The sequence below is a fragment of the Streptosporangium sp. NPDC000509 genome, assembly GCF_042898365.1.
Classification (GTDB): Bacteria; Actinomycetota; Actinomycetes; order Streptosporangiales; family Streptosporangiaceae; genus Streptosporangium.
Map to the genome: position 1 here is coordinate 173,015 of NZ_JBIAYX010000018.1, position 56,942 is coordinate 229,956.

Sequence of the window (56,942 nt, forward strand, 5' to 3'; positions counted from 1 at the left end):
CCTCCAACGGGCGCTGCTCGCGGTGGTGCTCGTGGCGGGACGGTTCGAGCAGGGACAGATGGAGCAGTTCCTCGGCGCGATCTCCATCGAGCGCAACGAGCGCAGGACCTTCGCCGCCGAGGCCGGAAGCAGGGAGCGCCGCCTCTTCGACGAGACCGTCAACGGCCGCACCGCAGAACGCGCCGACCTCATCCGCGAGCTGGTCCTGCTCCGCGCCGCCTCCGGCGACTCGCTGAAGGGCCTGGACCTGGAGCGGAAGGACGACGCCAAGGAGTGGTACGACGCGGTCACCGTCACCATCGGCCACATGCGCGAGGCAGAGGAGCGGCACGCCCAGGTCATCGTCGCGCGCAGCCAGCAACTCGGCGACGACGAGCAGAACCGTGCCCTGATGGTCGCCGCGGCCGTCGCCGCCCTGATGGCGCTCGTGCTGGTGGTCACCATCTGGGTGGTGCGCTCGCTGGTCAGGCCGCTGCGGCGGCTGCGCAGGGAGGCCCTGGAGGTCGCGGGGGAGAGATTGCCCGCGTACGTCCAGCGGGTTCGCGAATCGCACGGTGGGCACGGTGAGAGCATGGTCGCCGACGTGTCACCGATCGGGGTACTGTCGCGTGACGAGATCGGCGAGGTCGCCAGGGCGTTCGACGAGGTCCATCGGGAGGCGGTCCGGCTGGCGGGGGAGGAGGCGAGGCTGCGCAACACCGTGAACGCGATGTTCGTCAACCTCTCCAGGCGGAGCCAGACCCTGGTGGAACGCCAGCTCACCCTGGTCGAGCGGCTGGAGCGCGGCGAGCGCGACGACCAGCGGCTGGCGGACCTGTTCAAGCTCGACCACCTCGCCACCCGGATGCGCCGCAACAGCGAGAACCTGCTCGTCCTCGCCGGACAGGAGGTGGCGCGGCGCTGGAGGCAGCCGGTCGAGCTGATGGACGTGGTCAGGGCCTCGCTGTCGGAGGTGGAGAACTACGAGCGGGTGACGAACCGGGTCCGGGCGGAGGTCGCCGTCGCGGGTCCCGCGGTGAGCGACGTGGTCCACCTGTTCGCCGAGCTGATCGAGAACGCCGTCTCGTTCTCGCAGCCGACCACGAGGGTCACGGTGTCCGACAGCCGGATCGACGGCGGTGGCGTGATGGTGTCGGTGACCGACAAGGGCATCGGCATGACGCTCGACGAGCTCTCCGAGGCCAACTGGCGGCTGGCGAACCCGCAGGCCGCCGACGCCTCGGTCGCCCGCCACATGGGCCTGTTCGTCGTCAGCCGCCTCGCGTTCAAGCACGGTATCCGCGTCCAGCTCCGCCCGCAGGACTCCGGTCTAGCCGCGATGGTCCTGCTCCCGGAGTCGCTTCTCGTCCTGCCGCCCATCGGGGAACAGATGCCCGGTTCCTCGCGGCCCTCGGCCGTCTTCCCCGGTACGTCGCCGAGCGCGGGGCTGCCCGCCGGTGTGGTCGGCTTCCCGCAGGGCGAGACCGGTCACCTGTTCCCCGGTGAGGCGCCCGATTCACCCGACTCGCCGTTCCCGCACGTCCCGGGTGACGCGCCCGCGCCGTTCCCGCACCGGGGAGTTCCCGTGTTCGCGGCGCCCACGGTCACGCAGGCACCTCTCACCGAGGAGGGCGGGCCGGACGCGACCGAGCGGAACGTGTGGAGCCCGCCCGCGGAGCGGTTCCGTCCTCCGGGGGAGCGAGGGGAGTTCCCGCAGCCGCCCCCCGGTCTGTTCGATCCTCTTCCGGGATCGTCCGACCCCCTCGCCGGCGAGGTCCCGGCCGAGCGGGAGGACGACTTCCTGCCGATCTTCGCCGCGGTCGAGTCCGCCTGGTTCCGGATCGCCGATCCCGCCGGGGACTCCGGTGCGGAGACGGCCCGCCCCGAGGGGGACGACGCTCCCGACGACTCCGCGCCGGAGGAGTCGCCGGTCGAGCCGGAGCCGTGGACCTCGCCCGGTGACAGCGGCTGGCAGGCCGCGCAGGCGGTGAGCGCTCCGGCGCACGGCGGTACGACCGAGGCAGGCCTGCCCAGACGCACCCCCCGGGCCAACCTGGTCCCCGGCTCGGTCGCGCCGGTCGCGGGACCCGAGCCGTCCCCCGCGCCGGACGCGCCGCGCCTCTCGCCGGAGCAGATGCGCAGCCGCATGTCGAGCTTCCAGGAGGGTGTGCGCAGGGCACGCAACGAGCTCCCGGACAGGGAGGGGTAGCGTGCGGGCCGACAACCGGGACCAGGGGCGGGAGCTTCCCGACGGCCGGGCCTCCTCATGGCAGGAGCGGTGGGACGACACGCCTCGGTACGGGTTTTCCGCCGGGGCGCGGGGATACGGCTTTCCGGAGGAGAGGGCGGGGTTCGTGCCGTTCGTCGGCGCGGCCGGGGCGCGGGGATACGAGGCTCAGGAGGAGACGGCCGGGGCCCGGCGGGGCGGGCGCTTCGGATACGCGTCCGAGGACGAGGACGAGGAGCCGGCCGAGGAGGAGAGCTCGCTGATCCGGATGTACGCGGTGACCGGGGGGCGGGTCGTCCCGAGTTCCAAGCTCGCCATGGAGGCACTCGTCTCGACCACGACCACGGCCCCGCTCGGTCTCTCCTATATCCGGGAATATCGTTTCATCAGCGATCTGTGCCGAAGTATCCGCTCGATCGCTGAGATATCCGCGCTTTTGGGGGTCCCCCTCGGCGTCACCCGCGTCCTGGTCTCCGACATGGAGTCCGAAGGGCTGGTGCGGATCCACCACCCCCGGGTCAGCGCGGCGGGTCCCGGGCCCGACCTCCTCGAACGCGTACTCAACCACCTCAAGGAATAGGCCCGTTCCTCGCACGCGCCGCGTCTCACGGAGATCCGGTACGGGTGCGGAACACGGGACGGCGGGCGTCCCGCGTCAGGCGGAGCGGACGCCGGTCTCAGGCGAGCCACCAGCGGGCGGCGACGAGCTCGGCCACCAGGGTCTCGGTCAGGAGCGCCACGTCGGGGTCGTCGTCGTGGCGGTAGCGGACGGAGGCCTTGGCGCCGGGAAGCTCGCCGCCGACCGTCAGGACGGTGGAGCCGCGCTGCCGGATCCAGTCCATGGCCTGCTCGTCGTAGCGGGAGCCGGGGAAGAGGATGGCGCGGTAGTCGAGGGTCTTGGTGAGGTAGACGTCCACGTGGGCCCAGTCACCGGTCTCGCACGCGTCGGCCGCCCTGCGGGGCCCCTCGCGGAACATCAGGGCCGACTGCTCGGCCGAGGACAGGTGCTCGGCGGGAGCGATCGTGTAGACGCCGTTCGGGCCGTCGAGCAGCGTCGCGACCGGCTCCAGCCACTCGTCGCGGCGGTCGAGCAGGTCGGCGGTGGCCTCGGCCGTACGGCTGATCAACCCGGGTACGTCCCCGCCCGATGCGGTGAGACGCTCGCCGAGTGCGAGGAGCAGGGCGAGGGTGTGCTGGAAGGTCCGGCAGGAGACACCGCCGCGCTCCTCGCCCGCCACCATCGGGACCACCAGGTCCGCACCCTCGGTGACGGCCGAGTCCGGGTGGTTGGTCAGCGCGAGGACGAAGGACCGGCCCCGGTGGCGGGCGACCGCGTCCAGGGTCTCCCGGCTGCCGCCGGTGGCGGAGATGGCGACCACCAGGGTGTCGGGGCTCGGCGGGTAGGACGCCGCGGCGGAGGCGTACTCGGCCACGGCGTCGATCCCCGCGGCCCGCAGGCGCAGCGCGGCCACCTGGGCGGCGTACCGGGAGCTGCCCATGCCGAGGAGGAGCACCCGCCGGATTCCGGCGGGAATCCCCGCGAAGGGATCGCCCGCCTCCAGGGTGCCGGCGAGGGCGGCCAGTGCGGCGGGCTTGGCCTCCAGGTCGGCGAGGTACAGGTCGGGAATCACGGGGTCTCCTTCGTGGGGAACAGCGGATTCGGCGGGTTCGCCGGGATCAGCGGTATCGGGAGCGCAGCACGCCCATCGGGGCGTAGCGCCAGCGGGGAAGATGCCTGGCCGCGTAGACGAGCTCGCGGCACTCCTGCTCGATCTCGAAGGGGCGCAGCAGGGAACGGTCCAGCAGGGCGGCGTGCCCCAGCTCGTTCAGCCGCCTGAGGTAGGCCGACTCCAGGGCGGCGCGGGCCGTGGTGGACCACCCGGCGATCATCGCGGGGTCCGCGTCGCGGCGCCTGATCGCGACCTGGCCGACGTGTTCGAGGCTCGTGGTGAGCTGGGCGAGGTCGCGGGCCGCGGGCTGGAAGGGGTCGGCGCCCGCGACGGTCGGGTTGCCGTCGAAGTCGATCACCGCGTAGCCGTCCCGCCAGCGCAGGATCTGGCCGACGTGCAGGTCCCCGTGGATGCGGATCAACGGGGTGGCCCCCACCCGGGCGAGGGGCGCCAGCTCGGCGCGGAGCGCGTCGGCGCGCTCCGCGAGCCAGTCGCCGTCCTCGCCGTCGGTCAGCGCGAGTGCCTCCGCCAGGGCCTCGCCCGCCCGGAGGGACCACGGGCTCTCTCCCGCCCGTACCGCCTCCGCCCGCCTGACAGGGGTGGGGAAGGTCGCGGAGGGGGTCGCCATCGCCGCGTGCAGGTCGGCGGCGAGGACGCCCAGGTCGACGGCGAAGGAGGTGCCGCGCGAGACGGCCTCGTCCACGCACCACTCCCAGCCGTCACCGGCCCCGGGCAGGTACGCGGTGACGAGGGCGAGCAGCAGCTCGGAGCCGTCGTCGGCGCGCCGGGAGACGGACGCGTACGGCGTCGCGGTCGCGGTGAAACCGACCGACGTGAGGTGCGCGAACATGTCGGGTGTGGGGTGGGGGAGCGGCGCGGGCGGGGTGAGCCATTTCACAACGACCTTCTCGCCGACGACCACCGAATAGTTGGTCTGATCGACCTCGAACCCTCGTTCGGCCGCTGCACTCGATGACGATTGAGTGTCGATTGAGGAAAGAGAAGTGATCGTTACGGGGAGTGAGTGGAATCTCCGTACACCGAATGGGGCGGGAACATCACAGGTCAGAGCCTCGACGAGCTCGCCGGTCCGCCCGTCGCCGGCCTTGGGGACCGTGTCGATCCGGTGCCAGATTGAAGCAGGATTTAACAAACGGACCAAACTCTCCAGTGGTGATGTCGGTGGAAGTCTTGCTCAAGTTAATGTTGACTGCAACACTCCTGCTTTGGTCTGCCGTGTCCCTTACGGCCGGTCTACCCCACTTACACTGAATTCTGAAGGAGTAGCGGTCGTGTCCCGCACCCGGTACACCCGTCGTCTTCCGGCCGCCGCCCTGGCCGCCGGTCTCGCGCTCGCAGTCTCGGCATGTGGCGGGGAGGCCGCGGACTCCGCCGCGCCCGCCGCCGGTGCCTCGACGGCGCAGCTCAACCCCAACGCGGACCTTTCCAAGCAGAGCATCACCATCTCTGTCTGGACAGGCTATACGCCCGAGGACCTGCCCCAGAGGATCAAGGACAACCTCAAGACGACCCTCAAGGTGACGGAGCACGCCACCAACGAGGACGTCATGGCGAAGCTCACCAGCGGCGCCGACACCGGCATCGACGTGGCCTTCGTCTCCGGCCAGTACGCCCAGGCGCTCAACGAGGCCGGACTGCTCGAGCAGCTCAGCCCCGAGCTGATCCCCAACCTCGCGAACCTCTACCCCGAGGCCAAGGAGCTGTCCTACGACAAGGGCAACGTCTTCTCGGTTCCCTACACCTGGGGCACCACGGGCATCTGCTACCGCACCGACCTGGTGAAGACGCCTCCGACGAGTTGGAACGATATTCTCAACCCGCCGGCGGACGCGGTGAAGAAGGTCACGATGATGACCACCGAGCGCTGGCTCGCCCTTCCCGCCATCAAGGCACTCGGCTACTCGGTCAACACCAGGAGCGACGAGGAGCTCGCCAAGGTCAAGGCGAAGCTGGAGGAGGCCAAGCCGAAGCTGCTCAAGTACGAGGACGTCACCTTCGGAGACATGCTCAAGAGCGGCGAGGCCGTGATGGTCGAGGCGTGGGACGGCTGGTGCCCGACCACCGAGAAGAACATCAAGTTCGTGGTGCCGAAGGAAGGCAGCGACCTGTGGGTGGACACCATGGTCGTGCTGAAGTCCTCCAAGAACAAGGAGGCGGGACACGCCTTCATCAACTACATCCTGGACCCGAAGGTCCACGCCTGGGCCGCGGAGAACATCCTCTACAAGGTCCCGAACAAGGCCGCGATGGACGCGCTGGACCCCAAGCTCAAGGCTGACAACGCCCCGCTGCAGATGAGCCCCTCCGACCTGCTCAAGGGCGAGTCGATCATCGACCTGGGCGAGGACTCGGCCAAGTTCACCCAGCTCGCGACCGAGGTCACGGCGAAGCAGTGACACGTTCCGCCGTTTCCGGCGCGTCCGCGAGATCGCGGGCGCGCCGGTCGCGTGCGCTGGGAAGGCTCGTCTTCCTGGGGCCCGGCCTGATCTACCTGCTCGTCTTCCTGCTGGTACCGCTCGCCCTGCTCATCAGCTTCACGATCTTCCGCAGGGGCCGGTTCGGCGGGGTGGTCTACGAGGTCACCGGGAAGAACTTCACCCGGCTGCTCGACCCGCTCTATCTGGAGATCGTGCTCGGCTCGCTGAAGCTGGCCACGATCGCGACACTGATCGCCCTGCTGGTGGGCTATCCGACGGCCTATCTCATCGCCCAGCTCCCGCGGAAGTGGAAGACGATCGCCCTGGTGGCGATCGTGCTGCCGTTCTGGACCAACTTCCTGATCCGCATCTACGCCTGGATCATCCTGCTGAGCGGTCCGGGCCTGGTCAACAGCACGCTGATGGACCTGGGACTGATCGACAGCCCGCTGGAACTGCTCTACAACCAGGGCACCATCGTCACCGGCCTGATCTACTCGTACCTCCCGCTGATGGTCCTGCCGCTGTACGCGGCGATCGAGAAGCTCGACCCGCAACTGCGCGAGGCCTCGGCGAACCTCGGCGCCTCACCCGCGCGCACGTTCGTGTCGGTGACGCTGCCGCTCACCCTGCCGGGGGTGCTCACCGGCTGCCTGTTCGTCTTCGTGCCGAGTTTCGGCAACTTCGTCATCCCCGAGCTGCTCGGCGGCGGCCGTTCCATCATGGTCGGCAACCTGATCAGGGACCAGTTCCTCAAGGCGCGCGACTGGCCGTTCGGGTCCACCCTCGCGCTGGCGCTGATCGCCGTGCTGATCGTCCTGCTGCTCCTGCAGGCCTGGAGTACCCGACGTGCGTAGATCACGCCTGCTGTACGTCCCCTTCTGGGTGACCTACGTCTTCCTCTACACGCCGATCGTCGTGCTCGTCGTGATGTCGTTCAACGCGGGCGAGTCCCCCTACGTCTACGAGGGCTTCAGCCTGGACTGGTACGGCGTCCTCGCCAGAGACGCCAAGATCCGCGAAGGACTGGTCAACACCCTCGTCGTGGCCGCGGGCTCCACCGTGCTCGCCACGGTGCTCGGCACCCTGCTCGCCGTGGGCCTGGCCAGGCACACCAGGTCGCGGACGCTGGACGCGCTCGGCGTGCTGCCCGCGATCCTGCCCGACCTGGTGCTCGCCATCGGGCTGCTGGTGTTCTACGCCACGATCAAGTCGACCCTCGGGCTGCACTCGGTGCTGCTCGCCCACACGGTCTTCGGCATGGCGTTCGTGACCGCCGTGGTCCGCACCCGGCTCACCGGCGCCGACACCTCACTGGAGGAGGCGTCCAGAGACCTGGGGGCGACGCCGTTCACCACGTTCCTGCGGGTGACGTTGCCGCAGCTGGCGCCGGGCATCATGGCGGGGGCGCTGCTGGCGTTCACCCTCTCGATCGACGAGTTCGTCATCGCGTACTTCACGGCGGCGCCCACCACGCCGACCCTGCCCATCGTCATCTACTCAATGGTCCGCTTCGGGGTCACCCCCGAGATCAACGCGCTGGCCACGCTGCTGCTGCTGGTGAGCTTCACCGCGGTCATCGTGACCCAGCGGATGACCCGACTGACGGAGTCGCTGTCCTAATGCTGAAGATCACAGGTGTCAGCCGCCGGTTCGGCGACGTCACGGCGCTGTCGGACGTCTCCCTGGAGATCCGGCAGGGCGAGTTCTTCGCGCTGCTCGGTCCCAGCGGCTGCGGCAAGACGACGCTCCTGCGGATCCTGGCGGGCTTCGAGACACCCGACGAGGGCTCCGTCACGCTCGACGGCGACGACCTGCTCGGCCAGGCGGCCCACCGCCGCCCGGTCAACCTGATGTTCCAGTCGTACGCGCTGTTCCCGCACATGACCGTGGCGAAGAACGTCGCCTACGGCCTGGAGCGGGAGAGGCTGGGCAGGGCGGAGATCCGCAGCAGGGTCGACGAGGTGCTGGAGAAGGTCGGGCTGGACGCCATGGCCGGGCGCAGGCCGCATCAGCTCTCCGGCGGCCAGCGCCAGCGGGTCGCGCTCGCCCGCGCGATCGTGAAGCGGCCGCGCCTGCTGCTGCTCGACGAGCCGCTGTCCGCGCTGGACAAGAAGGTGCGCGCGGAGATGCAGCTGGAGCTCAAGCGGCTGCAGAACGAGGTCGGCATCACCTTCGTCGTGGTCACCCACGACCAGGAGGAGGCGATGTCGCTCGCCGACAGGATCGCGGTCTTCAACGCCGGCTCGGTCGAGCAGGTGGACGCCCCGGTGGAGCTGTACGAGCGCCCGCGCACCCCGTTCGTCGCCGACTTCGTGGGGGCGAACAACATCTTCCCCGGCAGGGCCTGCTCGGTCGGCCTGGCCGGCGACGGGCTCGGCATCCTTCCGGGGGTCTCGAACCTGCCCGACGGCACGCCCGCGCTGCTCGCCGTACGGCCGGAGCGGCTCAGGATCGGGAACGAGGGGGTGCTGCGCGGCGAGGTCGTCGACGTGAGCTTCTTCGGCGGCGTCTCGCACGTGTCGGTTCAGGTGGGCGGGCGCTCCACGCCCGTCCTGGTGGCCACCCCGGGGGCCACGCAGGTGCGGGCGGGTTCCGTCGTCGCGCTCGGCTGGGCGGACGGGGACGGAGTGCTGATCCCTCAATGAGAAGACTTGAGCGGGTTGTTCGTCGCGGTCCTGGCGTAGACGAGGATGAGTTCCGCCGCCTCCTGCGGGCCGATAACCGGGTGGCGGGCCGTTATGCGATAGCCGTACGCGTCTTCGAGCGCGACCAGGTTGCGGGCGATGGGCAGGGAGTCGCCCGACAGCCTGAAGGTCTCCAGGGCGGCTCCGGTGTCGAGGATGCTCTGGTAGAGCGAGACCTGGCGGTCGTAGAGGGTGGTCAGCAGGAGGGCGTACATCCTGTTGCGGGCCGCGGCGCCGCCGAGTTCGTTGAGCAGCCGGACGTCCGGATCGTCCGGGCCGTGCGGCAGCCCCGAGCGGATGGTCACCACGAGCTTCTCCGCGGGGTCGCGCATCCCGCTGATCCGCTTGAGTCGCTGCTCGTAGAAGCGTTCCATCCCGGCGTGGTGGGCGTCGACGAGCAGCTCGCTCAGGCGCGGGTAGTGGTAGAGGACCGCTCCGGACGTGAGACCGGCCTCCTCGGCGACGTGGTTGAGATGCACCCCCTCGGTGCCGTGCCGGACGATCGCCCGGTGTGCGGCCGCGATGAGATCCAGGCGCCGGTCCGCCCGTCCCTTGCGCGTCATACTCCCCCGTTCGTTGAAAACCACGCTCTGTGCCGGGGTCCATAGTGGCCCTTTCCCCGCGTTTTTGCCAGCCGAGAATTGAATCATTCCTAAAGAGCCGCAACCCCTAGACGCAAGGAGGCGTGATGTCGCTCACGATCCTGTTCATGCCGGAGAGTGCCTACGGGCCCACGAACAACTGCATCGGCATCGGTGACATTCTTCGTAAGCGCGGTCATCGAGTCGTTTTCGCAGCTGAGGCCTCATGGAAGGGTAAATTGGAGGCCCTTGGATTCGAGGAGGACCTTGTCGATCTCGCGCCGCCCTCCGAAGAGGAGCAGGACGCGGGACAGTTCTGGAAGGACTTCATCAGGGACACCGCCCCTGAATACAGGAAGTCGACCCTGGAACAGCTGGAGACGGTCACCAAGCCGATCTGGGACGCGCTTATCGACGGTGCCAAGTACTGCGAGCCTCAACTGAAGGCGATTATCGAGCGCGTCCGGCCGGATGTCATCGTCGAGGACAACGTCATCGCCTTCCCCGCGCTGGTGACGGCGGGCAAGCCGTTCGTCCGCATCGTGTCCTGCAACCCGCTGGAGGTGCGCGGGGAGGGCGTCGCCCCGGTCTTCTCCGGGCTTCCCGCCGACGACCGTTCCGAGTGGGACGCCTTCAACGCCGAGTACGACCGCACCCACCGCGAGATCTGGACGGCCTTCAACGAGTGGGTCGTCGAGCAGGGCGCCCCCGCGCTGCCGGACCTGGACTTCATCCACGAGGGCGACCTCAACCTGTACGTCTTCCCGGAGATCGCCGACTACACCGACGCCCGGCCGCTGGGCGACTCCTGGCACCGCCTGGACTCCTCGGTGCGCGAGACGGACGAGAGCTTCGAGCTCCCCGACTCGCTCGCCGGCCAGGAGGGGCCGCTGGTCTACTTCTCGCTCGGCTCGCTCGGCTCGGCGGACGTCGGCCTCATGCAGCGGGTCGTCGACGTGCTGGCCACCACCCCGTACCGCTTCATCGTCTCCAAGGGCCCGCTGCACGAGGAGATCAAGCTGGCCGACAACATGTGGGGTGCCGAGTTCGTCCCGCAGACGAAGATCATTCCGCTGGTCGACCTCGTCATCACGCACGGCGGCAACAACACCACCACCGAGGCGCTGCACTTCGGCAAGCCGATGATCCTGCTGCCCCTGTTCTGGGACCAGTACGACAACGCGCAGCGCGTCGACGAGCTCGGCTACGGTGTGCGCCTGTCCACCTACGGCTTCTCCGACGAGGAGCTGACCGGCGCGCTGGAGCGGCTGCTGGGCGACACCGCGCTGCGCGAGCGCCTGGCCGCCGCGGGTGAGGAGATCCGCCGCAGGGACGGCCTGCGCAAGGCGGCCGACCTGATCGAGCGGGCAGGGGCCTGATCGCTTTTCGCATCACCACGACAAGGGAAGTTCCATGGGCAAGTTGATCAATCCGGCGACCGGCGACCTCCTGCGGGAGGTGGCCGAGACCTCGATCGAGGAGGTGGCCGCCGCCGTGCGGCGGGCCCGCGCGGCGTTCGAGGAGTGGAGCACGGCGACCCCGGCCGAACGGTCCAGGGTGTTGCTGCGCTTCGCCGACCTCGTCGAGGCCGACGCCGAGGAGCTCACCCGGCTGGAGGTCATCGAGACCGGCAAGCCCGCCGCGGTCTTCCGCGACGGTGAGCTGCCGTTCGCGGCCGACAACCTCCGCTTCTTCGCCGGTGCGGCCCGCTCCCTGGACGGCACCGGCGCGGGGGTGCTCAGCTCCGGCTACACCTCGGTGCTGGTACGCCGCCCGGTCGGGGTCGTCGGATCGATCGCCCCCTGGAACTTCCCCCTGGTCATGGCGGTATGGAAGATCGGTCCCGCGCTGGCGGCGGGGAACGCCGTGATCATCAAGCCCGCCCCGCAGACCCCCGGCACCACGCTCAGGATGGCGCGGCTGTTCGCCCGCGCCGGCGCGCCCGACGGTCTGTTCCAGGTCGTTCTGGGCGACGCGGAGGTGGGCGAGGCCCTCGTCACCGACCCCGGCGTCGACATGGTGAGCGTCACCGGCTCCACCGCGACCGGCCGCGCCGTCATGCGTGGCGCCACCGGCTCGCTGAAGCGGGTCCACCTGGAGCTCGGCGGCAAGGCGCCGGCGCTGGTCTTCGGCGACGCGGACCTGTCCGAGATGGCGAGGGGCGTCGCGATGGGCGCCACCTACAACACCGGCCAGGACTGCACCGCCGCGACCCGGGTCTACATCTCCCGCGACGTGTACGAGGAGTCGGTCGAGGCGCTGCACGCGACGCTGGCCCAGATCACGGTGGGCGACCCCTGGGACCCGGCCACCGACATCGGTCCGCTGATCTCCGCCGCGCACCGCGACCGCGTTCACGGCTTCGTCGAGCGCGCCGCGGCCGCGGGCGCCTCGGTGCTCCACGGCGGTGTCCCGCTCGAAGGGCCCGGTTTCTACTACCCGCCCACCCTGATTTCGGGCGCGGCGCAGGACAGTGAGATCGTTCAGGGAGAACTTTTCGGTCCGGTGCTCGTGGCCCTGCCCTTCGACGGTGAGGACGAGGCGGTACGGCTCGCCAACGACACTCCCTACGGCCTGGCCTCCTCGGTCTGGTCCAGGGACGTGGCGAGGGCGCTGCGCGTCTCGCACCGGCTCGACGTGGGCGTGACCTGGGTGAACGACCATCTGCCCATCGCGTCCGAGGCGCCGCACGGCGGTGTCAAGGGAAGTGGCTTCGGTAAGGACATGAGTCAGGAGGCGGTTCAGGAATACTCTGTGACCCGCCATCTGATGATCAAACATCAGGCTCCGGAGGTGAGGGATTCCTTCCGACCGGCCTGACGGCTTTGATGCCGCATGTCCCTTTTGTGGGGATATATCCACACTTACTCCATTCGAAGTGACATAAAGGATGTGCTCAAATTGCTTCCGCCGCTTCCAAATCCGGCGAGGGGTTACGTAGGCCAGTGATGACACAAGACCGCCGGAGCCACCGCGCGTCAGGGGTGGGCAGTCGACTCCTGCCGGCGAACTGGCGCGTGCGTCCCCGTCTGGTCGCGCTGATCCTGCTCCCGACCGCCGCGGCCGTACTTCTCACCGGCCTCCAGCTCACCACGGCCCTGTCCACGGCCGACGGATACCGCCGGATGAGCCAGGTCGCCGGACTGGTCGATTCGCTCGGCACCCTCTCCCACGAGATGGCCGAGGAACGCGACCTCACCGCCTGGTACATCGCCGCCACCACCCGCGCCAACCTCAACAAGGTGCGGGATCAGCGCGACGTGGTCGACCGGAGCAGTGGCCAGGTGCTGGCCGCCATCGACGCCCTCGACTCCTCGCAGGCCACCCGCGTCCGTACCGAGGTCGCCCAGATCCGCCGCTGGCTCAACGGGCTCCCCGGCCTGCGCAGGCTGATGGCCGAGGGGAGCGTGCTCCCCCGAGCGGCCCTCGGCATGTACACGCGGATGATCACCGACTTCATCACCCTCCACGACGACCTGGGTCGCAGCGGCGGCGACGAGCGCCTCATCGGAGACGCGCTCGCGCTGGGCGCGCTGACCCGGGCCAAGGAGCAGGTCGCCAGGCAGCGGGGAACGCTCCTGATCAGCTTCCTCGACCGTAAGTTCGACTTCGACGACCCCGCCGACCTCCTCGGCGCCTACCGGAGCCAGCAGAGCGAGGAGAACGCCTTCCAGGCCACCGCCTCGGCCACCGACGTCAAGAGCTTCCGCGACTCGGTGAACGGCCCCAAGGTCGACCAGGCCGACGCCACCCGTGCCCTCGTCATGTCCCTCATGCGCGAGAACAAGCCGCTGGAACGGATGACCGGCCGCACCTGGGCCAGGAGCGCGGCCGTCTGGTACGACGACTCCACCGCGGCGGTGGAGGGCATGCGGACCGTCGAGCGCCGGCTGGCGTCCGCGGTGGTCTCCCGCAGCCAGGAGATGCAGAGCGCCGAGCAGCGCAGCGCGATGATCTCCGGTGCGGCGATCCTGGTCCTGCTGGTCATGATCCTGCTCATCACCGCCTGGGTGGCCGGCACGCTCGTGCGACCGCTGCGCAGGCTGCGCAGCGAGGCGCTCGAGGTCGCCGACACCCGGCTGCCCGAGACCGTCCGGGTGCTGCGCGAGTCCGGTGACCACGCCCCCCAGGTCGAGGTGCCCTCCATCGGAGTGGTCTCCCGCGACGAGATCGGGGAAGTGGCCCGGGCCTTCGACGAGGTCCACCGTGAGGCGATCCGGCTCGCCGGTGACGAGGCCCGCCTGCGCAGCAACATCAACGCGATGTTCGTCAACCTCTCCCGCCGCACCCAGTCGCTGGTGGAACGGCAGATCGACCTCATCGACGACCTGGAGCAGGGCGAGCAGGACGAAGGGCGGCTGGGCAGCCTCTTCAAGCTGGACCACCTCGCCACCCGCATGCGCCGCAACTCCGAGAACCTCCTCGTCCTCGCAGGTCAGGAGCAGAGCCGCCGGTGGAGCGAGCCCGTCCCGCTCAGCGACGTCGTCCGCGCCTCGCTGTCGGAGGTCGAGAACTACGAGCGGGTCAACCTCCGGGTCGAGTCGGGCATCTCGATCATCGGCCAGGCCGTCAACGACATCGTCCACCTGGTCGCGGAGCTCGTCGAGAACGCCATCTTCTTCTCGCCGCAGGACACCAAGATCACGGTGTCCAGCAACGGCAACGAGACGGGCGCCGTCATCCTGGCGGTCACCGACTCCGGCATCGGCATGAGCGACGAGGAACTGGCCGAGGCGAACCGCCGCCTGGCCGAGCCTCCCGCGGTCGACCTGTCGGTCTCCCGCCGGATGGGTCTGTTCGTGGTCGGCCGCCTGGCCATGCGCCACGGCATCAGGGTCCAGCTCAGGCGTCCGGACACCGGTGGCCTCAGCGCCGTCGTGCTCCTGCCGGTGCAGGTGGTCGCCCAGTCCCCGTTGATGCCCGAGATGGCCATGTCGGGGCAGGGCATGCAGTCCGGCTCCTTCGACGGCCAGCCGGGCTCGTTCGGGTCCATGTCCAACCAGGACCCGTTCGCCTCGGTGAACCCCGACCCGTTCGGGACCGCTCCGAACCCGGACCCGTTCGGGACCGGTGCGGCGCGCGGATCCCGGCAGCCGACCGGTCTCGGCACGCCGCCCGCCCAGGCGCCTTCCCAGCCGCCTCCCCAGGTGCCGATGCCGACGTCCGCGGACATGTGGTCGGGGCCGGTGGTGCCCGCCTCGGCGGTGGAGGACCTGTGGTCGTCCCCGCTCGCGTCGACCGCGCCGCCGTCGTTCCCCTCGGCCTGGCCGGACCCGCCCGCGATCGACCCGTGGACGCCTCGCCGGCTGGAGCCGGTGGAGAACACCCAGGCCCTTCCCGTGGTCGAGGTGCCGCCGACGGAACCGGAGCCCGAGGAGTTCCTGCCGATCTTCGAGGCGGTGGGATCCGACTGGTTCCGCCGCAGCGCGCCCATCACTCCGGAGCCCGAGCTCGAGCCGGAACCGGAGCCGGAGGTCAAGCCGCGGCCGATGGAACAGCGGGTGAGGCGGGGTCCGCAGGGCCTGGAGACCCAGAACATCCCGCAGATCACGCATTCCACGCCGCCGCCCGCGCAGCAGGCCCAGCCGTTGCCGCAGCGGACGCCGCAGCAGCAACAGGCGCAACCACTGCCGCAGCGGACGCCGCAGCAGCAGGGGCAGCCGTCGCGGCCGGCCGAGCCCGCGGCCGAGAGGCAGCCGTGGAGCACCCCGTCCGACCAGGGCTGGGCCGCCGCCGAGGTCGCGAAGAAGCCCGTCGAGGGTGGCGTGACCGGAGCGGGCCTTCCCAAGCGGGTACCCAAGGCGAACCTCGTTCCCGGAGCCGCCTCGGCGGCCCAGGCGGCCCCGGCCCCCCCGATGCCGCCGATATCGGCGGAACGGGTACGCAGCCGTCTGTCCAGTTTCCAGCAAGGCGTACGGCAGGGGCGCGCTGAGATGAGCGAGCGAGCCAACGCCGTCGAGGGAGAGAACCAGCAGTGAACAACCAACTCAGCCAGGCCGCTCGCGGCTTCAACTGGCTGATCACCGAGTTCGTGAAGGAGATGCCCGGAGTCGCGCACGCGGTGATCGTCTCCACGGACGGACTCCCGCTGGCCTACTCCCAGGGCTTCCCCAAGGACAGGGCGGACCAGCTCGCCGCCATCACGGCCGGTCTGATCAGCCTCACTCAGGGTGCCTCGCGGGTCTTCGAGGGCGGTCCTGTGGTACAGACGGTGATCGAGATGCAGCGGGGCCTCCTGCTGACCATGTCGATCAGCGACGGTTCCGCGCTGGCCGTGCTGGCCGCGCCGGATTGCGACATGGGCCTCGTGGCCTACCAGATGACACTGCTCGCAGAGCGTGCCGGCCAGGCGCTTACGCCTGCGCTCCGGGCCGAGCTGCAGTCGGTTCAGCGATAGGGGGGTGATATGGACGCACCAGGTTGGCGTGGTCCGGGGGACGACCCCCCGAGCACGCCTCAGGCCAAGAGCGGACGAGATCGTTTGATTCGCCCGTACGCTGTGACCGGGGGCAGGACCGCTCCCCGGATGCAGCTCGCTCTCGAGGCGCTGGTTTCCTCGGCGACGTTCGCGAGCGTGGACCCCACCACGCTCTCCACGGAATATCAGGCGATCATCTCGCTGTCCCGGCAGGTGCGCTCGGTTGCCGAGCTCTCCGCTCTGTTGCGCATGCCTCTCGGCGTGACCCGGGTGTTGATCGCGGACATGGCGGCCGAGGGCCTGGTGCAGATCCACCAGCCGTCGCTGGATGCGGGTAAGCCGGATCTCAATTTGCTTGAAAGGGTGCTCAGTGGGCTTCGCAGGCTCTGACGCCGGAATGACGTCGACGAAGATCGTTGTTGCCGGCGGGTTCGGTGTCGGCAAGACGACCTTCGTCGGTGCGGTCTCCGAGATCATGCCGCTGACCACGGAAGCGGTGATGACGGAGGCGAGTGCGGACGTCGACGACCTCTCGCACATTCCCACGAAGCGGACCACCACGGTCGCGATGGACTTCGGCCGTGTCTCGCTGGACCGCGACCTGATCCTGTACCTGTTCGGTACGCCGGGTCAGCACCGGTTCTGGTTCATGTGGGACGACCTCGTGAAGGGCGCGATCGGTGCGATCGTGCTCGTCGACACCCGGCGGCTGGCCGACAGCTTCCCGGCGATCGACTACTTCGAGGAGGCCGGCCTGCCGTTCGTCGTGGCCCTCAACGGGTTCGGCGGATCGCACGTCCACGGTGAGGAGGAGGTACGGGAGGCTCTGACGATCTCCCCGCACATCCCCATCGTCCGGACCGACGCCCGGTCCCGCGACGCCGTGAAGTCGACCTTGATCACCTTGGTCGAGCACGTCCTGACGCTCAGGGTCTGACGTCACCGGTGTGGGCCTCGTCCCTTCGGGGGCGGGGCCCACACCCGTCTTCGCCCGCGGTCCGACGGCACGCGCCGTCAATCGCCCATGTGGCCACCGATTTCACGGTGGTCATTTTCTTTTTGTGCGAAAAACGGCGCCGGACGAAAGCCGGGCGGTGCGAAAGGCGGGTCGTATGATGGTGATCCGGATGGGAACGGCCTCGCGCGAAAACGGCCTGCGAAAACGATCCCGGGTGAAAGGCGGTCGCGGGCGAAAGAGGTTCCACCTGAAAGGCGGACAAAACGGCGACGGCCGGTGGCGTGAACCTCATGCCACCGGCCGTCGTTCGCATTCCTACATCGGCAGAGCCTCGATGATGGAGGAACCGGCGGTGAGTTCTATCTGCCGGTTGAGCCGGAAACCCGACTTGCCCAGGAGTTCCGCGTACTCGTCGGTGCTGCGTTCCATCCCCTCGCCGAAAAGGGCGAGCATCCGCATGTCGACGTCCTTGCTGATGTGCGGCCGGTCGTCGTCCGGGACCACGAACTCCACGATCAGCACCCGGCCGTCGTCGGGGATGACCTCCCTGATGCTGCGCAGGATCCGTACGGAGTCCTCGTCCGACCAGTTGTGGATCACGCTGCTCAGCAGGTAGGCGTCCGCGTCGGCGGGCACGGAGACGAAGAAGTCGCCCTCGACGAAACTGCACCGATCTTCAAGACCGGCCTCGGCGAAGAACCTGCGAGCCCCGCTGACCACGCGTTCCCGGTCGAACAACACCCCGCTGAGATCTGAATACTCCTTCAGTACCGCGGCCAGGATGTGCCCCTTGCCGCCGGCCACGTCCACCAGGGTCCGCAGGCCGGAGAAGTCGTAGCGGGAGGCCACCGCGTCCGCGAACGGCTGTGCCCTGGCCACCATGTAGTCGTCGAACAGCGCGCCCGCCTCGGGGTGGGCCCCGAGGTATTCGTAGAGGGGGCCGTGCCGCTCCACGAAGGCCGACTTTCCGCTGCGAACGGTCTGCGGGAGCTTGCCCATGCCGTACCAGAAGCCGTCCTCGGCGATCATCCGTACGGCGGAGCGCAACGAGCCGGGTGTGTCCTCGCGGAGGACGGCACCGGCCTCGGTCAGCTCGTACGTGCCGGGCGCGACCGTCGTGACCATGCCCATGGAGGCGAGCTGGCGCAGCACCCTGCCCAGCGCGGACGCGTCGGCGCCGCAGCGCAGCGCGAGCTCGTCGACGGTGAGGGCGCCGTCTCGCAGATGGTCGGCGCAGCCCAGCTCGGCCATCGCGGCCAGGGCGGCGAAACGGGATACACCGCCGATCGCATCCCAGACCGGTGCCTGTGGGTCGCTCATGAGAATCCTCTCTTCTCCGGGGTGCGGGCCGGAGGGGGAGCCGTGTTTGTGAAGGTCGTGTCGTCTTCAGGAGGCCGAGGCCGACGGGCTGCGCATGCCGCGCACCAGACGGCCGACCTCGGCGCGCAGGTGTACGAAGTCGGGGTGCTCGCGGGTGGTGATCTGGTCGCGGGGGCCCGGCAGGTCCACGCGCAGGTCGCCCACGATCCCGGCGGGGGCCTTGGACAGGACCACGACGCGGTCACCGACGTAGACGCTCTCGTCGATGTCGTGGGTGATCAGCACGATCGTCATGTTGTGCAGGCCGCGAACCCGCAGGGTGAGGTCCTCCAGATCCTCGCGGGTCTGGGCGTCGACGGAGCCGAAGGGTTCGTCCATCAGCAGCAGGGCGGGCCGGTAGGCGAGCGCGCGGGCGATGGACACCCGCTGCTGCATGCCGCCGGAGAGCTGCCACGGGTATTTGGCCGCGGCGCCTCGCAGGCCGACCTCCTCCAGCGCCTCCAGCGCCGACTGCCTGCGCCGCTGCTTGTCCAGCCCCTTGCGGCGCAGCGGGAGCGAGACGTTGTCGGCCACCGACATCCAGGGGAACAGGGACCGGCTGTAGTCCTGGAACACCACGGCCAGATCGTCGGGGGTCCGCTCCACGCGGGCGCCGTTGAGCGTGACCTGGCCGCCGCTGGGCCGGAGCAGCCCCGCGATGGAGCGCAGCAGGGTGGACTTGCCGCACCCGGAGGGGCCGACGACGCACACCAGCTCGCCCTGGGCGACCTTCAGGTTGATGCCGCCCAGCGCGTTGTGCGCGCTCGGACCGCTGCCGTAGGTATGGGACAGGTTCGTGATTTCGAGCACAACAGGTCCTCAGGTCGTCTGCTTGGCGGATCGGTGCCAGGACAGGGCACGTCGCTCGGCCGCGAGGAACGCCGAGTTGAGCGCGTATCCCAGGACGCCGAGCATCACGATGGTCGCCCACACGCCGGGGAAGTCGTACGACCTCTGGGCGTCCAGGAGCTGGAAGCCGATCCCGTCGACGCTGCCGATCAGCTCGGAGAGCACCATGAGGATCAGCGCGAGCGACAGGCTGACCCGGAGACCGGCGAAGATCTTCGGCATCGCCGAGGGCAGGATGATCCGGAACAGTCGCTCGCGGCCCGACAGCCCGAAGACGCGCGCGGTGTCCAGGTGCTGACGGTCGACGTGCCTGGCGCCGTCGCAGGCATTGATCAGGATCGGCCAGACGATGCCGAACGCGATGAAACTGATCTGCATCCGGGGGCCGATGGCGAACAGCGCCAGGAACAGCGCGAGCAGCATGGGGGGAGGGATGGCGCGGGCGAACTGGACGAGCGGATCGACGAGACGGAAGAGCAGCGGGGAGCGGCCCAGGGCGACCCCGAGGCCGATCCCGACGATCCCGGCCAGCACCCATCCGGCCAGCAGGCGGCCGACGCTCGCCGGGAGGTTCTCCAGCGCCGCGTCGGTGAGCCAGAGCTGTTCCGCGGGGCCGGTCAGCCACATCGTGTATCCACTCGCGGCGATCTGCGACGGGGGAGGGAAACTCAGCATCTCCAGGTAGCGGGTGACCAGCTCCCACAGCAGCACGACGACCGGCACCGGCCACAGCCGGCCGACGGCACGCATCGCGCCGTTCATCACACCACCTCCGTACGGGCGGTGTGCCAGCGGAAGAGCCGCCGCTCGGCGAGCACGAACAGGCCGTTGGTGACCACCCCGATGACACCGGCCCAGATGGCGGCGGCGATGACGTACTCCGTCGTGTCCACCGCGCCCGCGCTCTCCAGGACGTAGCTGCCGATGCCGTCGGAGCCACCGCCGATCAGCTCCGTGCTGATCGCCACGATGAGCGCGATCGCCGACGCCAGCCGGACACCGGTGGCGATGAACGGCGCGGTGCTCGGCAGGGAGACCCGCCACAGCACGGCCGGCTTCCCGAACCCGAAGCTGCGGAGCGTCTCCTTGGCGAGCGGGTCGACGTCCTTGAGGCCGTACATCGTGTTGATCAGGACGGGCCAGGTCGCCGCGTAGACGACCAGGGTGACCTTCATGTCGAACCTGTCGGAGAACACGGCGAGCGCGAGGGGGATCAGCGCGATCGACGGGATCGGGCGCAGGAACTCCACGATCGGCCGCAGCGCGCTCTCCACGCGGGGCAGGCTGCCGAGCAGGAACCCGGCGGGCACCGCGATCGCGACCGTGAGCAGCAGCCCGGTCGCCCACGCGCCGAGGGTCGAGGCGACGTCGGAGAGGAACTCCCCGTCCGTCACGAGAGCGGCCGCCCGGACGAGCACCGTGGAGGCGAGCGGGAACGCGAGCGGGTCGATCAGCCCGGCCCGGCCCGCCGCCTCCATGACGCAGAACAGCCCCGCGACGCCGAGGGCGCCGCAGAGCAGTCTGTTGTCGAGCGGGTTGCGCCGTGTCACCCGAGGTTTCCGGGAAGGATGGACTTGGCCTGGATGGGGCTGGTGAGGTAGCCCTGCTCAAGCATGAGGTCGGCGACCCGCTGCAGGCGGGTCTCGTCGAGGCTCGTGGGGAAGGACCCGAGCGTGATGACGGCCGCGGTCGCCGCGTCGATCTTGGTGTAGGTCGGCAGGATCTCCTCGACGGCCTTGCGGTCGGTGGCGGCGATCTGCTGGGCCTTGGCGATCGCCCGCTGGAAGGCGGCGACCGTCTTGGGGTTGTCGGCAGCGAACTTCTCGGTGACGGCCACTCCCGCGATGGGGAAGTCGGCGGTGGAGTCGACCATCGTGTCGGCGAGCTTCTGGGCGCCGATGACCTTCTGCGACGCGGTGAGGGCCGGCTCCGTCATCCAGGCGGCGTCGACGACCCCGCTCGCCAGCTGGGCCCCCATCTCGGGGAAGGGGAACTCCACGAACTCCACGTCCTTCTCGGAGAGGCCGTGCGTCTTGAGCACCGTGGTCACCGCCAGGGTGCCGATGTTCTGCTTGCTGTTGACCGCGATCTTCTTGCCCTTGAGATCGGCCGGCGTCTTGATCGTGGAGTCCTTCGGCACCATGAGGTTGAAGGAGTTGGGGGCGGCCTGGTAGAGGTCAGAGATGATCTTCATCTTCTGGCCCTTGGAGACGGCGAGGAAGGTGGAGACGTAGTTGGTCTGCGTGGCGTCCAGGCTGCCGCCGATGAGGCCCTGCTGGGCCTGGGCGCCGCCGGGCACCGGCTCGATCTCGACGGTGAGCCCCTCCTCCTTGAAGAACCCCCTCTTGTTGGCGATGTAGAGTGCGGCGGAGTCGGGAATCGGCAGCGCCCCCATCTTGAGGCTGGTCTTCTCCAGGCCACCCGCGTTCGCCGCGGTGGTGTCAGTGGGGGTGTCAGATCCTCCGCAGGCGGTGAGCACGAGGGCCGCGGCCACTCCTGCGACGACGGCCCGGCTCGCAAGTTTGAACCTCATGGGTCTCCTTAGCTGCGTTTGACCGCCCCTGCCGGAACTCGCGATAACTCAACGGGCGACATGGAGAGGGTCCCGGGAGGCATGTTGGTCAAAGGGGGGTATGCCGACCGCGGATCAGAGTAGCGGAGTAGATCAGTCAAATTACAAATATCACCCCTTTCGCCCCTATCGCCCCGAAGCCACAAAGCGGTCATAGCTGTCTCGGTTGTCACATGCGTATCAATCAACCGGGTGAGCGGATGTAGCGGGCATAGCGAAAGATGTCAATAAATATGTTTGGCAACTTTGTGGAAGTTTGCGGTTACAGGGCGGAGAGTCATCGCCCGGTTACGGGTGCTGTGTACCCGTTAAGTGAAGAATGCGAGTTATGTGCTGTTGGCCGAACTGATCCGGCTGTGCTCCAATAACCCCTACCCCATGGATGCGTCGGCGTCACTCGCACATCATTTGCGTGACGCGATCCCCTCCAAGCAGACGATCCGAGGAGAGGCAGCGGAGGCCAGTGAGGACAGCGTCAATCCCCAGCGAACGCGAATCCGGGCCGGCACCTGCCCTGGGATTCGACAACCAGGGGGGGCGGCCGCGGAGCGGCCCGGGTCAGGACCTCGACGGTCGCGACTCCGAGGAGTCCGCGAGAAACGGCAGCAAGCTAGCGCTCAAGAACTGGCGGGTGAGGTCGCGGCTCATCGCGCTCATCGTCGTTCCCACGGTGGCCGCGATCGTGCTGGGAGGCCTGCGGGTCACCGGCTCGATCAGCAGCGCCGCCGACTACGAGCGCGTGCGCACCACCGCCGAGCTCACGGCGGGTCTCAGCGACCTGGTCGACGAGCTGCAGCTTGAGCGAGACCTGTCGGCCAGGTTCGTGGCGCAGGGCCGCCCGGCCACCGGCAAGCCGAACCTGCGCAAGCAGTACGAAGAGGTCGACGAGGCCGTCGGGCGGGTGAGCCCCCGCGTCAACGCCGCGATGGCCGACAGCGGTCTGCTGGAGACCCTCGGCACCCGGGGCGAGACCGAGCTCACCCAGATCCGCCGTCGCATCGACGAGATCAAGAGCGTGCGCGAACTGGCCTCGGGGGAGAACACCCAGCTGCCGGCCCAGCCCACGATCGCCATGTACTCCCGTACCATCGCCGACCTGCTCGCCCTGCACGACGAGATCATCCAGGGCGTCTCCGACCAGGAGCTCGCCGGTGGCGCGGTCGCGTTCGCCGCGCTGGCGAGGGCGAAGGAACAGGTGTCCAGGGAGCGGGCGAACCTCGCCGTCGCCCTCGCTGTCAGGGGGTTCAGCGCCGAGGGCCTCAACGCCATGCTGGCCGCCCGCGCGCAGTTCGACGGAGAGCTCGCGACCTTCCGCTCCGAGGCGTCGGTCGAACAGCGCCAGTTCTACGACGACACGGTCAGCGGCCCGAAGAAGGACCGCGCGGCGGCGATGCGCGCCCGTGCCGTCTTCATGGCGCTCAACGGCCAGCCGCTGAGGAACGTCGACGTCTCGAAAAGCGCGCTCACCGATCAGGCGACCTGGCTCGACGCCTCGAACCACGTCGTCGAGCGCATGCGCACGGTGGAGGAAGAGGTCGCCGGCGCCCTCATCATGCAGAGCGAGGTCCTGCAGGCGACCGAGCAGCGCGGCGCGTTGATCGCCGCCGGGCTGAGCGGACTGCTGCTCCTCCTGGTCCTGATCATCACCGCCGTCATGGCGCGCTCGCTGGTCAGGCCGCTGCGCAGGCTCCGCACCGAGGCGCTGTCCATCGCCGGCCAGCGTCTTCCCGAGACCGTCCAGACCATGCGCGAGAGCGGCGAGGTCTCGACCACCGACATCACCCCGATCGGCGTCGCCTCCGACGACGAGATCGGTGAGGTGGCCCGGGCCTTCGACGAGGTCCACCGCGAGGCCGTGCGACTGGCGGGCCAGGAGGCCACGCTGCGGAGCAACGTCAACTCGATGTTCGTCAACCTCTCCCGGCGCAGCCAGACCCTGGTCGAGCGCCAGCTCTCCCTCATCGAGAGCCTGGAGCAGGGCGAGCAGGACGAGGGCCGGCTCGGCAGCCTCTTCCGCCTCGACCACCTCGCCACCCGCATGCGCCGCAACTCCGAGAACCTCCTCGTCCTCGCGGGCCAGGAGCCCGCCCGCCGGTGGAGCCAGCCGGTCCCGCTCATCGACGTGGTCCGCGCCTCGCTGTCGGAGGTCGAGAACTACGAGCGGGTCGACCTGCAGCTGTCCGCGGGAGTGTCCGTGGCGGGCACCTCCGTCAACGACGTCGTCCACCTGATCGCGGAGCTCGTGGAGAACGCGATCTCCTTCTCCCCGCGTGAGACCAAGGTCATCGTCTCCAGCAACCGCATCGACGGCGGCGGGGTGATGGTCTCGGTGACCGACATCGGCATCGGCATGACCGCCGAGGAGCTCTCCCAGGCCAACTGGCGACTGGCCAACCCGCCGGTGGTGGACGTCTCCGTCTCCCGCAGGATGGGCCTGTTCGTGGTCGGCCGCCTCGCCCTGAGGCACGGCATCCGCGTCCAGCTCAGGCAGCAGGACAGCGGCGGTCTGACCGCGATGGTCCTGCTCCCGGAGAACCTGCTCGCCGTCGCCAATCGTCCGGGCGGACCTCCCGGTGGCATGCAGAGCGGCGACTGGGCGGGGTCGATGGCCTCCATGGACCGCCCGCCCGTGCTGGCCAGCCCCGCGGCCCCCCCGATACCCTCCTTCGCCTCGTTCGAGGCCGCCCACCAGAACTCGTTCGCCTCCTTCGACCTGGGGCAGCAGTTCAACTCCTTCGACGCCTCGCAGCCTCCCCTCGGAGGCGGCCAGTTCGGGCAGGCGCCCGTCGACACCCCCTGGCCGGGGCAGGTACCGCCGCCCGGCGCCGACCCCAACGGCTGGCCGAACGTCTCCCAGCCCGACCCCCCGGGGTGGCAGGGACGGGGCGGACCCCGTGGCGAGGTGGGGACGTGGTCGGCGGGCCAGAGCGCACCCGCGCGTGGCGACGCCCCCGTCTGGCCCGGCGGGCAGCAGAGCAGGGACAGCGGCTCCGACGTCTGGTCGGCCGCCTCGCGCGGCGACTCCGGGGGATGGCCGTCCACCGGCGACTCCGGACCGTTCGGGCGGCGCGTCTTCGACCCGGCGGACAACACCGGCCCGCTGCCGGTGATCCCCGACTCCTCGCCCATGGAGGAGGCGAAGGAGGAGTTCCTGCCGATCTTCGCGGCCGTCGAGTCCGACTGGTTCAGGAAGGTCGAGCCGGCTCCGGCCGTTCAGGAACGGGCCGAGGCTGCCCCCGAGACCCAGGTCGCCCACGAGACCGTCCAGCTCTCGCAGCCGGCCGCCCCCTCCCAGGGGAACGGCTGGTCGTCGCCCGCCGACGTGGGCTGGCAGGCGGCCAAGGCCGCCAGCGAACCCTCACTCGGGGGGATCACCGGTTCCGGGCTGCCCAAGCGGGTGCCCAAGGCGAACCTGGTACCCGGTACGGCCGCGCCCGACCTGAGCGCGGCACCCCAAGCTCCCGTGCACCGGCCGACGATCTCCCCGGAGGCGGTGCGCAACAGACTGGCGAGCTTCCAGCAGGGAGTACGGCAGGGGCGCGCGGCCGCCAGGGGCGGAGCCGGAGACGGGCGGCCGTATCCCGACTTCGGCCGGGACGTTGAAGGAAACAAGGAGGACCGGTGAGCGAGCTCATCATGGTCGCCAAGGAGGATGACACGTGCGCGAAATGAGCCAGGCCGCCCGGGGGGTCAATTGGCTGATCACTGACTTTGTGAACAACGTCCCGGGTGTGGCGCACACGGTCGTCGTGTCAGCAGACGGTCTGCCGTTGGCGTATTCGGATGGATTCCCCAGGGACAGGGCCGACCAGTTGGCCGCGGTAGCGGCGGGTTTGATCAGCCTGACCCAGGGGGCGTCCCGGGTTTTCGAGGGCGGAGCGGTCACCCAGACCGTGGTGGAGATGCAGCGAGGGCTGCTTCTCATCATGTCGATCAGTGACGGTTCCTGTCTGGCGGTGCTGGCCGCCGCTGACTGTGACATGGGACTGGTGGCCTACCAGATGACGATGCTCGTCGAGCGGGCGGGCCAGGTGCTGACTCCTGCCGTTCGCGCTGAGCTGCAGTCTTCCCATTCACGGTAACGGCGATGACGCGAGGAGGCTGCCGTGGCAGGCCGTGGCTGGATCGGTGAGGGGGACCCGCACGGCGGGTATCCCTATCAATCAATGGACGACCCCCATCGGCAACAGGGCGGTCCCTATCAATCGATGGACGACCCCTACCGGAATCAGGGCGCTCCTTCGCATCTCATGCACCCGGCGCCGTCGGAGCAGAGCTCCCTCGTCCGTCCGTACGCGGTGACCGGGGGGCGCACAGCCCCCCGGACCCAACTCGCCCTGGAGGCCCTGGTCTCTTCGGCGACCTCCATACATCATGATTTATCCACCCGCACCCCGGAGTATCAGGCGATCAGCGGCCTGTGCCGGCAAGTGCGTTCGGTCGCTGAGATCTCCGCGATGCTCCGCATCCCGCTCGGCGTGACCCGGATCCTGGTGGCCGACATGGCCGCCGAGGGCCTGGTGCAGATCCACCAGCCGCAGCTGGACGCGGGTAAGCCGGATCTCAACCTGCTGGAAAGGGTGCTCAGTGGACTTCGCAGGCTCTAGCCGCGGCGGCGGCCTGACATCGACGAAAATCGTCGTCGCCGGTGGATTCGGTGTCGGCAAGACCACCTTCGTGGGGGCGGTGTCGGAGATTCTGCCGCTGACCACGGAGGCGGTGATGACCGACGCCAGCGCCGGGATCGACGACCTCGGCCTCACACCGAACAAGACGACCACCACGGTCGCGATGGACTTCGGTCGTGTCTCGCTGGACCGTGACCTGATCCTGTACCTGTTCGGTACGCCGGGTCAGCACCGGTTCTGGTTCATGTGGGACGACCTGGTGCGCGGCGCGATCGGCGCGATCGTGCTCGTCGACACCCGGCGGCTCGCCGACAGCTTCCCGGCGATCGACTACTTCGAGGAGGCCAAACTCCCCTTCGTCGTCGCGGTCAACGGCTGGGACGGCACCTACCTCCACGGTGAGGAGGAGGTACGCGAGGCTCTGACCCTCGCGCCTCACATCCCCATCTCCCGGACCGACGCCCGCTCGCGCGACGCGGTGAAGGCCACGCTCATCACGCTTGTCGAGCACGCGCTCACCATGCGGATGGCCGTCCCCGGCTGGGGTCGCTGACCGAGGGAGGGCGTCAGTCGCACCTCCCAGCGGATAGGCTGGGAGGTCGAGTCGCAGACCTGTAGCGCAGAGGCTGGCCAATCACGTGTTCGAGACGCTTTCCGACCGGCTGACATCGGTCTTCTCCTCCCTTCGATCCAAGGGTCGGCTGTCCGACGCCGACATCGACGCGACCTGCCGCGAGATCCGTATCGCGCTGCTCGAGGCCGACGTCGCGCTGCCCGTGGTCAAGGCGTTCGTCGCCCAGGTCAAGGAGCGCGCCCGCGGCGTCGAGGTCTCCCAGGCGCTGAACCCGGCGCAGCAGGTCGTGAAGATCGTCAATGACGAGCTCATCGAGATCCTCGGCGGTGAGACCCGGCGGCTTCGCTACGCGAAGAACCCGCCGACCGTCATCATGCTCGCGGGCCTGCAGGGCGCGGGCAAGACGACCCTGGCGGGCAAGCTCGCCCGCTGGCTGCGGGAACAGAGCCACACGCCGCTGCTCGTCGCCGCCGACCTCCAGCGGCCCAACGCCGTCCAGCAGCTCTCGGTCGTGGCCGAGCGCGCGGGCGTCGCGGTCTACGCGCCCGAGCCGGGCAACGGCGTCGGCGACCCGGTCGCGGTGGCCCGTCAGTCGATCGACCACGCCAAGCGGCAGCAGCACGACATCGTCATCATCGACACCGCGGGCCGCCTGGGTATCGACCAGGAGCTGATGAAGCAGGCGGCCGACATCCGCGACGCGGTCTCGCCCGACGAGGTCCTGTTCGTCGTCGACGCCATGATCGGCCAGGACGCCGTCTCCACGGCCCAGGCATTCATGGAGGGCGTGGGCTTCGACGGCGTCGTGCTGACCAAGCTCGACGGCGACGCCCGCGGTGGCGCCGCCCTGTCGGTCCGCCACATCACCGGCAGGCCGATCATGTTCGCCTCCACCGGTGAGAAGCTCGAGGACTTCGACGCCTTCCACCCCGACCGGATGGCGTCGCGCATTCTCGACATGGGTGACATCCTCACCCTGATCGAGCAGGCCCAGAAGACCTTCGACGAGGCCGAAGCCGCCAAGATGGCGAGCAAGCTCACCTCGGGCGAGAACTTCACCCTGGAAGACTTCCTTGAGCAGATGATGATGGTCCAGAAGATGGGCCCCATCAAGAACCTGCTCGGGATGATGCCCGGTATGGGGCAGATGCGTGATCAGCTCAACCAGGTCGACGACCGCGACCTCGACCGCATCGCCGCCATCATCCGCTCGATGACCCCCGCCGAGCGTCACAACCCGAAGATGATCGACGGCTCTCGCCGAGCCCGCATCGCCAAGGGCTCCGGCGTGACGGTGACCGAGGTGAGCGGCCTGGTCACCCGCTTCTTCGACGCCCAGAAGATGATGAAGCGGATGGCCGGCGGCATGGGCATCCCCGGCATGCCGGGTGGTCGCAAGGGTGGCAAGGCCGCGCAGAAGAAGGCGGCCAAGGGGCGCAGGGTCAGCGGAGACCCGCGCAAGGCGGCGCTCGGCAAGGCCGCCCCCGGCAAGGCCGACGAGCCCGCGCCCTCCGCGGGCAACGGACTCCTCGGCAAGCTGGGCTCCCGGCAGCAGCTGCCGCCCGGCATGGAGCTGCCGCCGGGCTTCGACCCCTCGAAGTTCAAGTTCCCCGGCCAGAAATGAGCGACGACGGCTTCCACGCGCGCGCCAGATGGATCTGGGTGATCATCGTCGGGGGGTTCATCCTCGTCGCCGTGCTCGAACTCCTCGGGGTACGCCCCAGATAGTGTTCCCACCTCGGCGCCCCGGCCTCCCCCTCGCGCGGTGAGTACAGCGGGAACAGCGGGGGGAGCGGCACAGGCGCCAACGGCGAGAGCGGGGGTGCCAGGGACGGCCAGGACGACGGGGACGCGACTCGCGCGGGTGCCCCCGGTGGGATCGGGATACCCCACGGGGGCAGAAGCCCCAGCGGGGCCGAGCCCTCCAGCGGGACCGGGATCACCGGTGAGGTGGGCGCTCCCCGGCTCTCCGGGCTTTCTGCGGCTCCCGAAGGTCCTGCGAAGGTCCTGGCGGAGCTGTCGGCAGAGCCGCCGGTGGGGGACGAGATGGGCGCCGGGAACACGTCGGCCTGGCCCGCCGGAGTCGTCGCCCTGATGGCCAGCACCGTGCCCAGCACGGCGATGGATCCGGTCGCGGTCAGCAGCAGGGATCTGAGGGTGGTTGCCACGGCGGCCATTTAGCGCACCAGGCCGCCCCGGAGGGGGGTCCGGACACACGGGGATTACCGAGATTTGCCCTCCGGCCGCCGTACCGGATGGCCGCGAGTTGGCAGGGCACCCCCGCACGTCTGGCACAATGACATGTTGGAACATCGTGACACGCGGTTGCCCTCTCACTCCCGCGTGCCATGCCTGTCCCTCGGACGGTCCTCTCCTCGTGCCCCACTCGATGAGACGCCGCTCACCCACGCTCTAATGCAGGAGAGACCACACCAGTGGCAGTCAAGATCAAGCTCAAGCGGCTCGGTATGATCCGCAACCCGCAGTACCGCATCGTCATCGCCGACAGCCGCACCAAGCGTGACGGCCGGGCGATCGAGGAGATCGGCCTGTACCACCCGAAGGAGAACCCCTCGCGCATCGAGGTCGACTCCGACAGGGCGGCCTACTGGCTGGGTGTCGGCGCGCAGCCGACCGAGCCCGTGCTCAAGCTCCTCAAGCTCACCGGCGACTGGCAGAAGTTCAAGGGCGAGCCGGCTCCGGCCCCGCTCCTGGTCGCCGAGCCCAAGGCCGACCGTCACGCCGTCTACGAGGCCGCGGCCAAGGAGTCGCTCTCCCTGGAGGCCGCCACCACGCCGAAGAAGTCGACCCGCAAGTCGGCTCCCAAGGCTGAGGAGGCCGCTCCCAAGGCCGAAGAGGCCGCCGCCGAGACCCCGGCTGAGCCCACCGCGGCCGCCGAGGAGAAGCCGGAAGGCGAGGCCTGAGGTGCTCGAGGAGGCCCTCGAGCACCTGGTGAAGGGCATCGTCGAGCATCCTGACGACGTCCAGGTTCACGCTCGCCGCATCCGCAGCGGGCGTGTGCTTGAGGTCCGGGTCCACCCCGAGGACCTCGGTAAGGTCATCGGCCGCGGCGGTCGGACGGCCAAGGCGCTTCGCACGGTCGTGAACGCCCTTGGTGACGGCAAGTACGTCCGGGTCGATCTTCTCGACCTGAACGAGGCCCGCTAGCCGGCGAGACGCGTCCATCGAGCGAACGGGCCACCCGCCCAGTGTGGGTGGCCCGTCCGTTTTTCACAGACACCATTACGTGAGGAGGCGGGCGTGCAGCTCGTCGTAGGCCGGATCGGCCGCCCGCACGGACTCCGCGGGGACGTGTCCGTGGAGGTGCGCACCGACGAGCCGGACAGGCGCTTCGCCCCGGGCACCGCACTGGCCACGGACCCCGCGTCGACAGGCCCGCTGGTCGTCGAGTCCCGCCGCTGGCACTCCGGGATCCTGCTGGTCAGGTTCGAGGGCGTGACCGGCCGCGACCGTGCCGAGGAGCTCCGCGGCACCATGCTCGTCATCGACTCGGACGACATCCCGCCCCCCGAGGATCCCGACGAGTTCTACGACCACCAGCTCATCGGCCTCACCGTGGTCAAGCCGGACGGCGAGCCGGTGGGAGAGGTGTCCGACGTGCTCCACCACGGCCAGGACCTGCTCGTCGTACGGCGCGGGAAGCCGGGGGCCAGGGCTGCCGGGATCACCGGGGGCGCAGGGGCCGCCGAGGTCTACGTGCCGTTCGTCAAGGCGCTGGTCCCGGAGATCGACCTCGCCAAGGGCGTCCTCGTCGTGGACGCCCCCGCCGGACTGCTCGACCCGGACGAGATGGTCTGACATGCGGGTCGACGTCATCTCCATCTTCCCCGAGTACTTCGCCCCCCTCGACGTCTCCCTCATCGGCAAGGCCCGTGAGCGCGGCATCCTCGACGTCCACCTCCACCAGCTCCGCGACCACGCCCACGACGTGCACCGCACCGTGGACGACACCCCCTACGGCGGTGGTCCCGGCATGGTGATGAAGGCCGGCCCGTGGGGGGAGGCCCTCGACGCGGTCCTCGCCTCGGGCCCGGCCGGAGTCCCGAGGATGATCGTGCCGACCCCCAGTGGTGTGCCCTTCACCCAGAGGCTGGCGATGGAGTACGCCGCCGAGCCGTGGCTGCTGTTCACCCCGGCCCGCTACGAGGGCATCGACTCCCGGGTGATGGCCGAGTACGGCGCCCGCATGCGTGTGGACGAGGTCAGCGTCGGCGACTACGTGCTCGCCGGGGGTGAGGTGGCGGTGCTGGTGATGATCGAGGCCGTCGGGCGGCTGCTGCCGGGCGTGCTCGGCAACGTCAACTCGGCGGTGGACGACTCCTTCGCGCCCGGCGCGATGGAGAACCTTCTTGAGGGCCCCGTCTACACCAAACCGCCCGAGTGGCGGGGGCACGAGGTGCCGGAGATCCTTCTCTCCGGGCACCACGGGAAGATCGCCAGGTGGCGGCGCGACCAGGCGCTGCGCCGTACCGCGAGAAACCGGCCCGAACTCCTGGCGGCGCTCGACCCGGAGAGCCTGGACAAGCACGACAGGCGGGTCCTGGCGGAGCTGGACCTGCCCGAGGCGGGCCAGGCCGGTCCGGCCGCTCTGACCGGTTGATTTCCGGTCGGTCGGGAAAATATGGCAGACTGAAGCGTTGCCGCCGACTGCCCATCCGGTCCCCAGACCGGTTTCATCGCGGCCGGTCGGCCGGCCAGTCCCGAGACATAGTCCACTTCAGCACGCGTGTCCATCGCGACGCCGCTCCGTCGCGGCCGGATGGACCTCCGGGTGCGTTCGTAAATGAGGTACCACTGCCATGCACACGCTGATCAGCGAGCTTGAGAAGTCCTCGCTCCGCACCGACGTCCCGGACTTCCGGCCCGGTGACACTCTTGAGGTCCACGTCAGAGTCATCGAGGGCAGCCGGTCCCGTGTCCAGGTCTTCAAGGGTTTCGTCCTGCGCCGCCAGGGCGGCGGCTCCCGTGAGACCTTCACCGTCCGCAAGGTCAGCTACAGCGTGGGCGTCGAGCGGACCTTCCCGGTGCACAGCCCGGTCATCGAGAAGATCGTCCTGGTGACCCGTGGCGACGTCCGCCGCGCCAAGCTCTACTACATGCGTGACCTGCGCGGCAAGGCCGCCCGCATCCGCGAGAAGCGCGAAGCCCGCTAGGCGCGTCAGCGCCCGTCGGCCTGGCCCGTGCCCCCTTCACCGGGGAGCGGGCCAGTCGCATGTAAGGAGGTTTGACCTCCTATGGCAATACGCATGGCTATGCGGTACCCCGTCACTCAAGCACTTGGTACCGCCCATCATCTAGGCTCGTCAGCGATGACTAGCGAGGACCGGGAGTACGGCGCGGTTTCGCGTCGACCTGTCGAGGACGAGGTGGACGTGGTCGCCGAAGACACTCAGAAGAGCGCCGAGGACGGCAAAGGCAAGAAGAAGGGCTCCTTCTGGAAGGAGTTGCCCGTTCTGGTCGTCGTGGCGTTGGTGCTCGCCCTCGTCATCAAGACCTTCGTGATCCAGGCGTTCTACATCCCGTCGGAGTCGATGGAGAACACCCTCCTCACGAACGACCGGGTGCTGGTCAACAAGCTCGTCTACCACGTCCGTGACATCGAGCGCGGCGACGTGGTGGTCTTCTCCGGGGTCGACTCCTGGGACCCCGAGGTTTCCATCGAGGAGCCGTCCAACCCGGTCGCGGGGTTCTTCCGCTGGGTCGGCACCGCCTTCGGGGTGGTTCCCGGTGAGAAGGACTACATCAAGCGGGTCATCGGCGTCCCCGGCGACACCGTGAAGTGCTGTGACGACAAGGGCAGGGTGACGGTCAACGGGGTCCCCCTCGACGAGGATTACCTCTACCCGGGCGACGTGCCGTCCCAGAGCTTCTTCGAGGCCAAGGTCGGTGCGGGCCGTCTGTGGGTGATGGGCGACCACCGGATGGTCTCCCTCGACTCCCGCTCCCACCTCGGCGACCCCGGTGGCGGGACGATCCCGGTGGACAAGGTGATCGGCCGGGCCTTCGTGATCGTGTGGCCGTTCTCCAGGGCCACGACCCTTCCCATTCCCGACATCTTCGGCCAACCGGCCCTCAAGGCGGCCGCGGCCGTGGGAGGGGCGACACCGCTCCTCGCGGGTTTCGCGGGAGCCGCGCCGCTGGTGCTGTGGCGTCGTCGCCGGCTCTCAAGGCGGTAGCCGGATCTCATGACCGTCGAACCCGAGGCTGAGAAGAAAAAGAAGAACGGTAAGGGCGGTGGCCTGCGCGAGTCACTGTTCCTGCTGGTGTGCGGGGTGGTGGTGGCGCTGCTGTTGCAGGTCTTCGTCTTCCAGTCGTTCTACATCCCGTCCGAGTCGATGGAGAACACCCTTCTGGTGGGCGACCGGGTGGTCGTCAACAAGTTGCACGGTGACTCCGAGCGCGGCGATCTTGTCGTTTTCAAGGGCTGGAACAGCGAGGACACCATCAAGCGGGTCATCGCGGTCGGCGGTGACACGGTGAAGTGCTGCGACGCCAAGAAGCGGATCACGGTCAACGGGGTGCCGCTCGAAGAGGGTTCCTATCTCCACCCTGACGACTTCCCCTCGGGGGAGTCGTTCGAGAAGGTCGTTCCCAAGGGGCGGCTGTGGGTGATGGGCGATCACCGCACCGCCTCCGCCGACTCGCGTGCCCACGAGGAGAGACTGGGGGAGGGGACGGTCGCCGAGAGCGACGTCATCGGCCGTGCCGTCGCGATCTACTGGCCGTTCTCCAGGGCCACCGTCCTCAGCAGACCGGAGAGCTTCCTGAAGGTGAGATAGCGGTACCGAATGCCCCGTAGGGGGCGTACTCTCTGGTCATGGTCGCTGTGCTACCCGTGGTGCCATGACGGTCGCGTTTCGCCCCAGACCCAGCGTGGTCCGGCGGGATTCGGGACTGTACGGCTACGAGCGGGCTCTCGGCCGCCGCGGGCTCGGTCCCGTGGCGGGGGTCGACGAGGCCGGTCGAGGCGCCTGTGCCGGGCCGCTGGTGGTCGCCGCCGTGGTGCTGGGCGGCCGGATCGACGGCCTGGACGACTCCAAGCTGCTCACGGCCTCCCGGCGCGAGTCGCTCTACGAGCGGATCACGGCGACCGCGCGGGCGGTGAGCGTGGTGGTGATCCCGCCGGGTGAGATCGACGCCCAAGGGCTGCACAGATCCAACATCGGAGGAATGCGCAGGGCGGTGGCGCGACTACCCTGTCACCCCGGCTACGTTCTGACCGATGGGTTTCCCGTCCCCGGCCTGCCCGCACCGTCGCTGGGCGTGTGGAAGGGAGATCAGGTGGCGGCCTGCATCGCCGCGGCCTCGATCGTGGCCAAGGTGACGCGGGACGAGATGATGGTGGCGCTGCACGAACGCCATCCCCGCTACGGCTTCGCCGTGCACAAGGGGTATGGCACCGCCGACCATCGCAGGGCTCTCAGAACCTACGGCCCGTGTCCGGATCACCGCTTCTCGTTCTCGACGGTGGCGCGGTCAGGAGCGGGCGAGGTGATGGGTGAGAATGAAGTGGGGGCCGGTGCCGTCTGATCGGGCGGGCCGGGGTGGGCGTTTAACAGGAGGACCGGTATGAGCGCAGAGGATCTCGAAAAGTACGAAGCCGAGATGGAGCTGCAGCTTTACCGTGAGTACCGCGACGTTGTCGGCCTCTTCACCTATGTCGTGGAGACCGAGCGGCGCTTCTATCTCACCAATTCCGTCGATCTTGACGTGCGCACCGCCGAGAACGGTGACGTGTTCTTCGACGTGAAGATGCAGGACGCCTGGGTCTGGGACATGTACCGCCCGGCGAGGTTCGTCAAGAACGTCCGTGTGGTGACCTTCAAGGACGTGAACGTCGAGGAGCTCGCCAAGCCCGACCTGGAGATGCCAAAGGAGGGTTTCTCCTCCTGAGCGGCTTTCCTCGACGGCCTTGAGGGGGGTTCGCCCACGGACGGTCGAGGGCTCCAGGGGGCTCTTGAGGGCAGCCGAGCGGCCTGAGGCACCGTACGTGACCGAATGGACACGAGAGGTTGTCCACAGGCGTGCGCGCTGCCCGGCCGGTTTTCCACAGATCCGCATTCGGTTCCTCGACGGTGCGGTGAGCTGAGCGAAGGTCTGGAACCGGAGGTGGTTCCATGGCCGCGAAGGACGAGCTCGGCAAACACGGCGAACAGCTCGCCGTCGACTATCTGCTCGCACACGACCTGCAGATTCTGGATCGCAACTGGCGGTGCCCCGACGGGGAGATCGACGTCGTCGCCCGAGAAGGGGACACGCTCGTCGCGGTGGAGGTGAAGACCCGCTCGGGTCGCAGTCACGGCACCGCCTTCGAGGCGGTCACGGACGCGAAGATCTCCCGCCTGCGCAGACTCGCGGCCAGATGGCTCGCCGAGTGTGAGGACCGGTGCCGCTTCGACGCGATCCGCGTCGATGTCGTCGCCCTGGAGCGGTTCGCCGGGGATTTCGTCGTCCGCCACGAGCGGGGGGTGTGCTGATGCCCCCCCGACTCTCAGGGGCTCCGGAGGCTCCCGGCCTGTCATGGATCGCTCGCTCCCCTCGGGGGGTGAGGTGAGTGGCCGTCGCGCGCACGCGCTGTGTGGCCCTGGTCGGGGTGACCGGCCGTCTCGTCGAGGTCGAGGCCGATGTCGGCAGCGGAGTGGCGGGTCTCCACCTCATCGGGATGCTCGACACCGCGCTGAGCGAGGCCCGCGACCGGGTCCGTTCCGCGCTGGTCAACAGCCGATACGCCTGGCCCGACTCCCGGATCACGGTGAGCCTGTTCCCCGCCAGCCTGCCCAAACGCGGAAGCCTGTTCGATGTCGCGATCGCGATGGCCCTGCTCGCGGCGGCGGGATTCGTGCCCGCAGCGAGGGTCGCCGAGCCGTTCTTCCTGGGCGAGCTGGGCCTGGACGGCTCGATCAGGCCGGTGCGGGGCGTGCTCCCCGCCGTGCTGGCGGCCGTCGCCGCCGGTGCCCGCACCGTCGTCGTTCCGGCTCGTAACGCCGCCGAGGCCGGTCTCGTGCCGGGGGTGACCGTGGTTCCGGCGACCACGCTGAGCGCGCTGGTGAGCTGGTTGCGGACCGAAGGGCCGGTAGGGGGCCTCCCGCCCGGTTCTGGAGGAGCCGGTTCCGGCGGGGGCGGGGGAGGCGGGGCCGGTGCCGCGGATCGCGATTCGAGGGCCGGGTGTCCTGCCCCGCGGGGACTTCCCGGCGAGGCGGGCCCCGAAGACGCCTGCGGTGCGGGGGAGGAGCCCGGTGACGTCCCCGATCTGGGAGACGTCGCCGGGCAACCTCTCGCCCGTCGCGCGCTGGAGATCTGCGCCGCCGGCGGGCACAACCTCTGGATGCTCGGTCCTCCGGGGACGGGAAAGACCATGCTCGCCGAGCGGTTGCCGACTCTGCTCCCCACCCTGGAGCGGGACCAGGCGCTGGAGGTGACCGCGATCCACTCGGTCGCCGGTGTGCTGCCCAAGGACCGTCCCCTGCTGGTCCGCCCGCCGTTCGTGGCGCCCCACCACACCGCGACCGTCGCGTCCGTCATCGGCGGGGGCAGTGGGATGATCCGCCCGGGGGCCGTCTCGCTGGCTCATCGGGGGGTGCTCTTCCTGGACGAGGCCCCCGAGTTCTCGACGACCGTTCTCGACGCGCTCAGACAGCCGCTCGAATCGGGGCAGGTGACGGTCTCCCGGGCGCTGGCCACGGTGACCTTCCCCGCCAGGTTCGTGCTGGTGCTGGCGGCCAACAGGTGCCCGTGCGCGCGGCCCTCCACCCCGAACGACCCGTGCGCGTGCGCTCCCGCGGCCCGCCGCCGCTATCTCGCCCGGCTCTCCGGCCCGCTGCTCGACCGGGTGGACATCAAGGTCGGCCTGTTCCGTTCGACCAGGCACGAGCTTCTCGCCGACCGCCGGTTCATCGAGCCGAGCCGGGTGGTGGCCGAGCGGGTGCTGCTCGCGCGTGAGCGGGCCGCCAAGCGGTTCGCGAACACGCCGTGGCGCTGCAACGCGGAGATGCCCGCCCGTGCCCTCCATACCGAATACCGGCCACCGGCAGTGGCGATGTCCCCGCTGCTCGGGCATCTCGACAGCGGCCGGTTGAGCGCCCGGGGCCTTGATCGGATTCTCCGGGTGGCCTGGACCCTCGCCGATCTCGCGGACAAGGATCGGCCGGAGCTCCACGAGACCCAGTCCGCGCTCGGGCTCTGGCTGGGGGAGGAACGATGAGCGACAGACTGGCACGACTCACCCTGATGCGCCTGGCCGAGCCGGGCGACACCGTGATGGGCGCCCTCGTGGCCCTACGCGGTCCCGAGGCCGCCGTCGCCCTGATCCGCGAGGGCGCCGCGGGCGCGGATCTCACCCGATGGTTCGCCGACGCCCACGGCCGCCCGGCCGAAAACCCCGGTCCACCGGTTGGAGACCTCGGTGCATCGGCCGGAGACCTCGGTTTTGGAGATCTCGGTCCATCGGCTGCAGAGCCCGGCTCGGCTTTTGGAGGCCCCGGTTCTGGAGGCCCCCGCTCACCTGCTGGAAACCTCGGCTCGCCGGGTGGGGTCACCGGCCTATCGGTCGGGAGGCTCGATCCATCCGGCGGTGCCCCGTCCGGAGGTGTCCTGTTCGGCGGTCGCTCCGAATGCGGTCGCTCCGAAGGCGAGTGCTCTGAGGCGGGTGACGGTTCGGGGGCGGTGCGGGATGGGCGGCTCGCGGCCAGGATCGACAGGACGGTCGCCTCCTGGGCGGCCAGGCTGAGGACGGCCGACCCTGAGCGCGACCTGGCCGAGGGCGAGCGGATAGGGGCGAGGCTGGTGACTCCCGGTGATTCCGAATGGCCGACCCAGCTGGACGACCTGGGAGACTCCCGGCCCCATGCCCTCTGGCTCCACGGTGACGCCGACCTGCGGTTCTCCTGCCTCAGATCCGTCGCGGTCGTCGGTTCCCGAGCCGCCACGCCGTATGGCGCGCACGTGGCGGCGGAGCTCGGAGCGGGGCTGAGCGAGCGAAGGTGGGGGGTTGTCTCCGGCGGTGCGCACGGCATCGACGGGGCCGCCCACCGGGGTGCCCTCGCCGGTGAGGGGCCGACCGTCGCCGTGCTCGCCTGCGGCGCCGACGTCGCCTATCCCAGCGCGCACCAGCAGTTGTTCGCCGCCATCCGGTCGCAGGGGGTGCTGGTCAGCGAGTGCCCCATGGGCGCGCACCCGACCAGGCCGAGGTTTCTCATCAGAAACCGCCTCATCGCGGCCCTGACCAGGGGCACCGTGGTCGTCGAGGCGGCTGTGCGAAGCGGGGCGCTCAACACCGCCGGACACGCGATCGCGCTCAACCGTCATCTGGCCGCGGTGCCGGGCCCGGTGACCTCGGAGTTCTCCGTGGGGTGTCATCGGCTGATCCGCCAGGGCAGGGCCACCTGCGTCACCGGTCCCGAAGAGGTGATCGAGCTCGTCGGAACGATGGGCACCGACCTGGCCCCGGAGCCGCGCGGCCCGGTGCTTCCCCGAGATCGGCTCGACCCCGAGAGCCGGAAGGTCGTCGAGGTCATGCCCACCCGGGTCGGTGTGGGGCCCGCGACGATAGCCGTCGCCGCGGGCGTCGACCTGGAGACCGTGCTCTCCTGCCTCGGAGGTCTGGCCGCCGCGGGTTACGTCGAACGCGTCTCCCGGGGCTGGCGCCTCCGCCCTGACCGTCCTCCCGGCGGGTGAAGCCCTCTTCTCGGTGGGGTCATGGGAGCGGGGCGGGCCGGGTGGCTTCCAGCCGATGGTGACGGTCAGCGCGGTCTCGGTGGTGTCATGGGGGCGGGGCGGGCCACACGGGAAGCAGCCGGACCTGGCCGTGGCCGAGGAGGAGTAACGGGTCGAGATAGGCGCGGTCACGGAGCAGGCCCCAGTGCAGGCAGGTGGCGGGGCAGTGCCCGGGGGCGTCCTGAAGGGTGCCGATCACCTCGCCGACGGCCACCGCCTGCCCGCGCCGCACCGAGGGCTGGACCGGCAGGTAGGTGGTCCGCAGGCCACCGGGGTGGAGCACGGTCACCACGCCCCGGTCCGCGAGCGGCCCGGCGTAACCGACCGTTCCCGCTCCCGCGGCGCGCACCTCGGCTCCGGGAGACGCGGAGAGGTCGGTGCCCCGATGACCGGCCAGCCACGGCTGGGCGGGTGGCGCGAAGCCCCTGAGCACCCGTGGCCGTCCGCTGAGCGGCCATTCCCAGAGGGAGGACTCAGAAGGAGAGGACCCTCCCGAAGGGGGAGCGGACTTCCTGGCACGGGATCCCCCTGGAGCCATGGAAGCGGACTCCCCGGAAGGGGAGGTGGCGTGTGCTCCAGCGGGGGGTGTCGTCCCCGCGTGACCGTGCGCGGCGGTGCGGGCGGTCGCGAGGGTGCTCATGGGAGCCGCCGTGCCATATGCGCGGCCGGTCGCGTCTACGGGGGGTGCGAGGGAGGTCACGCGGTGGGCGCCAGCCGGTGTGGCCAGGACCAGTGAGCACAGCAGGGCTCGCAGCCCCACGGGGTGGACGGTCTTCATGTCGGCAAGCATGAAGACCCGTGCTGCGGCGGAGATGGACCGAACGGGATTCTGTGGACAGTGGGCGGTAGATGTGGCCAAGCCGGGAGGCGTGACTGAGGATGGGGGAAAGGACGGCCCAGGACGTCGTGAGAGCGGGGATCGCGTGGTCGAAGAGCGTATTCGCGAGCTGGCGGCGGAGGTGGGCGTCGAGTTGCCGCCGGTACGGGTGAGCGGGGACGATCCGGTACTGCCCTCCGTCTTCCGGGTGGGCACCGCCGCCGCCGTCGCCGTCGGGGCCGCCACCGGGGCGGCGGCCGCGCTCAGAGGAGGCGGAAGCCGGGCCGCCGTGGACGTGCGGGAGGCGGCGATCGCCTTTCTGGACGAGCGCCACTTCAGGATCGACGGAGCGGCCGTGGATCCGTGGGCGCCCCTTTCCGGTGACTACCGCACCGCCGACGGCTGGGTTCGGCTGCACTGCAACTTCGACCATCACCGTGACGCGGCCCTCGCGGCGCTCGGACTGCCCGAGGGGGCGGACGGGGACGCCGTCGAACGCGCCTGCGCGAGCCGTGGCGCCGTCGAGGTCGAGGAGGCGGTGACGGCCGCGGGAGGATGCGCCGCGGCCATGCGCGACCACGCCGGGTGGCGTGGGCATCCGCAGTCACGGGCGGTCGCCGCGTCACCGCTGGTCCACCTGACCCGGGTCGGAGCCCGGGGTGGTGCGAGGACCGGCGCCTCGGAAGGCGGGGAAGGGCGGGCGCTCGACGGGGTGCGGGTGCTCGACCTGACCAGGGTGATCGCCGGACCGGTGGCGACCCGCGCTTTGGCCGCCCACGGTGCCCAGGTGCTCCGGGTGGGTGCCGGGCACCTTCCCGAGGTGCCGGGGCTGGTGGTCGGCACCGCGTTCGGCAAGCGCTCCTGTCATCTCGACCTGAGGACCCCGGCCGGGCGCGCCGCACTGCGCGACCTGGTGGCGGGGGCCGATGTGTTCGTGCAGTCCTACCGTCCCGGGGCTCTCGAGGCGCTGGGGTTCGGCCCCCGGAGGCTGGCGGAGATCAGGCCGGGGATCGTGTGCGTCGACGTCTCGGCGTACGGGGGGCAGGGGCCGTGGGCGGGCAGGCGCGGGTTCGACAGCCTGGTGCAGATGGCGTGCGGCATCGCTCACGAGGGCGGCGACGGGGCGCGGCCCCGCCCGCTGCCCGCCCAGGTCCTCGACCACGTCACCGGTTACCTGGTCGCCTTCGGCGCGATGGCCGCACTGCTCCGCCGATCCGCCGAGGGGGGCTCCTGGCGGGTGGAGCTCTCCCTGGCCCGGACCGCGCGATGGCTGGACGACCTCGGCAGGGTCGACGGAGCGGTCACGCCGGAGCCCGATGTCACCGGCATGATCGAGGAGATGGACAGCGCCTTCGGCCGTCTGACCTATCTCCGGGCGCCAGGAACGATCGACGGTGTGTCGCCGTACTGGTCGAGCCCGCCTCCGGAGAGGGGCGAGCACCCGCCCACCTGGTGGTGAGGTCTTCCGCGGGCTCTGGAAGGCGAGTCCGGGGGAGGGTGAGGTCATCGGGTTCGGGGGGCGGAGGGGTGGCGCAGCGGGGAGAGCCAGATCCACGCGGCCGCGGTCAGCACCCCGGCCGCGGAGATCCAGAACACCGGGCGCAGTCCGAGCAGTTCACCGGAGAGGCCGCCCGCGAGACCGCCGAGGGTGAGGACACCCTGGATCATGAAGGCCTGCGTGGCGTTGACCCGGCCGCGCAGTTCGGCAGGGGTCTCGCGCAGGGTGATGGTGCCCATGCAGACGGCGAAGGCCACGACGGCCACGCCGGAGATCACCGCGCTGACGGCCAGGAGAAGGAAGCTGCGCCACACCGGTCCTGAGGTGAGCGCGACGATCACGAAGTCGACGGGGAAGAGCAGCACGGAGCAGGCCAGTATGCGGTTCTCGCCGTACCGTCCGGTCAGGCGCGAGACGACGGCCGCGCCGAGCAGGCCGCCGACGCCGAAGAAGGCGGTGATGGCGCCGACGAGCCCTCCGGCCAGGCCGAGCTCGTTGAGCGCGTAGATCACGAACAGTGCCATGTAGGCGCTGCCGAAGAAGTTGATCGTGATACCGGCGCCGCAGAGCGCGCGGAGCGTCGGGTGCCCGGCCACCGTGGCCAGGCCCTCGCGGATCTCGGTCCACATGCCGCGCCGGGGAGCGGGAGCGTGGTTCTCCGGCGCCTTGATCGATCTGATCAGGAACGCCGAGGCCAGGAAGGACACCGCGTCGACCAGGAGCGCGAACGGCGCCGTGATCAGCTGGACGAGCAGTCCGGCGAGACCGGGTCCGGCGACGGTCGCCACGGCGAAGGCCGACTGGAAACCCGCGAGGGCTTCGGTCCGCTGACTCTCGTGGACCACCGTGACCAGGTGCGGGAAGTTGACCGCCCGGAAGATCACCGAGCAGGTGCCGACGACGAACGCCACCGCGATCAGCCACGGCACGCTCAGCGCCCCGGTGATCCAGGCCGCGGGGATCGTGGCCATGGCGACGGCCGAGACCGTGTCACAGGCGACCATGATCGGCCGGTGCCGCCTCAGCCGGTCGGCGAGGGCACCCGCCTGGAGACCGATCAGCAGGTAGGGCAGGGAGGTCGCGGCGGTGAGCATGCCCATCTGGGCCGGGGACGCGCCGAGCAGGACGGCGGCGGTCAGTGGTACCGCGAGCCGGGAGATCTCCGTGCCGGTCTCGGTGACGGCACGGGCGGAGAGCAGGAGCCGGTAGTCGCGTTGTCTCCGCAGGGGCCCCGGCTTGACCGCGGAGGACTCGGGAGAGGGCTCGGGGGGCGTAGAGAGCGCGGAGGGCGCGGAGTCGTCAGGGGTGACGGGGGTGGTGGAGGTCACGGTGACCCGTCTCCTTTCCGCCTCCGAAAATTTTGAAAGGAATGCTTCATAACTGTGAAGGTAACCCTTCATAGTTATGAAGGCAATGCTTCACGTATGGAGTGGGTACGGTCTGCACATGACCGAGGCATCGACGCGCAAGTCCCTCACCGATCCCACCGCGATGCGCGCGCTGGCGCACCCCGCGCGGCTCGCGATCCTGAACCGGCTCCAGGCCGAGGGGCCCTGCACCGCGACCGAGGTCGCCGAGGTCGTCGGGATCACCCCCAGTGCGGCCAGCTACCACCTGCGCATGCTCGCCAAGTACGGCTTCGTCGAGGACGCGCCCGTGCGCGACGACGGCCGCGGTGACGGCAGGGAGCGTCTGTGGCGCTCCAGTGCCACAGGCTTCAGCGTCAGCCCCGATCCGGACGACGGTCCGGACGTGCGTGGCGCCAAGGAGTTCCTGATCAAGGCCTTTCGGGAGCAGGCGGCGGACGAGGCGAGCAGGGCGCTGGAGAATCTTGAGCGGGAGTCGCGTGAGTGGCGCGACGCCGCGCTGTTCAGCCGGGTCCTCCTGCTGGTCGACGCCGAGGAGTTGAAGGCGCTGAACGAGCGGATCGAGGAGCTGCTCGCCCCCTACATGACCACCGTCAGGGATCGAGAGGACGCCCCGCCCGGGGCTCGGATCTCCGAGGCGCAGGTCAGCCTCTTCCCCCGGGCCCGGCGTCGGCCGCACGGCCTTCCACGCGACGCGTAAGGAGTGCTTGACGTCCCAAGGTCGGGGAGAGGCGCGGTTACGGGTACACTTTTTGGTGGCCTGTGAGTCATGGGCCGACTTCGCATGCCCCGTCAAGAACCGGGATCCCTCGGTCCGGGCGAGAGCTCGGCTGGATCCGGTTCGGGGCATCAGGGCGACAGCCGAGGGCTGTCGCGTCCAACCGAGAACAGCGCCCAGAGATGGGTGCCCCGATCTGGAGGACGATCAATGTCCACCCCCGTCGTCACCATGCGACAGCTGCTGGAAAGCGGCGTTCACTTCGGCCACCAGACCCGGCGCTGGAACCCGAAGATGAAGCGCTTCATCTTCACCGAGCGCAACGGCATCTACATCATCGACCTCCAGAAGTCGCTGGCCTTCATCGACAGGGCCTACGACTTCGTCAAGGAGACCGTCGCGCACGGCGGCACGATCATGTTCATCGGCACGAAGAAGCAGGCCCAGGAGGCCATCGCCGAGCAGGCCGCCCGTGTCGGCATGCCGTATGTCAACCAGCGCTGGCTGGGCGGCATGCTCACCAACTTCTCCACCGTGCACAAGAGGCTCCAGCGCCTGAAGGAGCTGGAGGAGCTCGACTTCGACAACGTGGCCGCCTCGGGGCTCACGAAGAAGGAGCTCCTCATGCGCCGCCGCGAGAAGGAGAAGCTTGAGCGCACCCTCGGCGGCATCCGGGACATGTCCCGGATCCCGAGCGCCGTGTGGGTCGTCGACACCAAGAAGGAGCACATCGGGATCAGCGAGGCTCGCAAGCTTCACATCCCGGTCGTGGCCATTCTCGACACCAACTGCGACCCCGACGAGGTCGACTACCCGATCCCGGGTAACGACGACGCGATCCGCGCCGTCGGTCTGCTGACCCGCGTCGTCGCCGACGCCGTCGCCGCCGGTCTCATGGCCCGCGCCGGCGCCAACCGTGGCGGGGACGACAAGCCGGCCGTCGCCGGTGGCGCCGAGCCGCTGGCCGAGTGGGAGCAGGAGCTGCTCGCGGGCGGCGCCGACAGCGCTCCGGCCGCCGAGGCCGAGACCGCCGAGGCCCCCGCCGAGGCTGCGGAGGCTCCCGCCGCCGAGGTCGCGGACGCTCCGGCCGCCGAGGCCGAGTCCACCGAGAAGCAGGCCTAGGTCACTTCCGTACGGCTCCTTCGGCCGTACGACCCGCAAGACCCTTCCGGGTGGGTGCCGCTCAGTTGGGGCACCCACCCGATCCACGACGATTCCCACGAGGAAAAGACAATGGCTTCCGTGAACATGGCCGACGTCAAGCGGCTTCGTGAGCTGACCGCCGCCGGCATGATGGACTGCAAGAAGGCTCTCGAGTCGTCCGAGGGCGACTTCGACCGCGCGGTCGAGATCCTCCGCCTCAAGGGCGCCAAGGACGTCGGCAAGCGTGAGGCCCGCACCGCCTCCAACGGCCTGGTCGCCCTGAAGCAGGAGGGCGACTCCGCCGCCGCGCTGCTCGAGCTCAACTGCGAGACCGACTTCGTCGCCAAGGGCGAGCGTTTCCAGGAGCTCGCGGCCCAGGTGGTCGACCACATCCTGGCCACCAAGCCGTCCGACGTGCCCTCGCTGCTCGAGTCCGAGCTCGCCGGCAAGAGTGTCAAGACGCACCTCGACGAGGCCAACGCCGCGCTCGGCGAGAAGATCGAGATCCGTAGGTTCGCCGTGCTCGAGGGCGGTTTCATCGGCGCCTACATGCACAAGACCGACCCTCAGCTCCCCCCGGCGGTCGGCGTGCTCGTGCAGCTCGACTCGCCGAACGGCGACGTCGCCAAGGACATCGCGCAGCACGCCGCGGCGATGGCCCCGAAGTACCTCAGCCCCGCCGAGGTCCCGGCCGACGTCATCGAGAAGGAGCGCGCGCTCTTCGAGGAGATGACCCGCGAGGAGGGCAAGCCCGAGGCCGCCATCGGCAAGATCGTTGATGGCCGGGTCAACGGCTGGTACAAGGACTTCACTCTCCTTGAGCAGTCCTTCGTCAAGGACAACAAGAAGTCGGTCGCGAAGTTCGCGGACGAGAACGGCGTCAAGGTCCAGGCCTTCGTCCGCTTCAAGGTCGGCCAGGCCTGATCCCTGACATCCGCTCTTCAGGCAGAGCATCAAACGAGGAGGCCGCCGCCGTGCAGGAGAACACAGGACCCGCTACGCCGGCGGTTTCTTCGTACTCGGATCCGCTTCGCTGGAAGCGGGTGATGTTGAAGCTGTCCGGGGAGGCGTTCGCCGGCGGTGATCCGCTGGGCATAGACCCGGGCGTCGTGAGCCACCTCGCGGACTCGATCGCCGAGGCCGTCCGCGGCGGTGTGCAGGTCTCGGTCGTCGTGGGCGGCGGCAACATGTTCCGGGGCGCCACCCTGTCCGAGCGTGGCATGGACCGCGCGAGGGCCGACTACATGGGCATGCTCGGCACGGTCATCAACTGTCTGGCCCTCCAGGACTTCCTGGAGAAGCGGGGGATCGACACCCGCGTTCAGACGGCGATCACCATGCAGCAGGTCGCGGAGCCGTTCCTGCCCCGCCGTGCCATCCGCCACCTGGAGAAGGGCCGCGTGGTCATCTTCGGGGCGGGGCTCGGCTCGCCGTTCTTCTCCACCGACACCTGCGCCGCCCAGCGAGCGCTGGAGATCGGCGCCGAGGCGCTGCTCAAGGGGACCCAGGTGGACGGCGTCTACGATGCCGACCCCCGTAAGAACCCTGATGCCGTCCGGTTCGACCATCTCGAATACGGTGAGGTGCTGACCCGTGGCCTCGGGGTCATGGACGCCACCGCCATCAGCCTGTGCATGGACAACAACCTTCCCATCGTGGTCTTCGACCTCATGGGTGAGGGCAACATCATGCGGGCGGTACGCGGTGAGAAGATCGGCACGCTGGTGAGCCCGGCACGGTGACGAACCGGTACGGGGCCGACACGGTGCCAGGGCCGGCACGGTGACGAGCCGGTAGCGCAAGAAGCGAGCCCGACGTAGCTGGTGGAGTGGTACGCGAGGTAGGAGCGTCCCGTGAAGCGAGCGAGGAGTGGTGAGCGACCAGAGGACGGGAAACGAGCCCGACGTAGCTGGCTGAGTGGTACGCGAGGTAGGAGCGTCCCGTGAAGCGAGCGAGGAGGGCGCGTGACCGAGAAGACAGGGTGCGAACCTGACGTAGCGAGCCGAGCGGTACGCCATTGTGGTGGTCCGGTGGACCTCCGGCGTGATGGCCTCCCGCGAAGTGCGTGAGGATGGGGAGTGACCGAGAAGACAGGGAGCCGCTGTGATCGACGAAACCCTCCTCGAAGCCGAGGAAAAGATGGACAAGGCTGTGTCGGTGGCGAAGGACGACTTCGCGGGCATCCGCACGGGTCGGGTCACCCCGTCGATGTTCAACAAGATCAGCGCTGAGTACTACGGGACACCCACCCCCATTCAGCAACTCGCCTCGTTCCACGTGCCCGAGGCGCGCATGGTCATCATCCAGCCTTTCGACAAGAGCTCGATGGCCGCGATCGAGAAGGCGATCCGCAACTCGGACCTCGGTGTGAACCCCGGTAACGACGGGGCGGTGATCCGGGTGGCCTTCCCCGAGTTGTCGGAGGAGCGCCGCAAGGAGTACATCAAGGTCGCCAGGAACAAGGCGGAGCACTCCAAGGTCTCCATTCGCAACATCCGGCGCAGCGCCAAGGAGACCCTGGACAAGATGATCAAGGATGGCGAGGCCGGCGAGGACGAGGTGCGCCGGGCGGAGAAGGAGCTCGACGACCTCACCCAGAAGCATGTCGCCAAGATCGACGAGCTGCTCAAGCACAAGGAAGCCGAGCTGCTCGAGGTTTGAGCCATGATCCTTGTCCCGCGCGGGCCGTCCGTGCGGGACAAGGATTTTGTGTAGGTATGAAAGTAGGACCCCCTGTGGAACCCGTGGCGGGCAGTAGCCGTACCGGCCGTAATCTCCCCGTCGCGGTGGCGGTGGGGCTCGCCCTGGCGGCGATCATCATCGCCTCCCTCTACTTCGTGAAGGTGCTCTTCCTCGCCGTGGTGGTGGCCGCGGTGGGTATCGGAGTGACGGAGCTGGTCCGCTCGTTCGAGGCCAGAGGCATCAAGGTCCCCCTCGTCCCGGTGCTGGCAGGCATGGCCGCGATGCTGGCCGCGGCCTACTGGGGCGGGGATCTGACCGGCTCGGCCTGGGGCGGGACGGCCTGGCTGGTCGGCGTCTTCGCGATGACCGTGCTCGGGCTGATGATCTGGCGGATGTTCCTGGGCACGGAGAACTACGTCCGCGACACCGCCGCGACCATCCTGGTCGTCGTCTATCCCTCCCTGCTCGTCGGGTTCGTGGCGTTGTTGCTCGCCAACCCCGACCAGGGTCCCGACCGGGTGGTCGTCTTCATCGCCACCACCGCCGCGAGCGATATCGGCGGATATTTCGCTGGAATCACCCTGGGCAAGCACAAGATGGCCCCGGTGATCAGCCCGAAGAAGACCTGGGAGGGCTTCGCGGGGTCGGCGCTGGCCTGCATGGCGGTGGGCGGCTGGCTGGTGGCGTGGCTGCTGGAGGCCGACATCTGGAAGGGCGTCCTGATCGGCGCGGTCGTGGTGGTCTTCGCCACGCTCGGCGACCTGATCGAGTCGGTGATCAAGCGAGATCTCGGTGTCAAGGACATGGGCAGTGTGCTTCCCGGCCACGGCGGCATGATGGACCGCCTCGACTCCCTCGTCGCCACGCTGATCCCGGTCTGGGTGCTGCTCACCCTGCTGGTCTGAGCCCGCCCCGGTCGGGGCCCGCCCGCCCCGCCCCGGTCCGGACCTGCCCTGCTCCGAGGCCGCCCGTGGCATCCCGCCCGGGCGCGGTGCGGTCGTCACCCGTACGAGGTCAGGGAGGGCGTCCGATCATCCCGCCCCGGTGAGCCGGGTCGCGGACAGGCGCGGCAGCACCGCCCGGTAGCCCTCGGCGGAGACCAGGCTCAGCTCGCCCGGGGTGATCGGGACGAGCCAGAGCCACTGGACGGAGTCGCCGCCGAAGGAGAAACCCGACAGGTCAGGCAGTCCCGGCAGCCCGGTCAGCATCATCACACCGCCGTAGGCGGAGCCGAGCGGGAAGGTCTCAGGGCGGTGATACCACCTGGCGGTGTGTCCGTGCCCCAGCCAGGTGACCGAGTGCCACGGATACTGCCCCAGCCACAGGAACAGCCGGGCCGCGTCGCGGGCGTCACCGGGGGAGGCGACGGCGAGCTCCACCCGGGCGTACGCGTCCGGACGGTCGATGTACTGCTCGACGGTGGGCATCCGCTGGCAGCTCATCCCGACCGTGGACAGGATCGTGTGCTCCCTGCCGCGTTCCGGCGGGCGTTCCGTGATGCCCACCGCGGGCATCCGCTCGCCCCCCGCGTCCCAGAATCTGCCCGCGGTGCCGACCTTGCGGTCCAGATGGCCCATCACGAACTGCTGGAACGAGGCCCAGGCTCCGTCTCCGCCACGCCACTCCCAGTAGGCGCGCGCCTTGGCGATCCGAGGGGCCAGGCCGTCGTGGGCGTCCTCCAGTGACCAGGCGAACGGGGACTCGCCCAGGGCGTCACGGGAGTAGCCGGGCATTCCCCGGCTCATGTCCGCCCATCCAGGAATGACCGCGAGCAACTCGTCGTTCTCGTACAGGGCGACGCCGTCGCCCTCCTCGAACCACAGCGATCGCAGCGCGCCCAGGGGTCCTCTGCCGCCGGGGTGGCGGGTGTTCGCCCTGGGGGCGACCGGCGGCAGTTCGGCCTCCAGGCGGTCCTGGTCGATTCCGTCCGGGGCCGGGCCGTGGTTGGCCAGCCAGACGGCTCCGTGCACCGTCCCTCCCGGCCCGCACAGGTAAGCTACCGAGGAAGTCTCGTCACGTTCGACCACCAGGGTGCGGCTTCCGTAGGGATTGATGTCGGTAAGCACGACCTCGACGCCGTCTCCCCGCTCTCCCGCGGGGCCCGTGGGGCGGTTTGTCGCCATACCTCCGGACTCTAGATCACTGTCGGGCACCGCTTCGAGCAATCGCGTAACCGTTGAGAGAAGGCGTTGGACTTGTCGACCGTCAGCCCGTCCGGGACCCCCGCACCCGGCCAGCTCACCTTCGTGGCGCCGCGCCGGGCCAAGCCCGCCCGCCATCTGGCCGACCTGACCATGGCCGAGCGCCGCGCGGTCGTCGCCGAGCTGGGTGAGAAGCCGTTCCGCGCCGACCAGCTCTCCCGGCACTACTTCGAGAAGCTCAACGGCGATCCCGAGCTGATGACGGACCTTCCGGCCGCGGCGAGGGAGAAGTTCGCCACCGCGCTGTTCCCCAGGCTGCTCACCTCGGTCAAGGAGATGACCACCGACGCCGGCACCACCCGTAAGACGCTGTGGCGACTTTTCGACGGTGCGTTGGTCGAGTCGGTCCTCATGCGCTACAGCGACCGTACGACGATGTGCGTGTCGTCGCAGGCCGGATGCGGTATGAACTGCCCGTTCTGCGCCACGGGTCAGGCGGGCCTCACCCGCAACATGACCACCGCCGAGATCGTCGAGCAGGTCGTCGCCGGGGCTCGCGCGCTCGCGGCCGGTGACGTCCCGGGTGGTCCGGGACGGGTCAGCAACGTGGTCTTCATGGGTATGGGCGAGCCGCTGGCCAACTACAAGGCCGTGATCGGCGCCGTGCGCCGCATGGTCGAGCCCGCCCCCGACGGCCTGGGCATCTCCGCCAGGGGCGTCACCGTCTCCACGGTCGGCCTGGTCCCGGCGATCGGCAAGCTCGCGGCCGAGGGCCTGCCGGTGACGCTCGCGCTCTCGCTGCACGCCCCCGACGACGAGCTCCGCGACACCCTGGTGCCGATCAACACCCGCTGGAAGGTCGCCGAGGTCCTCGACGCGGCCTGGGACTACGCGGCCAGGACCAAGCGCCGGGTCTCCATCGAGTACGCGCTGATCAAGGACATCAACGACCAGGAGTGGCGCGCCGACCTGCTCGGCAAGCTGATCAAGAACAAGCTGGTGCACGTCAACCTGATCCCGCTCAACCCGACCCCGGGTTCCAAGTGGACCGCCTCCCGTCCGGAGGACGAGCGGGCCTTCGTCCGGCGCCTGGAGTATCACGGCGTGCCGGTGACGGTCCGCGACACCCGAGGCCGGGAGATCGACGGCGCCTGCGGCCAGCTCGCCGCCGCCGAGTAGCCCTCACCGTACGGTTGCGCCCCCCGAGGCACTCCCCGCCCGCGGGTAGCTGACCTCCCACCCGAGCCTCGGCTCTTTCGGCACCCCGGAAGGCGCCCGCCACAGCGGGCGCCTTCGTCGTTCCGCCGCCTTGCCGTGATCACGCCCTCATCGCCCGGCATCCCGTACGGCAGTGACCACCCCACCGGCGACCATTCTGTCGGTGAGGCAGCGACCAATCCGTCAGCAGATGAGCGACGATCCCGTCAGCAATCCAGCGACCAATCTGTCAGCAGATGAGCGACGAACCCGTCAGCAATCCAGCGGCGATCCTGTCACCAGGTCTCGGGCTGTGGCAGCTTGTCCCATGGTCAGCGGCTTACAGCCTCTCTCGGCGGGGGCGTTCCGCAACGTGCGGAAGGGTCCGTCGAGAAGCCCTTGGCCGAACCCGAGTCATTGTCGTGACGGGGGGCATGCCGGTGCGGTGAGAACACGCGAAACGGGGACCGTCCGGTCGCGAGATACGACATCGGTGTGGCCGGCTACCCACGACCTCGCAAGAGAACCTCGGTTCAGGGGTTCAGGCGGCGCAGGCGTGTGTACAGCAGGAGGCTCGCGGCGGTCCAGAAGAGGGTGGCGGTGGAGACGGGGAGCAGGACCTCCCCGAGCAGGCCGGCGTTGGCGGCGCGCATCCAGGGCATGATCGGCACCGCGAGGTGGCCCGCGGGGGTGAGGCTGATCAGCAGCAGGGCGAGATAGCCGCCGAGGAGGGCGAGCATCGAGACGGCCGGGGAGGCGAGGATCGGGCGGCTGGTGAGGGCGCCCAGGGCCGTTCCCGCGCTCACGCCGAGCCCGTGCAGCGCGACGCCGCTCGCCAGGTCGGCGGGGGTGGGCATGGCGGCGAAGCCGTGCAGCAGCGGTAGCCCGACCGCGATCGCCGCCATGCCGAGGTTGACGGTGAGCGCGGCGAGCAGCCCGGCTCCGATCTCGCGGCCGGGACGTCCGGCGGCCGTCATGGAGATCAGCCGCTGCGTCGGAGGTTCGGTGTCGAGCAGCCCTCGGGCGGCCCAGGCGAAGACGAGGATCAGCAAACCGGCCGAGTCCGCGTACGCGGGCAGCTCCTTGCCCGGCGGGGCGAGCGTCGAGTAGAAGACGAACAGCATGGCGAAGAGCCCGATCGTCGGCTGGAACAGCCGGTGTGACCGGGCGTAGGCGGAGAGCTTGAAGCGGACGAGATGGATCACGATGACCGCCTGGTGAGGTAGCCGTCGGCGCGGAGCTTCTGCTCCACCTCGTCGGCGTCGCCCGCGTCCACGATCACCTCGATCACCACCTGCGGGGACGAGCTTTCCGAGGGGGATCGAGGGGGCGGCGAGTGCTCCTTGGCGGTGTCCGGGGAGGGCCGGGTTTCCGGGGTGTCTCGCGGAGCGGCGGTGGGAGGTGCCGCGGAGTCGCGGGCGTCGACGGTGACGTCGCCGTTCGCGACGAGCCAGTGATCGGCGCCGGGGAAGTGCCGAAGTTGGTTCTGGTGGTCGCTGACCACGACCGTACCGCCGCGGGCGGCGATCTCTTCGATGATCACGGGGAGTTCGGTGCGGGTCTGCTCGTCGAGCCCGGCGAAGGGCTCGTCCAGGATCAGCAGGTCCGGCGGGGCGAGCAGCGACTGGATGAGCCCGATTTTCTGCGCGCTGCCCTTGGACAGGTCACCGAGCGGCTGGTCCAGCAGATGGGCCGCGTTCAGTCGCTCCGCCAGGTCCCCGGCCGTGGAGGCGGAGGAGGAGAGCCCTCGGATCCTGGACATGTGGGCGAGGTAGGCGGCGACGGTGAACGGCTGGTCCACCGGGAACACGTCGGGGGCGTAGCCGATGACCTCGGGCCGGTCGGCGATCGAACCTTGGGACGGGGGGACGAATCCCGCCATCAGCCGCAGCAGCGTCGATTTTCCGGCGCCGTTGCGGCCGGTGACCTCGATGACGGAACCGGGGCGGAGGGTGAGCTCGACGTCCCGCAGGATCCAGGGGCCGCGCCGCGAGTATCGAAAGGACACCGTGGAGAGCCGCATGAACCGCAACATTACCGGTGATCATGCCGGAGTTCGCCGTTGATCGCCGGCCGTGATGCGATCTGCCCCCTGGAAGCGGGCTCGACCTGATAAAAAAGCAAATAAGAGGATTTCCAGGAAGCCCGCTCGGTAGGTCACCCGGCTCACCACGCTCGATTTCTCGGCCTCTCCCGGTTCGCCGCCATACGGCGGGGGAGTGCTCGGGGGCCTGTCAGCGGGTACCCCAGGAGTAGGTTTGCTTGTGAAGCTTGAGATAGACGAAGGTCTCGGTGGCCCTGACGGTCGGGATGGCCCGGATCTTGCCGAGGATCTCCAGAAGATGCTGGTCGCTCTCGCAGACGACCTCGACCATGATGTCGAGCGACCCCGCGGTCAGCACCACGTAGTCGATCTCCCTGATGGCGGACAGCTCGTCGGCCACCGTCTCCAGGTCGCCCTCGCACTTGATGCCGATCATGGCCTGACGGGGGAAGCCGAGGGTGAGCGGGTCGGTCACCGCGACGATCTGCATGACTCCGGCGTCGAGCAGGCGCTGCACCCGCTGGCGTACGGCGGCCTCGGAGAGCCCCACGGCCTTGCCGATCGCGGCGTACGGCTTGCGCCCGTCCGTCTGCAGTTGCTCGATGATCTGCTTGGAGATCTCGTCGAGGACGACGGGGCCGGGCCTGGCGTCGTTTTCGCGGCGAACCTTGGGCGGCGTCGTCATGGGCGCTCCCTGGCGTCATGTTGCGGGGCTGTTGCCGGCATGTTGCGGCTCCGATGCGACATGCTGTCAGTTCCGGCGCCTCTGTCAAGCGATTTCGTAGCAATTTGGTATCTTAACAACGAAATCCCTTGTCGCGGGACTCTCGCTCTGTAAGAGTCGCGACAACTCAGCCCCGATCCATAGGAGGCCGACGGTGACCACCCCGGTTGAGACCAACGAACTCCCCCGCCTGCGGAACTACATCGACGGCGAGCTCGTGGAGGGCAGGAGCGGCCGGTTCTCCGACGTCATCGATCCGTGCACCGGCGAGATCTACCTTAAGGCCCCCGTCTCGGGCACCGAGGACATCGATGCGGCGTACGCCGCGGCCGCCGCCGCGTTCGAGTCATGGAGCCAGGCCACCCCGGGCGAGCGCGCCAACCTCCTCCTCAAGGTGGCCGACGCGATCGACGCGAGGGCCGATGAGCTGAACGAGGCCGAGTGCCTCAACACCGGCAAGCCGCGCGCCCGGATGGCCGAGGACGAGACCCCGGTCGCCTCCGACCACTTCCGCTTCTTCGCGGGGGCCGCGCGCACGCTGGAGGGCCCGACGTCCGGCGAGTTCCTCGCCGACCACACCTCCGTCATCAGGCACGAGCCGATCGGCGTGGTGGGCCAGGTCACCCCCTGGAACTATCCGATGATGATGGCGGTCTGGAAGATCGCCCCGGCGCTCGCCGCGGGCAACACCGTGGTGCTCAAGCCCTCCGACACCACCCCCGTCTCCACGGTCAAGCTGGCCGAGATCATCGGAGACGTCCTGCCCAAGGGCGTCTTCAACGTCGTCGTCGGCGACCGGGAGACCGGCGCGCTGGTCGTCGGTCACCCGACCGCCTCGATGGTCGCGATCACCGGCTCCGTCGGCGCGGGAATGGCCGTGGCCAGGAGCGCCGCCGAAGACCTCAAGCGGGTCCACCTGGAGCTGGGCGGCAAGGCGCCCGTCATCGTGTTCGACGACGTCAAGGACCTCAAGTCCGCCGCGGAGTCCATCGCCACCGCGGGCCTGTACAACGCGGGGCAGGACTGCACCGCGGCCTGCCGCGTGCTGGTCCACGAGGACGTCCACGACGAGTTCGTGGCCGCGCTCACCGAGGCGGCGGCGAGCACCGTGACCGGAGACCTCTCCGAGGAGAGCGCCCTGTACGGCCCGCTCAACAACGCCGACCAGCTGGCCCGCGTCACCGGCTTCATCGACCGGGCCCCCGGCCACGCCAAGGTCCTGACCGGCGGGAACCGGATCGGCGACCGCGGTTACTTCTTCGCCCCCACCGTCGTCGACGGCCTCAGGCAGGACGACGAGATGGTGCAGAACGAGGTGTTCGGGCCGGTCATCACCGTCCAGACCTTCACCGACGAGGCCGACGCGGTCGCCAAGGCCAACGGCGTCAAGTACGGCCTGTCCGGCTCGGTGTGGACCTCCGACCACGGCCGGGCGATGAGGGTGTCGAACCGCCTCGACTTCGGCGTGGTATGGGTCAACACCCACATCCCGTTCGTCTCGGAGATGCCGCACGGAGGCTTCAAGCACTCCGGTTACGGCAAGGACCTGTCCGTTTTCGGCCTGCACGACTACCTGCGCGTCAAGCACGTCATGCACTACATCGGCGAATAGCCGCGAACAGAGGGATAAGCCTGGCATGACCGAAATTCAGGCGGGCACGGAGACGGCAGACGCCGTCTCCCACTCGTCCCACGTGCCCGCGATCGAACTCGACGGGGTCGTCAAGGAGTACGTCTCCCACGGCGAGGTCGTCCAGGCGGTCAAGGGTGTCACCCTGTCGATCGCCGAGGGGGAGTTCTTCTCCCTCCTCGGCCCCTCGGGTTGTGGCAAGACCACCACCATGCGGATGATCGCCGGGTTCGAGGATCCCTCGGGGGGCACCGTACGGCTGCACGGTCAGGACGTCACCGACGTCCCTCCCAACCGGCGCGACGTCAACATGGTCTTCCAGTCCTACGCCCTCTTCCCGCACATGAACGTCTGGGAGAACGTCGCGTTCGGCCTCAGGCGCAAGAAGGTCGCCGAGGCCGAGATCAAGCGCCGGGTCGGCGAGATCCTGGAGATCGTCGACCTCACCGGGCGCGAGAAACGCCGCCCCAGGGAGATGTCCGGAGGCCAGCAGCAGCGGGTCGCCCTCGCCCGCGCCCTGGTGAACAACCCCCGCGCCCTCCTGCTGGACGAGCCCCTCGGCGCCCTCGACCTCAAGCTCCGCCAGGCCATGCAGATCGAGCTCAAGCGCATCCAGCGCGAGGTCGGCATCACCTTCGTGTACGTCACTCACGACCAGAGCGAGGCGCTCACGATGAGTGACCGCATCGCCGTCATGAACGACGGCACGGTCGAACAACTCGGCAGCCCCAGAGAGATCTACGAGCGGCCCGCAACCGCCTTCGTGGCAGGGTTCATCGGCACGTCCAACCTGCTCAGCGGCACTGTCGACCGGTTCCGGTCAGGCTTCGCGGTGCTTAAGCTGGGTGAGGACGACCACGTCCTCACCGAGGGCGGATCGTTCGGAGCCGGGGAGCCGATCGCGATCACGGTACGCCCGGAGAAGATCAGGATAACCACGGAGGAGCAACCCGTCGGAGACCTCAGCGTCGTGCGCGGCACCGTCTCGGAGGTGGTGTACCTGGGGCTCTACACCAGTTACACGGTCTGCCTGGCACACGGCGAAGAGGTGACCGTCTTCCAGCAGAACGCACTGGACAGCGCGAGTACGGCGGAGCGTGGAGACACCGTCTGGCTGTCGTGGCTGCCGCACCACTCGTACGCGATCGGAAGTTGAGTTCGATATGGACCCCCGCACGAACCCCGCCTTTCTGCGAGGCATGACGCAGAGCCGCTCCGTCACCCGCCGTGACGCCCTTCGCCTCGGCGGTATGTCGGCCGCCGGTCTCGCCCTCGCCGCCTGCGGTGTGCAGGGCAAGAAGGTGGAGGCCGTTCCCCAGAAGGACGCCCTCGCCGAATACTGGGGCTCCAAGCAGAAGAACGGCACGCTGCGCTTCGCCAACTGGCCGCTCTACATCGACAAGGACGGCAAGCGGTATCCCTCGCTGGAGCTGTTCACCGCCGACACCGGCATCAAGGTGGAGTACCAGGAGGCGATCCAGGACAACAGCACGTTCTTCGGCAAGATCCAGCCGCTGCTCGCCGCCAACAACGACATCGGCTACGACCTGATGGTCCTCACCAACGGCCTCCAGCTGAGCAAGGCCCTCGCGCTGGGCTATCTCGTCCCCCTCGATCACTCCAAGCTGCCGAACTTCGCGGCGAACGCGAGCTCCGCGGTGAAGAACCCCACCTGGGACCCGAACAACGCCCACACGATCCCGTGGACGGTCGGCGTAACCGGCATCGCCTACAACCCCAAGTACGTGGACGAGGTCAAGAGCATCCACGACCTCTGGAACCCCAAGTACAAGGGCAAGGTCGGCATGATGCTCGACACCCAGGAGGTCGCCAACTTCAGCATGTTCGCCCTGGGCATCGACCCCGACAAGTCGACCGAGGCCGACTGGAAGAAGGCGGGGGAGAAGCTCAAGGAGCAGCGCGACGCGGGTCTGGTGCGCAAGTACTACGAGAACGACTACGTCGACGCCCTCGCCAGGGGCGACATCTGGATCACCATGGCCTGGTCCGGCGACATCTTCCAGCAGGTCGCCGAGGGCAAGGACCTGAAGTTCGTGGTGCCCGAGGAGGGCGGCACGATCTGGACCGACAACATGTGCATCCCGAAGACCGCGCAGAACCCGGTCGACGCGCTCACCTACATGGACTACGTCTACCAGCCCAAGATCGCCACGATGCTGGTCGAGTACATCAACTTCATCACCCCGGTCTCCTCCGCGAAGGATCTCGTCCTCGCCGACGCGGCCAAGGCGACGGGGGAGGAGAAGAAGACGCTGGAGCAGATCGCCGAGAGCCCGCTGATCTTCCC

55 protein-coding genes (2 of these 55 running past the window's edge) are annotated in these 56,942 nt (G+C 69.3%); 40 read left to right on the top strand and 15 right to left on the bottom strand.

The features are described from left to right. Both ACFY3D_RS30535 and ACFY3D_RS30540 read left to right on the top strand, forming a co-directional pair. On the top strand, window positions 1-2,188 hold the 3' portion of the coding sequence (locus ACFY3D_RS30535) for a nitrate- and nitrite sensing domain-containing protein (protein WP_389985623.1). 602 nt of this gene lie to the left of the window's left edge; the window shows 2,188 of its 2,790 coding nt (coding positions 603-2,790); the start codon falls outside the window, past its left edge; the stop codon is at window positions 2,186-2,188. Window position 2,189: 1 nt separating this feature from the next. Beyond that, a complete protein-coding gene (locus tag ACFY3D_RS30540) occupies window positions 2,190-2,786 on the top strand; it encodes a DUF742 domain-containing protein (RefSeq protein ID WP_389985626.1) in 597 nt (198 codons plus the stop codon). A gap of 97 nt (window positions 2,787-2,883) precedes the next feature. On the opposite strand, the gene ACFY3D_RS30545 is transcribed toward ACFY3D_RS30540, so the two are convergent. Together ACFY3D_RS30545 and ACFY3D_RS30550 are read right to left on the bottom strand one after the other, a co-directional pair. Continuing rightward, window positions 2,884-3,837, bottom strand: a complete 954-nt coding sequence (locus ACFY3D_RS30545; protein ID WP_389985629.1) for an SIS domain-containing protein — start codon at window positions 3,835-3,837, stop codon at window positions 2,884-2,886. A gap of 46 nt (window positions 3,838-3,883) precedes the next feature. Continuing rightward, a complete protein-coding gene (locus ACFY3D_RS30550; RefSeq protein ID WP_389985632.1) occupies window positions 3,884-4,774 on the bottom strand; it encodes a hypothetical protein in 891 nt (296 codons plus the stop codon). A gap of 394 nt (window positions 4,775-5,168) precedes the next feature. Here ACFY3D_RS30550 and ACFY3D_RS30555 point away from each other — a divergent pair, with 394 nt between their 5' ends. The 4 genes from ACFY3D_RS30555 to ACFY3D_RS30570 are packed head-to-tail and all read left to right on the top strand — an operon-like array spanning window position 5,169 to window position 8,962. Then, window positions 5,169-6,293 carry a spermidine/putrescine ABC transporter substrate-binding protein gene (locus ACFY3D_RS30555; protein ID WP_362897680.1) on the top strand — a complete coding sequence of 375 codons (1,125 nt, stop codon included), beginning with the start codon at window positions 5,169-5,171 and terminating at the stop codon, window positions 6,291-6,293. Further along, window positions 6,290-7,171: an ABC transporter permease gene (locus ACFY3D_RS30560; RefSeq protein ID WP_389985635.1), complete on the top strand. Its 882-nt coding sequence runs from the start codon at window positions 6,290-6,292 to the stop codon at window positions 7,169-7,171. Before ACFY3D_RS30555 ends, ACFY3D_RS30560 begins: the two co-directional genes overlap by 4 nt. Next, a complete protein-coding gene (locus ACFY3D_RS30565; RefSeq protein WP_389985638.1) occupies window positions 7,164-7,937 on the top strand; it encodes an ABC transporter permease in 774 nt (257 codons plus the stop codon). The genes ACFY3D_RS30560 and ACFY3D_RS30565 overlap by 8 nt, the downstream gene beginning before the upstream one ends. After that, window positions 7,937-8,962 (top strand): ABC transporter ATP-binding protein, encoded by a 1,026-nt coding sequence (locus ACFY3D_RS30570; RefSeq protein ID WP_362897686.1) that lies wholly within the window; start codon window positions 7,937-7,939, stop codon window positions 8,960-8,962. The genes ACFY3D_RS30565 and ACFY3D_RS30570 overlap by 1 nt, the downstream gene beginning before the upstream one ends. Here the strand turns inward: ACFY3D_RS30570 and ACFY3D_RS30575 are convergent. Beyond that, window positions 8,956-9,564, bottom strand: a complete 609-nt coding sequence (locus tag ACFY3D_RS30575) for a TetR family transcriptional regulator (protein ID WP_350948712.1) — start codon at window positions 9,562-9,564, stop codon at window positions 8,956-8,958. The genes ACFY3D_RS30570 and ACFY3D_RS30575 overlap by 7 nt on opposite strands. A gap of 257 nt (window positions 9,565-9,821) precedes the next feature. On the opposite strand from ACFY3D_RS30575, the gene ACFY3D_RS30580 reads away from it, so the two are divergent. The 6 genes from ACFY3D_RS30580 (at window position 9,822) to ACFY3D_RS30605 (ending at window position 16,937) form a co-directional block, all read left to right on the top strand. Next, the gene (locus ACFY3D_RS30580; protein WP_362925190.1) at window positions 9,822-10,961 is read left to right on the top strand and encodes a nucleotide disphospho-sugar-binding domain-containing protein; all 1,140 of its coding nucleotides are present in this window, start codon (window positions 9,822-9,824) and stop codon (window positions 10,959-10,961) included. Window positions 10,962-10,995: 34 nt separating this feature from the next. After that, window positions 10,996-12,402 (top strand): aminobutyraldehyde dehydrogenase, encoded by a 1,407-nt coding sequence (locus tag ACFY3D_RS30585; RefSeq protein ID WP_350948710.1) that lies wholly within the window; start codon window positions 10,996-10,998, stop codon window positions 12,400-12,402. A 197-nt stretch (window positions 12,403-12,599) separates the two neighbouring features. Beyond that, the gene (locus ACFY3D_RS30590; protein WP_389985641.1) at window positions 12,600-15,560 is read left to right on the top strand and encodes a nitrate- and nitrite sensing domain-containing protein; all 2,961 of its coding nucleotides are present in this window, start codon (window positions 12,600-12,602) and stop codon (window positions 15,558-15,560) included. After that, window positions 15,557-15,979: a roadblock/LC7 domain-containing protein gene (locus ACFY3D_RS30595; protein WP_350948708.1), complete on the top strand. Its 423-nt coding sequence runs from the start codon at window positions 15,557-15,559 to the stop codon at window positions 15,977-15,979. Before ACFY3D_RS30590 ends, ACFY3D_RS30595 begins: the two co-directional genes overlap by 4 nt. A 9-nt stretch (window positions 15,980-15,988) precedes the next feature. After that, window positions 15,989-16,390: a DUF742 domain-containing protein gene (locus ACFY3D_RS30600; RefSeq protein ID WP_350948707.1), complete on the top strand. Its 402-nt coding sequence runs from the start codon at window positions 15,989-15,991 to the stop codon at window positions 16,388-16,390. 7 nt (window positions 16,391-16,397) lie between these two features. Continuing rightward, window positions 16,398-16,937, top strand: a complete 540-nt coding sequence (locus ACFY3D_RS30605; RefSeq protein ID WP_350948706.1) for an ATP/GTP-binding protein — start codon at window positions 16,398-16,400, stop codon at window positions 16,935-16,937. 336 nt (window positions 16,938-17,273) lie between these two features. Here ACFY3D_RS30605 and ACFY3D_RS30610 read toward each other — a convergent pair whose 3' ends face one another. The 5 genes from ACFY3D_RS30610 to ACFY3D_RS30630 form a co-directional block, all read right to left on the bottom strand. Then, window positions 17,274-18,278, bottom strand: a complete 1,005-nt coding sequence (locus ACFY3D_RS30610; protein ID WP_350948705.1) for a methyltransferase — start codon at window positions 18,276-18,278, stop codon at window positions 17,274-17,276. Between the two features lie 66 nt (window positions 18,279-18,344). Beyond that, complete coding sequence (locus tag ACFY3D_RS30615; RefSeq protein ID WP_362897697.1) at window positions 18,345-19,127, bottom strand: ABC transporter ATP-binding protein; 783 nt, start codon at window positions 19,125-19,127, stop codon at window positions 18,345-18,347. Between the two features lie 9 nt (window positions 19,128-19,136). Then, complete coding sequence (locus tag ACFY3D_RS30620) at window positions 19,137-19,928, bottom strand: ABC transporter permease (protein WP_389985644.1); 792 nt, start codon at window positions 19,926-19,928, stop codon at window positions 19,137-19,139. After that, complete coding sequence (locus tag ACFY3D_RS30625) at window positions 19,928-20,716, bottom strand: ABC transporter permease (protein WP_350948702.1); 789 nt, start codon at window positions 20,714-20,716, stop codon at window positions 19,928-19,930. The genes ACFY3D_RS30620 and ACFY3D_RS30625 overlap by 1 nt, the downstream gene beginning before the upstream one ends. After that, a complete protein-coding gene (locus ACFY3D_RS30630) occupies window positions 20,713-21,699 on the bottom strand; it encodes an ABC transporter substrate-binding protein (RefSeq protein WP_389985647.1) in 987 nt (328 codons plus the stop codon). Before ACFY3D_RS30630 ends, ACFY3D_RS30625 begins: the two co-directional genes overlap by 4 nt. A 502-nt stretch (window positions 21,700-22,201) precedes the next feature. Here ACFY3D_RS30630 and ACFY3D_RS30635 point away from each other — a divergent pair. The 5 genes from ACFY3D_RS30635 to ffh all read left to right on the top strand — a co-directional run bounded on the left by ACFY3D_RS30635 (window position 22,202) and on the right by ffh (window position 28,564). Next, window positions 22,202-25,363, top strand: a complete 3,162-nt coding sequence (locus ACFY3D_RS30635) for a nitrate- and nitrite sensing domain-containing protein (protein WP_389985650.1) — start codon at window positions 22,202-22,204, stop codon at window positions 25,361-25,363. A 43-nt stretch (window positions 25,364-25,406) separates the two neighbouring features. After that, a complete protein-coding gene (locus tag ACFY3D_RS30640) occupies window positions 25,407-25,820 on the top strand; it encodes a roadblock/LC7 domain-containing protein (RefSeq protein ID WP_326646986.1) in 414 nt (137 codons plus the stop codon). A 168-nt stretch (window positions 25,821-25,988) separates the two neighbouring features. Further along, entirely contained in the window at window positions 25,989-26,345 is a 357-nt protein-coding gene (locus ACFY3D_RS30645; protein ID WP_386201755.1) for a DUF742 domain-containing protein, read from the top strand. Continuing rightward, window positions 26,326-26,919, top strand: a complete 594-nt coding sequence (locus tag ACFY3D_RS30650) for an ATP/GTP-binding protein (protein ID WP_012888558.1) — start codon at window positions 26,326-26,328, stop codon at window positions 26,917-26,919. The genes ACFY3D_RS30645 and ACFY3D_RS30650 overlap by 20 nt, the downstream gene beginning before the upstream one ends. Window positions 26,920-27,004: 85 nt before the next feature. Next, entirely contained in the window at window positions 27,005-28,564 is a 1,560-nt protein-coding gene (gene ffh / locus ACFY3D_RS30655) for a signal recognition particle protein (RefSeq protein WP_350948698.1), read from the top strand. On the opposite strand, the gene ACFY3D_RS30660 is transcribed toward ffh, so the two are convergent. Beyond that, entirely contained in the window at window positions 28,542-29,117 is a 576-nt protein-coding gene (locus ACFY3D_RS30660; RefSeq protein WP_389985653.1) for a hypothetical protein, read from the bottom strand. The genes ffh and ACFY3D_RS30660 overlap by 23 nt on opposite strands. 258 nt (window positions 29,118-29,375) lie before the next feature. Here ACFY3D_RS30660 and rpsP point away from each other — a divergent pair, with 258 nt between their 5' ends. From rpsP to dprA, 12 genes are all read left to right on the top strand, one after another. Further along, a complete protein-coding gene (gene rpsP, locus ACFY3D_RS30665) occupies window positions 29,376-29,864 on the top strand; it encodes a 30S ribosomal protein S16 (RefSeq protein ID WP_389985656.1) in 489 nt (162 codons plus the stop codon). A gap of 1 nt (window position 29,865) precedes the next feature. After that, window positions 29,866-30,108: an RNA-binding protein gene (locus ACFY3D_RS30670; RefSeq protein ID WP_329091253.1), complete on the top strand. Its 243-nt coding sequence runs from the start codon at window positions 29,866-29,868 to the stop codon at window positions 30,106-30,108. Between the two features lie 93 nt (window positions 30,109-30,201). Further along, window positions 30,202-30,759: a ribosome maturation factor RimM gene (rimM, locus tag ACFY3D_RS30675; RefSeq protein WP_389985659.1), complete on the top strand. Its 558-nt coding sequence runs from the start codon at window positions 30,202-30,204 to the stop codon at window positions 30,757-30,759. A 1-nt stretch (window position 30,760) separates the two neighbouring features. After that, window positions 30,761-31,561 (top strand): tRNA (guanosine(37)-N1)-methyltransferase TrmD, encoded by an 801-nt coding sequence (trmD, locus tag ACFY3D_RS30680; protein ID WP_389985662.1) that lies wholly within the window; start codon window positions 30,761-30,763, stop codon window positions 31,559-31,561. Window positions 31,562-31,760: 199 nt separating this feature from the next. Next, window positions 31,761-32,114: a 50S ribosomal protein L19 gene (gene rplS, locus ACFY3D_RS30685; protein WP_350948693.1), complete on the top strand. Its 354-nt coding sequence runs from the start codon at window positions 31,761-31,763 to the stop codon at window positions 32,112-32,114. Window positions 32,115-32,270: 156 nt separating this feature from the next. Further along, window positions 32,271-33,137, top strand: a complete 867-nt coding sequence (lepB, locus tag ACFY3D_RS30690; RefSeq protein ID WP_362897711.1) for a signal peptidase I — start codon at window positions 32,271-32,273, stop codon at window positions 33,135-33,137. Between the two features lie 9 nt (window positions 33,138-33,146). Next, complete coding sequence (lepB, locus tag ACFY3D_RS30695) at window positions 33,147-33,740, top strand: signal peptidase I (protein ID WP_389985665.1); 594 nt, start codon at window positions 33,147-33,149, stop codon at window positions 33,738-33,740. Between the two features lie 64 nt (window positions 33,741-33,804). After that, a complete protein-coding gene (locus ACFY3D_RS30700) occupies window positions 33,805-34,491 on the top strand; it encodes a ribonuclease HII (RefSeq protein ID WP_362897715.1) in 687 nt (228 codons plus the stop codon). Between the two features lie 39 nt (window positions 34,492-34,530). Then, window positions 34,531-34,854, top strand: coding sequence for a DUF2469 domain-containing protein (locus tag ACFY3D_RS30705; RefSeq protein WP_350948689.1), 324 nt, complete (start codon window positions 34,531-34,533; stop codon window positions 34,852-34,854). Between the two features lie 224 nt (window positions 34,855-35,078). Next, a complete protein-coding gene (locus ACFY3D_RS30710) occupies window positions 35,079-35,438 on the top strand; it encodes a YraN family protein (protein WP_362897717.1) in 360 nt (119 codons plus the stop codon). 77 nt (window positions 35,439-35,515) lie between these two features. Beyond that, a complete protein-coding gene (locus ACFY3D_RS30715) occupies window positions 35,516-37,162 on the top strand; it encodes a YifB family Mg chelatase-like AAA ATPase (protein ID WP_389985669.1) in 1,647 nt (548 codons plus the stop codon). Then, a complete protein-coding gene (dprA, locus tag ACFY3D_RS30720; RefSeq protein ID WP_389985672.1) occupies window positions 37,159-38,634 on the top strand; it encodes a DNA-processing protein DprA in 1,476 nt (491 codons plus the stop codon). The genes ACFY3D_RS30715 and dprA overlap by 4 nt, the downstream gene beginning before the upstream one ends. Before the next feature lie 85 nt (window positions 38,635-38,719). Here the strand turns inward: dprA and ACFY3D_RS30725 are convergent, their stop codons facing one another. Then, window positions 38,720-39,451, bottom strand: a complete 732-nt coding sequence (locus ACFY3D_RS30725) for a murein hydrolase activator EnvC family protein (protein ID WP_389985676.1) — start codon at window positions 39,449-39,451, stop codon at window positions 38,720-38,722. Between the two features lie 145 nt (window positions 39,452-39,596). Between ACFY3D_RS30725 and ACFY3D_RS30730 the strand changes: the two genes are divergently transcribed. Beyond that, on the top strand, window positions 39,597-40,949 hold the full coding sequence (locus ACFY3D_RS30730; protein ID WP_389985679.1) for a CoA transferase: 1,353 nt from the start codon (window positions 39,597-39,599) through the stop codon (window positions 40,947-40,949). 44 nt (window positions 40,950-40,993) lie between these two features. On the opposite strand, the gene ACFY3D_RS30735 is transcribed toward ACFY3D_RS30730, so the two are convergent. Then, the gene (locus ACFY3D_RS30735; RefSeq protein WP_389985682.1) at window positions 40,994-42,316 is read right to left on the bottom strand and encodes an MFS transporter; all 1,323 of its coding nucleotides are present in this window, start codon (window positions 42,314-42,316) and stop codon (window positions 40,994-40,996) included. Between the two features lie 118 nt (window positions 42,317-42,434). Here ACFY3D_RS30735 and ACFY3D_RS30740 point away from each other — a divergent pair, with 118 nt between their 5' ends. The 6 genes from ACFY3D_RS30740 (at window position 42,435) to ACFY3D_RS30765 (ending at window position 47,803) form a co-directional block, all read left to right on the top strand. Next, entirely contained in the window at window positions 42,435-43,055 is a 621-nt protein-coding gene (locus ACFY3D_RS30740; RefSeq protein WP_389985685.1) for an ArsR/SmtB family transcription factor, read from the top strand. A gap of 228 nt (window positions 43,056-43,283) precedes the next feature. Continuing rightward, window positions 43,284-44,195, top strand: coding sequence for a 30S ribosomal protein S2 (gene rpsB, locus ACFY3D_RS30745; RefSeq protein WP_389985688.1), 912 nt, complete (start codon window positions 43,284-43,286; stop codon window positions 44,193-44,195). Window positions 44,196-44,306: 111 nt separating this feature from the next. Then, window positions 44,307-45,140, top strand: a complete 834-nt coding sequence (gene tsf, locus ACFY3D_RS30750; protein ID WP_389985691.1) for a translation elongation factor Ts — start codon at window positions 44,307-44,309, stop codon at window positions 45,138-45,140. A gap of 50 nt (window positions 45,141-45,190) precedes the next feature. Continuing rightward, window positions 45,191-45,958 (top strand): UMP kinase, encoded by a 768-nt coding sequence (pyrH, locus tag ACFY3D_RS30755; RefSeq protein WP_389985694.1) that lies wholly within the window; start codon window positions 45,191-45,193, stop codon window positions 45,956-45,958. A 361-nt stretch (window positions 45,959-46,319) separates the two neighbouring features. Beyond that, complete coding sequence (gene frr / locus ACFY3D_RS30760; RefSeq protein WP_350948678.1) at window positions 46,320-46,877, top strand: ribosome recycling factor; 558 nt, start codon at window positions 46,320-46,322, stop codon at window positions 46,875-46,877. Between the two features lie 56 nt (window positions 46,878-46,933). Next, window positions 46,934-47,803 (top strand): phosphatidate cytidylyltransferase, encoded by an 870-nt coding sequence (locus tag ACFY3D_RS30765; protein ID WP_389773001.1) that lies wholly within the window; start codon window positions 46,934-46,936, stop codon window positions 47,801-47,803. Window positions 47,804-47,929: 126 nt separating this feature from the next. Here the strand turns inward: ACFY3D_RS30765 and ACFY3D_RS30770 are convergent, their stop codons facing one another. After that, the gene (locus ACFY3D_RS30770) at window positions 47,930-49,021 is read right to left on the bottom strand and encodes a suppressor of fused domain protein (RefSeq protein ID WP_389985698.1); all 1,092 of its coding nucleotides are present in this window, start codon (window positions 49,019-49,021) and stop codon (window positions 47,930-47,932) included. Between the two features lie 72 nt (window positions 49,022-49,093). Here ACFY3D_RS30770 and rlmN point away from each other — a divergent pair, with 72 nt between their 5' ends. Further along, window positions 49,094-50,218, top strand: coding sequence for a 23S rRNA (adenine(2503)-C(2))-methyltransferase RlmN (gene rlmN / locus ACFY3D_RS30775; protein ID WP_389985701.1), 1,125 nt, complete (start codon window positions 49,094-49,096; stop codon window positions 50,216-50,218). A 551-nt stretch (window positions 50,219-50,769) separates the two neighbouring features. Here the strand turns inward: rlmN and ACFY3D_RS30780 are convergent. From ACFY3D_RS30780 to ACFY3D_RS30790, 3 genes are all read right to left on the bottom strand, one after another. Continuing rightward, entirely contained in the window at window positions 50,770-51,441 is a 672-nt protein-coding gene (locus tag ACFY3D_RS30780) for a hypothetical protein (protein ID WP_389985705.1), read from the bottom strand. Further along, complete coding sequence (locus ACFY3D_RS30785; RefSeq protein ID WP_389985708.1) at window positions 51,438-52,271, bottom strand: ATP-binding cassette domain-containing protein; 834 nt, start codon at window positions 52,269-52,271, stop codon at window positions 51,438-51,440. Before ACFY3D_RS30785 ends, ACFY3D_RS30780 begins: the two co-directional genes overlap by 4 nt. Window positions 52,272-52,470: 199 nt before the next feature. Beyond that, complete coding sequence (locus tag ACFY3D_RS30790; protein WP_329091340.1) at window positions 52,471-52,965, bottom strand: Lrp/AsnC family transcriptional regulator; 495 nt, start codon at window positions 52,963-52,965, stop codon at window positions 52,471-52,473. A 193-nt stretch (window positions 52,966-53,158) separates the two neighbouring features. On the opposite strand from ACFY3D_RS30790, the gene ACFY3D_RS30795 reads away from it, so the two are divergent. The 3 genes in view from ACFY3D_RS30795 to ACFY3D_RS30805 are tightly spaced (at most 43 nt apart) and all read left to right on the top strand, a layout consistent with a single transcriptional unit that may run on beyond the window. Continuing rightward, complete coding sequence (locus ACFY3D_RS30795) at window positions 53,159-54,616, top strand: gamma-aminobutyraldehyde dehydrogenase (RefSeq protein WP_389985711.1); 1,458 nt, start codon at window positions 53,159-53,161, stop codon at window positions 54,614-54,616. Between the two features lie 25 nt (window positions 54,617-54,641). Then, window positions 54,642-55,790, top strand: a complete 1,149-nt coding sequence (locus ACFY3D_RS30800; protein WP_389985714.1) for an ABC transporter ATP-binding protein — start codon at window positions 54,642-54,644, stop codon at window positions 55,788-55,790. Window positions 55,791-55,833: 43 nt separating this feature from the next. Beyond that, window positions 55,834-56,942, top strand: the 5' portion of a protein-coding gene (locus ACFY3D_RS30805; RefSeq protein WP_389985717.1) for a PotD/PotF family extracellular solute-binding protein. The gene runs 100 nt beyond the window's last position; the window shows 1,109 of its 1,209 coding nt (coding positions 1-1,109); the start codon lies at window positions 55,834-55,836; its stop codon lies off the right edge, out of view.

Coding starts and splice junctions, on each gene's coding strand:
- ACFY3D_RS30725 (WP_389985676.1), bottom strand. CDS start 39,451: ATGAAGACCGTCCACCCCGTGGGGCTGCGAGCCCTGCTGTGCTCACTG.
- ACFY3D_RS30620 (WP_389985644.1), bottom strand. CDS start 19,928: ATGAACGGCGCGATGCGTGCCGTCGGCCGGCTGTGGCCGGTGCCGGTC.
- lepB (WP_389985665.1), top strand. CDS start 33,147: ATGACCGTCGAACCCGAGGCTGAGAAGAAAAAGAAGAACGGTAAGGGC.
- ACFY3D_RS30585 (WP_350948710.1), top strand. CDS start 10,996: ATGGGCAAGTTGATCAATCCGGCGACCGGCGACCTCCTGCGGGAGGTG.
- ACFY3D_RS30765 (WP_389773001.1), top strand. CDS start 46,934: ATGAAAGTAGGACCCCCTGTGGAACCCGTGGCGGGCAGTAGCCGTACC.
- ACFY3D_RS30700 (WP_362897715.1), top strand. CDS start 33,805: ATGACGGTCGCGTTTCGCCCCAGACCCAGCGTGGTCCGGCGGGATTCG.
- ACFY3D_RS30605 (WP_350948706.1), top strand. CDS start 16,398: ATGACGTCGACGAAGATCGTTGTTGCCGGCGGGTTCGGTGTCGGCAAG.
- ACFY3D_RS30800 (WP_389985714.1), top strand. CDS start 54,642: ATGACCGAAATTCAGGCGGGCACGGAGACGGCAGACGCCGTCTCCCAC.
- tsf (WP_389985691.1), top strand. CDS start 44,307: ATGGCTTCCGTGAACATGGCCGACGTCAAGCGGCTTCGTGAGCTGACC.
- lepB (WP_362897711.1), top strand. CDS start 32,271: ATGACTAGCGAGGACCGGGAGTACGGCGCGGTTTCGCGTCGACCTGTC.
- ACFY3D_RS30570 (WP_362897686.1), top strand. CDS start 7,937: ATGCTGAAGATCACAGGTGTCAGCCGCCGGTTCGGCGACGTCACGGCG.
- ACFY3D_RS30710 (WP_362897717.1), top strand. CDS start 35,079: ATGGCCGCGAAGGACGAGCTCGGCAAACACGGCGAACAGCTCGCCGTC.
- ACFY3D_RS30630 (WP_389985647.1), bottom strand. CDS start 21,699: ATGAGGTTCAAACTTGCGAGCCGGGCCGTCGTCGCAGGAGTGGCCGCG.
- rplS (WP_350948693.1), top strand. CDS start 31,761: ATGCACACGCTGATCAGCGAGCTTGAGAAGTCCTCGCTCCGCACCGAC.
- ACFY3D_RS30600 (WP_350948707.1), top strand. CDS start 15,989: ATGGACGCACCAGGTTGGCGTGGTCCGGGGGACGACCCCCCGAGCACG.
- ACFY3D_RS30660 (WP_389985653.1), bottom strand. CDS start 29,117: ATGGCCGCCGTGGCAACCACCCTCAGATCCCTGCTGCTGACCGCGACC.
- ACFY3D_RS30770 (WP_389985698.1), bottom strand. CDS start 49,021: ATGGCGACAAACCGCCCCACGGGCCCCGCGGGAGAGCGGGGAGACGGC.
- ACFY3D_RS30790 (WP_329091340.1), bottom strand. CDS start 52,965: ATGACGACGCCGCCCAAGGTTCGCCGCGAAAACGACGCCAGGCCCGGC.
- ACFY3D_RS30705 (WP_350948689.1), top strand. CDS start 34,531: ATGAGCGCAGAGGATCTCGAAAAGTACGAAGCCGAGATGGAGCTGCAG.
- ACFY3D_RS30640 (WP_326646986.1), top strand. CDS start 25,407: ATGAGCCAGGCCGCCCGGGGGGTCAATTGGCTGATCACTGACTTTGTG.
- ACFY3D_RS30645 (WP_386201755.1), top strand. CDS start 25,989: ATGCACCCGGCGCCGTCGGAGCAGAGCTCCCTCGTCCGTCCGTACGCG.
- rpsB (WP_389985688.1), top strand. CDS start 43,284: ATGTCCACCCCCGTCGTCACCATGCGACAGCTGCTGGAAAGCGGCGTT.
- dprA (WP_389985672.1), top strand. CDS start 37,159: ATGAGCGACAGACTGGCACGACTCACCCTGATGCGCCTGGCCGAGCCG.
- ACFY3D_RS30575 (WP_350948712.1), bottom strand. CDS start 9,564: ATGACGCGCAAGGGACGGGCGGACCGGCGCCTGGATCTCATCGCGGCC.
- ACFY3D_RS30610 (WP_350948705.1), bottom strand. CDS start 18,278: ATGAGCGACCCACAGGCACCGGTCTGGGATGCGATCGGCGGTGTATCC.
- trmD (WP_389985662.1), top strand. CDS start 30,761: ATGCGGGTCGACGTCATCTCCATCTTCCCCGAGTACTTCGCCCCCCTC.
- ACFY3D_RS30740 (WP_389985685.1), top strand. CDS start 42,435: ATGACCGAGGCATCGACGCGCAAGTCCCTCACCGATCCCACCGCGATG.
- ACFY3D_RS30785 (WP_389985708.1), bottom strand. CDS start 52,271: ATGTTGCGGTTCATGCGGCTCTCCACGGTGTCCTTTCGATACTCGCGG.